This is a genomic window from Variovorax sp. YR752, assembly GCF_943372545.1.
Map to the genome: position 1 here is coordinate 1 of NZ_CALRZC010000034.1, position 50,438 is coordinate 50,438.

The 50,438-nt window shown below is 65.7% G+C and carries 56 protein-coding genes; 37 read left to right on the plus strand and 19 right to left on the minus strand.

Annotated features, from left to right (window positions below; all coding sequences use genetic code 11):
- A partial coding sequence (locus tag AAG801_RS10765; protein WP_341888373.1) for an alpha/beta fold hydrolase occupies positions 1-592 on the minus strand: 592 nt, incomplete at its 3' end.
- A gap of 91 nt (positions 593-683) precedes the next feature.
- On the minus strand, positions 684-1,439 hold the full coding sequence (gene yihA, locus AAG801_RS10770) for a ribosome biogenesis GTP-binding protein YihA/YsxC (protein ID WP_341888374.1): 756 nt from the start codon (positions 1,437-1,439) through the stop codon (positions 684-686).
- A 70-nt stretch (positions 1,440-1,509) separates the two neighbouring features.
- Between yihA and AAG801_RS10775 the strand changes: the two genes are divergently transcribed.
- The 5 genes from AAG801_RS10775 to AAG801_RS10795 all read left to right on the plus strand — a co-directional run bounded on the left by AAG801_RS10775 (position 1,510) and on the right by AAG801_RS10795 (position 7,622).
- Entirely contained in the window at positions 1,510-2,181 is a 672-nt protein-coding gene (locus AAG801_RS10775; RefSeq protein ID WP_101491027.1) for a c-type cytochrome, read from the plus strand.
- Positions 2,182-2,301: 120 nt separating this feature from the next.
- Positions 2,302-4,491, plus strand: a complete 2,190-nt coding sequence (locus AAG801_RS10780; protein WP_341888375.1) for a cytochrome c biogenesis protein ResB — start codon at positions 2,302-2,304, stop codon at positions 4,489-4,491.
- Positions 4,488-5,807: a c-type cytochrome biogenesis protein CcsB gene (gene ccsB / locus AAG801_RS10785; protein ID WP_101491025.1), complete on the plus strand. Its 1,320-nt coding sequence runs from the start codon at positions 4,488-4,490 to the stop codon at positions 5,805-5,807. The genes AAG801_RS10780 and ccsB overlap by 4 nt, the downstream gene beginning before the upstream one ends.
- Before the next feature lie 116 nt (positions 5,808-5,923).
- The gene (gene msrP / locus AAG801_RS10790) at positions 5,924-6,937 is read left to right on the plus strand and encodes a protein-methionine-sulfoxide reductase catalytic subunit MsrP (protein ID WP_341888376.1); all 1,014 of its coding nucleotides are present in this window, start codon (positions 5,924-5,926) and stop codon (positions 6,935-6,937) included.
- A 31-nt stretch (positions 6,938-6,968) separates the two neighbouring features.
- Positions 6,969-7,622: a protein-methionine-sulfoxide reductase heme-binding subunit MsrQ gene (locus tag AAG801_RS10795; RefSeq protein ID WP_341888411.1), complete on the plus strand. Its 654-nt coding sequence runs from the start codon at positions 6,969-6,971 to the stop codon at positions 7,620-7,622.
- A 12-nt stretch (positions 7,623-7,634) separates the two neighbouring features.
- Here the strand turns inward: AAG801_RS10795 and lysA are convergent, their stop codons facing one another.
- The 3 genes from lysA to AAG801_RS10810 form a co-directional block, all read right to left on the minus strand.
- Positions 7,635-8,912 carry a diaminopimelate decarboxylase gene (gene lysA / locus AAG801_RS10800; protein ID WP_341888377.1) on the minus strand — a complete coding sequence of 426 codons (1,278 nt, stop codon included), beginning with the start codon at positions 8,910-8,912 and terminating at the stop codon, positions 7,635-7,637.
- On the minus strand, positions 8,909-9,163 hold the full coding sequence (locus AAG801_RS10805; protein WP_341888378.1) for a lipoprotein: 255 nt from the start codon (positions 9,161-9,163) through the stop codon (positions 8,909-8,911). The genes lysA and AAG801_RS10805 overlap by 4 nt, the downstream gene beginning before the upstream one ends.
- Before the next feature lie 397 nt (positions 9,164-9,560).
- Entirely contained in the window at positions 9,561-10,136 is a 576-nt protein-coding gene (locus AAG801_RS10810; RefSeq protein ID WP_341888379.1) for a recombinase family protein, read from the minus strand.
- Positions 10,137-10,201: 65 nt separating this feature from the next.
- Here AAG801_RS10810 and AAG801_RS10815 point away from each other — a divergent pair, with 65 nt between their 5' ends.
- Positions 10,202-10,444, plus strand: a complete 243-nt coding sequence (locus AAG801_RS10815; protein WP_341888380.1) for a hypothetical protein — start codon at positions 10,202-10,204, stop codon at positions 10,442-10,444.
- A gap of 63 nt (positions 10,445-10,507) precedes the next feature.
- Here AAG801_RS10815 and AAG801_RS10820 read toward each other — a convergent pair whose 3' ends face one another.
- The 13 genes from AAG801_RS10820 to AAG801_RS10880 all read right to left on the minus strand — a co-directional run bounded on the left by AAG801_RS10820 (position 10,508) and on the right by AAG801_RS10880 (position 17,632).
- Positions 10,508-11,596: a zonular occludens toxin domain-containing protein gene (locus tag AAG801_RS10820; RefSeq protein ID WP_341888381.1), complete on the minus strand. Its 1,089-nt coding sequence runs from the start codon at positions 11,594-11,596 to the stop codon at positions 10,508-10,510.
- Positions 11,596-11,883 (minus strand): DUF2523 family protein, encoded by a 288-nt coding sequence (locus tag AAG801_RS10825; RefSeq protein WP_341888382.1) that lies wholly within the window; start codon positions 11,881-11,883, stop codon positions 11,596-11,598. The genes AAG801_RS10820 and AAG801_RS10825 overlap by 1 nt, the downstream gene beginning before the upstream one ends.
- Positions 11,880-13,397: a virulence factor TspB C-terminal domain-related protein gene (locus AAG801_RS10830; protein WP_341888383.1), complete on the minus strand. Its 1,518-nt coding sequence runs from the start codon at positions 13,395-13,397 to the stop codon at positions 11,880-11,882. Before AAG801_RS10830 ends, AAG801_RS10825 begins: the two co-directional genes overlap by 4 nt.
- The gene (locus tag AAG801_RS10835) at positions 13,387-13,575 is read right to left on the minus strand and encodes a hypothetical protein (protein WP_341888384.1); all 189 of its coding nucleotides are present in this window, start codon (positions 13,573-13,575) and stop codon (positions 13,387-13,389) included. The genes AAG801_RS10830 and AAG801_RS10835 overlap by 11 nt, the downstream gene beginning before the upstream one ends.
- An 18-nt stretch (positions 13,576-13,593) precedes the next feature.
- A complete protein-coding gene (locus AAG801_RS10840; RefSeq protein WP_341888385.1) occupies positions 13,594-13,806 on the minus strand; it encodes a hypothetical protein in 213 nt (70 codons plus the stop codon).
- Between the two features lie 190 nt (positions 13,807-13,996).
- The gene (locus AAG801_RS10845) at positions 13,997-14,260 is read right to left on the minus strand and encodes a hypothetical protein (RefSeq protein ID WP_341888386.1); all 264 of its coding nucleotides are present in this window, start codon (positions 14,258-14,260) and stop codon (positions 13,997-13,999) included.
- Positions 14,261-14,265: 5 nt separating this feature from the next.
- On the minus strand, positions 14,266-14,625 hold the full coding sequence (locus AAG801_RS10850) for a hypothetical protein (RefSeq protein ID WP_341888387.1): 360 nt from the start codon (positions 14,623-14,625) through the stop codon (positions 14,266-14,268).
- A gap of 22 nt (positions 14,626-14,647) precedes the next feature.
- Positions 14,648-15,841 carry a replication initiation factor domain-containing protein gene (locus tag AAG801_RS10855; protein WP_341888388.1) on the minus strand — a complete coding sequence of 398 codons (1,194 nt, stop codon included), beginning with the start codon at positions 15,839-15,841 and terminating at the stop codon, positions 14,648-14,650.
- A gap of 457 nt (positions 15,842-16,298) precedes the next feature.
- On the minus strand, positions 16,299-16,691 hold the full coding sequence (locus tag AAG801_RS10860) for a hypothetical protein (RefSeq protein WP_341888389.1): 393 nt from the start codon (positions 16,689-16,691) through the stop codon (positions 16,299-16,301).
- On the minus strand, positions 16,688-16,909 hold the full coding sequence (locus AAG801_RS10865) for a hypothetical protein (RefSeq protein WP_341888390.1): 222 nt from the start codon (positions 16,907-16,909) through the stop codon (positions 16,688-16,690). The genes AAG801_RS10860 and AAG801_RS10865 overlap by 4 nt, the downstream gene beginning before the upstream one ends.
- Positions 16,897-17,049, minus strand: coding sequence for a hypothetical protein (locus AAG801_RS10870; RefSeq protein WP_341888391.1), 153 nt, complete (start codon positions 17,047-17,049; stop codon positions 16,897-16,899). The genes AAG801_RS10865 and AAG801_RS10870 overlap by 13 nt, the downstream gene beginning before the upstream one ends.
- Positions 17,046-17,297: a hypothetical protein gene (locus AAG801_RS10875; RefSeq protein ID WP_341888392.1), complete on the minus strand. Its 252-nt coding sequence runs from the start codon at positions 17,295-17,297 to the stop codon at positions 17,046-17,048. The genes AAG801_RS10870 and AAG801_RS10875 overlap by 4 nt, the downstream gene beginning before the upstream one ends.
- Positions 17,294-17,632: a hypothetical protein gene (locus AAG801_RS10880; RefSeq protein ID WP_341888393.1), complete on the minus strand. Its 339-nt coding sequence runs from the start codon at positions 17,630-17,632 to the stop codon at positions 17,294-17,296. Before AAG801_RS10880 ends, AAG801_RS10875 begins: the two co-directional genes overlap by 4 nt.
- An 86-nt stretch (positions 17,633-17,718) precedes the next feature.
- On the opposite strand from AAG801_RS10880, the gene AAG801_RS10885 reads away from it, so the two are divergent.
- Both AAG801_RS10885 and cyaY read left to right on the plus strand, forming a co-directional pair.
- A complete protein-coding gene (locus AAG801_RS10885) occupies positions 17,719-18,003 on the plus strand; it encodes a hypothetical protein (protein WP_119554241.1) in 285 nt (94 codons plus the stop codon).
- On the plus strand, positions 18,003-18,338 hold the full coding sequence (gene cyaY, locus AAG801_RS10890; protein ID WP_101491021.1) for an iron donor protein CyaY: 336 nt from the start codon (positions 18,003-18,005) through the stop codon (positions 18,336-18,338). Before AAG801_RS10885 ends, cyaY begins: the two co-directional genes overlap by 1 nt.
- A 43-nt stretch (positions 18,339-18,381) precedes the next feature.
- Here the strand turns inward: cyaY and AAG801_RS10895 are convergent, their stop codons facing one another.
- Positions 18,382-20,793 carry a penicillin-binding protein 1A gene (locus tag AAG801_RS10895; RefSeq protein ID WP_180838957.1) on the minus strand — a complete coding sequence of 804 codons (2,412 nt, stop codon included), beginning with the start codon at positions 20,791-20,793 and terminating at the stop codon, positions 18,382-18,384.
- A 251-nt stretch (positions 20,794-21,044) separates the two neighbouring features.
- On the opposite strand from AAG801_RS10895, the gene AAG801_RS10900 reads away from it, so the two are divergent.
- The 29 genes from AAG801_RS10900 to AAG801_RS11040 form a co-directional block, all read left to right on the plus strand.
- Positions 21,045-22,124 carry a pilus assembly protein PilM gene (locus AAG801_RS10900; protein WP_341888394.1) on the plus strand — a complete coding sequence of 360 codons (1,080 nt, stop codon included), beginning with the start codon at positions 21,045-21,047 and terminating at the stop codon, positions 22,122-22,124.
- Positions 22,121-22,741 (plus strand): PilN domain-containing protein, encoded by a 621-nt coding sequence (locus AAG801_RS10905; protein ID WP_192195135.1) that lies wholly within the window; start codon positions 22,121-22,123, stop codon positions 22,739-22,741. The genes AAG801_RS10900 and AAG801_RS10905 overlap by 4 nt, the downstream gene beginning before the upstream one ends.
- A gap of 6 nt (positions 22,742-22,747) precedes the next feature.
- Entirely contained in the window at positions 22,748-23,428 is a 681-nt protein-coding gene (locus tag AAG801_RS10910; protein WP_101491019.1) for a type 4a pilus biogenesis protein PilO, read from the plus strand.
- Positions 23,425-23,967 (plus strand): pilus assembly protein PilP, encoded by a 543-nt coding sequence (locus AAG801_RS10915; RefSeq protein WP_153280468.1) that lies wholly within the window; start codon positions 23,425-23,427, stop codon positions 23,965-23,967. The genes AAG801_RS10910 and AAG801_RS10915 overlap by 4 nt, the downstream gene beginning before the upstream one ends.
- The gene (locus AAG801_RS10920) at positions 23,964-26,105 is read left to right on the plus strand and encodes a type IV pilus secretin PilQ (RefSeq protein WP_341888395.1); all 2,142 of its coding nucleotides are present in this window, start codon (positions 23,964-23,966) and stop codon (positions 26,103-26,105) included. The genes AAG801_RS10915 and AAG801_RS10920 overlap by 4 nt, the downstream gene beginning before the upstream one ends.
- Positions 26,106-26,128: 23 nt before the next feature.
- Complete coding sequence (locus AAG801_RS10925) at positions 26,129-26,677, plus strand: shikimate kinase (RefSeq protein ID WP_341888396.1); 549 nt, start codon at positions 26,129-26,131, stop codon at positions 26,675-26,677.
- A 33-nt stretch (positions 26,678-26,710) separates the two neighbouring features.
- Positions 26,711-27,835: a 3-dehydroquinate synthase gene (gene aroB / locus AAG801_RS10930; RefSeq protein WP_341888397.1), complete on the plus strand. Its 1,125-nt coding sequence runs from the start codon at positions 26,711-26,713 to the stop codon at positions 27,833-27,835.
- Entirely contained in the window at positions 27,832-28,968 is a 1,137-nt protein-coding gene (locus tag AAG801_RS10935) for a deoxyguanosinetriphosphate triphosphohydrolase (protein ID WP_341888398.1), read from the plus strand. The genes aroB and AAG801_RS10935 overlap by 4 nt, the downstream gene beginning before the upstream one ends.
- Positions 28,965-30,245: an MFS transporter gene (locus tag AAG801_RS10940; protein ID WP_341888399.1), complete on the plus strand. Its 1,281-nt coding sequence runs from the start codon at positions 28,965-28,967 to the stop codon at positions 30,243-30,245. Before AAG801_RS10935 ends, AAG801_RS10940 begins: the two co-directional genes overlap by 4 nt.
- Complete coding sequence (locus tag AAG801_RS10945) at positions 30,242-30,817, plus strand: DUF1415 domain-containing protein (RefSeq protein ID WP_341888400.1); 576 nt, start codon at positions 30,242-30,244, stop codon at positions 30,815-30,817. Before AAG801_RS10940 ends, AAG801_RS10945 begins: the two co-directional genes overlap by 4 nt.
- Before the next feature lie 14 nt (positions 30,818-30,831).
- Complete coding sequence (locus AAG801_RS10950; protein ID WP_101491303.1) at positions 30,832-31,713, plus strand: SAM-dependent methyltransferase; 882 nt, start codon at positions 30,832-30,834, stop codon at positions 31,711-31,713.
- Between the two features lie 29 nt (positions 31,714-31,742).
- Positions 31,743-32,444: a transposase gene (locus AAG801_RS10955; RefSeq protein ID WP_341888401.1), complete on the plus strand. Its 702-nt coding sequence runs from the start codon at positions 31,743-31,745 to the stop codon at positions 32,442-32,444.
- 178 nt (positions 32,445-32,622) lie between these two features.
- The gene (locus AAG801_RS10960; RefSeq protein WP_341888402.1) at positions 32,623-37,368 is read left to right on the plus strand and encodes a glutamate synthase-related protein; all 4,746 of its coding nucleotides are present in this window, start codon (positions 32,623-32,625) and stop codon (positions 37,366-37,368) included.
- A gap of 35 nt (positions 37,369-37,403) precedes the next feature.
- The gene (locus tag AAG801_RS10965; protein WP_341888403.1) at positions 37,404-38,882 is read left to right on the plus strand and encodes a glutamate synthase subunit beta; all 1,479 of its coding nucleotides are present in this window, start codon (positions 37,404-37,406) and stop codon (positions 38,880-38,882) included.
- A gap of 65 nt (positions 38,883-38,947) precedes the next feature.
- Positions 38,948-39,811 (plus strand): ABC transporter ATP-binding protein, encoded by an 864-nt coding sequence (locus tag AAG801_RS10970; protein WP_341888412.1) that lies wholly within the window; start codon positions 38,948-38,950, stop codon positions 39,809-39,811.
- Positions 39,808-40,590, plus strand: coding sequence for a lipid asymmetry maintenance ABC transporter permease subunit MlaE (gene mlaE / locus AAG801_RS10975; protein ID WP_341888404.1), 783 nt, complete (start codon positions 39,808-39,810; stop codon positions 40,588-40,590). Before AAG801_RS10970 ends, mlaE begins: the two co-directional genes overlap by 4 nt.
- 41 nt (positions 40,591-40,631) lie before the next feature.
- Complete coding sequence (gene mlaD / locus AAG801_RS10980; RefSeq protein WP_101491008.1) at positions 40,632-41,120, plus strand: outer membrane lipid asymmetry maintenance protein MlaD; 489 nt, start codon at positions 40,632-40,634, stop codon at positions 41,118-41,120.
- Complete coding sequence (locus AAG801_RS10985; RefSeq protein WP_341888405.1) at positions 41,117-41,866, plus strand: VacJ family lipoprotein; 750 nt, start codon at positions 41,117-41,119, stop codon at positions 41,864-41,866. The genes mlaD and AAG801_RS10985 overlap by 4 nt, the downstream gene beginning before the upstream one ends.
- A 164-nt stretch (positions 41,867-42,030) precedes the next feature.
- Positions 42,031-42,693: an ABC transporter substrate-binding protein gene (locus tag AAG801_RS10990; protein ID WP_101491006.1), complete on the plus strand. Its 663-nt coding sequence runs from the start codon at positions 42,031-42,033 to the stop codon at positions 42,691-42,693.
- Between the two features lie 12 nt (positions 42,694-42,705).
- A complete protein-coding gene (locus tag AAG801_RS10995; RefSeq protein WP_099795298.1) occupies positions 42,706-42,981 on the plus strand; it encodes an STAS domain-containing protein in 276 nt (91 codons plus the stop codon).
- Positions 42,982-43,145: 164 nt separating this feature from the next.
- Positions 43,146-44,093 carry an ABC transporter ATP-binding protein gene (locus tag AAG801_RS11000; protein ID WP_095949878.1) on the plus strand — a complete coding sequence of 316 codons (948 nt, stop codon included), beginning with the start codon at positions 43,146-43,148 and terminating at the stop codon, positions 44,091-44,093.
- A 5-nt stretch (positions 44,094-44,098) separates the two neighbouring features.
- The gene (locus AAG801_RS11005; RefSeq protein ID WP_341888413.1) at positions 44,099-44,854 is read left to right on the plus strand and encodes an ABC transporter permease; all 756 of its coding nucleotides are present in this window, start codon (positions 44,099-44,101) and stop codon (positions 44,852-44,854) included.
- A 19-nt stretch (positions 44,855-44,873) separates the two neighbouring features.
- Positions 44,874-45,116, plus strand: coding sequence for a BolA/IbaG family iron-sulfur metabolism protein (locus AAG801_RS11010; RefSeq protein ID WP_056572757.1), 243 nt, complete (start codon positions 44,874-44,876; stop codon positions 45,114-45,116).
- A gap of 42 nt (positions 45,117-45,158) precedes the next feature.
- Complete coding sequence (murA, locus tag AAG801_RS11015) at positions 45,159-46,448, plus strand: UDP-N-acetylglucosamine 1-carboxyvinyltransferase (protein WP_341888406.1); 1,290 nt, start codon at positions 45,159-45,161, stop codon at positions 46,446-46,448.
- Positions 46,445-47,086, plus strand: a complete 642-nt coding sequence (gene hisG, locus AAG801_RS11020; protein WP_099795302.1) for an ATP phosphoribosyltransferase — start codon at positions 46,445-46,447, stop codon at positions 47,084-47,086. Before murA ends, hisG begins: the two co-directional genes overlap by 4 nt.
- Positions 47,087-47,097: 11 nt before the next feature.
- Positions 47,098-48,420 carry a histidinol dehydrogenase gene (gene hisD, locus AAG801_RS11025; protein ID WP_341888407.1) on the plus strand — a complete coding sequence of 441 codons (1,323 nt, stop codon included), beginning with the start codon at positions 47,098-47,100 and terminating at the stop codon, positions 48,418-48,420.
- A 154-nt stretch (positions 48,421-48,574) separates the two neighbouring features.
- Complete coding sequence (locus AAG801_RS11030; RefSeq protein WP_341888408.1) at positions 48,575-49,282, plus strand: hypothetical protein; 708 nt, start codon at positions 48,575-48,577, stop codon at positions 49,280-49,282.
- 11 nt (positions 49,283-49,293) lie between these two features.
- Entirely contained in the window at positions 49,294-49,674 is a 381-nt protein-coding gene (locus AAG801_RS11035) for a hypothetical protein (RefSeq protein WP_341888409.1), read from the plus strand.
- Positions 49,671-50,438, plus strand: a 768-nt coding sequence (locus AAG801_RS11040; protein ID WP_341888410.1) for an aminotransferase class I/II-fold pyridoxal phosphate-dependent enzyme, incomplete at its 3' end; no start/stop codon positions are given. The genes AAG801_RS11035 and AAG801_RS11040, both read left to right, overlap by 4 nt.

Here is a 50,438-nt window from a genome sequence, read left to right on the forward strand (position 1 = left end):
GCTTCACCTCGTCGGTGAGCCAGCCGAAGCCGTCCGGGCCGGCCTTCATCAGCAGGAAGAAGGGCCACATGCGCTTGAAGTCGTCGGCCGCGAGCAGGGCTTCGGCATCGGGGCGCGCCAGGAAGTGCATGTAGGCGCTGGCCTGCTGCTGCGCCGGGTTGTTGCGCAGTTCGCGCGTGAAGGTGCCCGGGTGCGGCGAGTTGATGATGACCAGCTTGCCGACCTGCTGCGGGAAGGCGTTGGCGTAGCCCCAGGCGAAGGCGCCGCCCCAGTCATGGGCGACCAGCGCGGCCATCGTGCCGTCGGCGCTCTCGGTGGCGACGAGTTGCTGGATGTCCTGGATCAGCAGGTGGGCCTTGTAGTCGGCCACTTCCGTGGGCGCGCTGGACTTCTCGAAACCGCGCAGGTTGGGCGCCACGCAGCGGTAGCCGCCGTGGGCCGGGTCCGAGAAGTAGGCGAGCAGCTCGTCCCAGATGAACGCGGCCTCGGGAAAGCCGTGCAGGAACACCATCAGCGGCTGGCCCGGCTTGCCGGCGGCGCGACAGCTCAGGGTGGTGCCGTTGGGCAGGCTGCGTTGGAAGGTCTCGATCATGCTTCGTGTCTCCTTGGGTTGACTGTTGCTATTCTTTTGATAGTGAACTTCGCAGACGAGGCGCTCGATGCAGCCGGGTTCCTCTAGCGCATCAGGCGTCTTCGGCCGGTGGCGGCTCGGGTGCCTCCGGTGTCGCCGGTGCCGCGGCAGCGTCGTCGGGATGCACCCAGCGCCACAGCAGCTCGGCCGCCTCGCCGACCCCTTGCTTCTTCAGGGCCGAGAACAGTTTGACCTCGCCGCCGCCGGCGTTCAGTCGCGTAATCGACAGCACCTTGGCGGCTTCGCTGCGCGTGAGCTTGTCGGACTTGGTCAGCAGGATCAGGAACTTGAGGCCTTGCTGCACGCGCGGGCGGATCACGTCGAGCAGGATCTCGTCGAGCTCGGTCAGACCGTGGCGCGGATCGCACATCAGGACAACCCCGCGCAGGCTTTCGCGCGTCATGAGGTAGTTGCCCATCACGCGCTGCCAGCGCAGCTTGGCTTCCTTCGGCACGGCCGCGTAGCCGTAGCCGGGCAGGTCGGCCAGCACGGCGTCGTCGACCTTCTGCTTGCCGATGCCGAACAGGTTGATGTGCTGCGTGCGGCCGGGCGTCTTCGAGGCAAAAGCCAGGCGCGTCTGCTGTGTCAGCGTGTTGATGGCGGTCGATTTGCCGGCGTTGGAGCGGCCGACAAAAGCGATCTCGGGCAGGTCGACCGGGGGCAGGTGTTCCAGCTGCGGAGCGCTGGTCAGGAAGTGGGCGGTGTGCAGCCAACCCAGGGCCACGCGCTCGCGTTCAGCGACCTGCGGGTCCACGGCAGGGGCCGCGCGGGGAGGATAAGCGGCGGACTTGGCGCGCGGGGAGGTCATCAATGGGCTTTCGGAACGGGGCGCCATTGTAGAATCGCGGGGTTTTGCGCCATAAATCTAAGCCCCCGATATGAAGTTGTTTGCCAATATTCTGCTTGCAGCCCTCATGGGCGTCACAGCCAGCGCGAGTTTTGCAGCCGATGAGCATGCCGCTGCCCCCGCAGCGGCAGCCGCCAAGCCGGCCAAGCCCGATCCCGCCAAGGGCGACACGCTGTTCAACGCGACGCCGGCCAACAGCCAAAGCTGTGCTTCGTGCCACAACGCGGACGGCAACTCGGCCATCGCAGCCAACCCCAAGCTGGCGCAACAACATCCCGAATACATCCTCAAGCAGTTGCAGGACTTCAAGTCCGGCAAGCGCAAGAGCGCGATCATGAAGCCGCTGGCGTCGGCGCTGTCTGAAGAAGACATGCGCAACATCGCCTGGTTCGTCGGCTCCAAGAAGATCAAGCCGGGCTTCTCGAAAGAGAAAGACACGGTCGCTCTCGGCGAAAAGATCTACCGCGGCGGCATCGGCGATCGCCAGATCCCGGCCTGCGCCGGCTGCCACAGCCCGAACGGTGCCGGCCTCCCGGCCCAGTACCCGCGCCTGGGCGGCCAGCACGCCGACTACACCGTGACCCAGCTCGTGGCCTTCCGCGACAACGTCCGCCTGAACAGCTCGCCCATGAACGGCGTGGCCGCCAAGCTCAACGACCGCGAAATCAAGGCTGTCGCCGACTACATCGCCGGCCTGCGCTGATTTCCGCTGTCGCGCTGTCCAGCGTGAACTAACCGCCGATAAAAATCCCAAACAAAGGGCGGGCCGATCCAGCAGGATGGCCCGCCCTTTTGTTTTTTCCCCTTTCCTGGTTCCCTTCCGATGACCGTTTCCACCCATGGCCTTCGCGTGCATCGCGGCCCGCAGCTGCTTCGCGCCGCGGTGGAGCTGCTGTCGTCGATGCGCTTCGCGATCGCGCTGCTGACGGTCATCTGCATCGCCTCGATCATCGGCACCGTGCTCAAGCAGCACGAGCCGATCAACAACTACATCAACCAGTTCGGGCCCTTCTGGGCCGAGCTGTTCCGCGCGGCCCGGCTCGACTCGGTCTACAGCGCCTGGTGGTTCATGCTGATCCTGCTGTTCCTGGTGATCAGCACGTCGCTGTGCGTGGCGCGCAACACACCGCGCATCCTGATCGACCTGCGCACCTTCAAGGAAGACATCCGCGCGCAGAGCCTCAAGGCCTTCGGCCAGCGCGCCGAAAACCGCCTGGCGGAAATGCCCGACATGGCGGCCAACCGCATCGGCCAGCTGCTGGTGAGCGGTGGCTGGAAGGTCAAGCTGCAGCAGCGCAACGCCAGCGCCGACGGCAAGGCCGCGGCCGGCTGGATGGTCGCGGCGCGCGCCGGCGGCGCCCACAAGCTGGGCTACATCGCGGCCCACAGCGCGATCGTGCTGGTGTGCATCGGCGGCCTGCTCGACGGCGACCTCGTCGTGCGCGCCCAGACCTGGTTCAACGGCAAGAGCGTGTTCACGGGCGGCGGCATGATCGCCGACGTGGGGCCCGAGCACCGCCTGTCGACCGCCAACCCGACCTTCCGCGGCAACATCCTCGTGCCCGAGGGCGGGCGGGGCAACGTGGCCATCCTGAACCAGGCCGACGGCGTGCTGCTGCAGGAGCTGCCGTTCACCATCGAGCTGAAGAAGTTCATCGTCGACTACTACTCGACCGGCATGCCCAAGCTGTTCGCCAGCGAGGTGGTGCTGCACGACCGCGAGAGCGGCGAGCAGGTGCCGGCGCGCATCGAGGTGAACCACCCGGCCAGCTACAAGGGCGTGGAGATCTACCAGTCGAGCTTCGACGACGGCGGCTCCACGGTGAAGCTCAAGGCGGTGCCGATGGCGGCCGCGGCCAAGCCCTTCGAGGTCGAGGGCATCATCGGCGGCCCGAGCACCGAGATCACCAACGGCACCGACAAGCTCACGCTCGAGTACGCCGCGCTGCGCGTGATCAACGTCGAGAACTTCGCCGACGGCGGTGCGATGGGCAGCGGCGCCGACGTGCGCAAGGTCGACCTGCGCCACAGCCTCGAGTCGCGCCTGGGCGCCGCCAACAAGACCAACAAGCCGAAGGTGCTGCGCAACATCGGCCCGAGCATCGGCTACAAGCTGCGCGACGCGTCGGGCCAGGCGCGGGAATACCAGAATTACATGGTGCCGGTCGACGCCGGCGACGGCCAGCCGGTGTTCCTGCTGGGCATGCGCGAGAAGCCCGAAGATCCGTTCCGCTACCTGCGCGTGCCCTCCGACGAGCAGGGCTCGATGGACGGCTTCGTGCGCATGCGCACCGCGCTGGGCGACCCCGCCACGCGCGAGCGCGCCATCCAGCGCTACATCGCCAAGGCGACCGACCCGAAGCGCCCTGAAATGGCCGAGCAGCTGCGTGTGTCGGCCGCCCGTGCGCTGGCGCTGTTCTCGGGCGCCGAACGCGCCAAGGCCGACGCGGCGTCGCAGGGCGGCTGGCAGGCGATTGCCGAGTTCATGGAAGCCAACGTGCCCGAGGCCGAGCGCGAGCGCGCCGGCACGGTGCTGGTGCGCATCCTCAACGACGTGCTGTTCGAAGTGCTCAATCTGAGCCGCGAAGGCGCCGGCCTGGCTGCACTGCCGAACGACGAGAAATCGCAGGGCTACCTGACGCAGGCCGTGCTGGCCCTGAGCGATGCGCACTTCTACCCGGCGCCGGTCGCGATGATGATGACCGACTTCACCCAGGTACAGGCCAGCGTGTTCCAGGTGGCGCGCGCCCCTGGCAAGAACATCGTCTATCTGGGGTGTCTGTTGCTGATCGTCGGTATTTTTGCCATGCTGTACGTGCGCGAGCGCCGTTTGTGGGTGTGGCTGACACCCGGCGGCGGCGCATCTGGAGACAACGACGGCCGCGACACCAGCGAAACCGTCGCCACGATGGCGTTCTCGGTCAACCGCAAGACCCTGGACAGCGATCGCGAATTCGAGCATCTGAAGCACAAGCTGCTCGCCCTGAAGAAAGAAGAACCGGCGTCACCATGAACACCACGACCCTCACGCTCCACGAAAGCTGGCTCTCTCGCCGCAACCTGTTCGACTGGGTGTTCGCGGCGCTGGTGCTGGCTGGCGGCGCGTTCGCCTTCATGCGCCACGCCGCCTCGATGGACAGCTACGAAAAGCCGATCCTGATGGCGGCCTTGATTTCGGTCATTGGCATCTGCTGGTTCTGGCGCCCGCTGCGGGTGCTGACGCTGGTGGTGGCTGCGGCCTCGCTGCTGGCCATCAGCTCCTACCAGGGCGACCTGGCGCGCGCCGACTCGGTGTTCTGGCTCAAGTACTTCCTGTCGAGCCAGTCGGCCATCCTTTGGATGAGCGTGCTGTTCTTCATGAGCACGCTGTTCTACTGGATCGGTTTTGTCGCCGGCAAGCAGCAGGCCGACACCTTCGACCTGATCGGCTCCCGGCTGGCCTGGGCGGCCGTGACCATGGCGCTGATCGGCACCATGGTGCGCTGGTACGAAAGCCACCAGCTCGGCCCGGACATCGGCCACATCCCGGTGAGCAACCTGTACGAAGTGTTCGTGCTGTTCTGCTGGCTGACGGCCGCGTTCTACCTGTACTTCGAAGAGCGCTACAACACGCGCGCGCTCGGCGCCTTCGTGATGCTGGTGGTCAGCGCGGCGGTCGGTTTTCTGCTCTGGTACACGATCGTGCGCGAGGCGCATGAAATCCAGCCGCTGGTGCCTGCGTTGCAGAGCTGGTGGATGAAGCTGCACGTGCCCGCCAACTTCATCGGTTACGGCACCTTCGCGCTCGCGGCCATGGTGGCCTTCGCCTACCTCATCAAGGAGCAGGCCAACGAAACCCGCTGGTACAAGCTCACGCCGATCTGGCTGCTGGGCGCCGCGCTGTGCTTCGTGCCGGTGGCGTTCCGCCAGCGCGTGCAGGAAGCCGGCGGCAGCTACTGGGTGGTCTACGCGGGCATCTCGGCACTGATCGCCGCGGGCATCCTGCTGGGGCGCAAGCGCATCGCGGCGCGCCTGCCGGCCAACGAAGTGCTCGACGACGTCATGTACAAGTCGATCACCGTCGGTTTCGCCTTCTTCACCATCGCGACCGTGCTCGGCGCCCTGTGGGCCGCCGATGCCTGGGGCGGCTACTGGAGCTGGGACCCGAAGGAAACCTGGGCGCTGATCGTCTGGCTCAACTATGCGGCCTGGCTGCACATGCGCCTCGTGAAGGGCCTGCGCGGCACCGTCGCAGCCTGGTGGGCGCTGGCCGGCCTGGCCGTGACCACCTTCGCCTTCCTTGGCGTGAACATGTTCCTGAGCGGCCTGCACAGCTACGGCACGCTCTGAGCGCAGGTTCTGCGCCTTTCGCGAAGAATTGAAACCACGCGCCCCCATGGCGCGTAACCAAACCAGGGCATGTCACGAACTACCCTGAGCACAACGATTCACGCGAAAGGCCTGTCATGTCGTTCCCTTCCCGTTCGCACCGTCGCGACACCAGTGGTTTTGTCCATCCGCTGTCGAGCGAGATCACGCCGCGCGCGGCCTACGAAGGCCGGCGCGACCTGCTCAAGCTGATGGCCGGTGGTGCCGCCGGCGCGGCGCTCGCCACCTTCGCCGGGCGCGAGGCCTTCGCCCAGTCAACCGGCCCGCACAAGCTGGCGCTGCTGCCAGGCGCCAAGTCGGCGGTGCCGGGCGCGCAGACCATGGAAAAGCTCACCGACTACAAGGACGCGAGCAGCTACAACAACTACTACGAGTTCGGCGTCGACAAGGGCGATCCGGTGAAGAACGCCGGCACGCTCAAGACGCGGCCGTGGACCGTGGAGGTCGAGGGGCTGGTCAAGAAGCCGGGCAAGTACGGCATCGAAGACCTGCTCAAGCTCAGTGCGCAGGAAGAACGCATCTACCGCCTGCGCTGCGTCGAGGGCTGGTCGATGGTGATCCCGTGGGTCGGCTATTCGCTGGCCGAGCTCATCAAGAAGGTCGAGCCGCAGGGCAACGCCAAGTTCGTCGAGTTCGTGACGCTGGCCGACCCGAAGACCATGCCCTTCGTCGGTTCGCGCGTGCTCGACTGGCCCTACACCGAAGGCCTGCGCATGGACGAGGCGATGCACCCGCTGACGCTGCTGGCCTTCGGCATGTACGGCGAGGTGCTGCCGAACCAGAACGGCGCGCCGGTGCGGCTCGTGGTGCCGTGGAAGTACGGTTTCAAGTCGGCCAAGTCGATCGTCAAGATCCGCTTTGTCGAGAAGGAGCCGAGCACCGCCTGGAACAAGGCCGCGGCGCAGGAATACGGCTTCTATTCGAACGTGAACCCGGCCGTCGACCACCCGCGCTGGAGCCAGGCGACCGAGCGCCGCATCGGCGACGGCGGTGGCCTGTTCGCGAAGCGGCGCAAGACCGAGATGTTCAACGGCTACGAGGCGCAGGTCGGCCAGCTCTACGCCGGCATGGACCTGAAGAAGAACTTCTGAGCGGACGCCCCTGCCCGGTCCTCGCGCCATGCTGAACAAGCTGCTCATGCACCCGGCGACCAAGCCGGTCATCTTCCTGCTGTGCCTGTTGCCGTTCGCGCGGCTGGCCTACGGCGCGTTCACGGACGGGCTGGGCGCGAACCCGGCCGAGTTCCTGATCCGCGCGACGGGCGACTGGACGCTGCGCTTCATCTGCATCGTGCTGGCGGTGACGCCGCTGCGCGTGATCGCCAAGCTCAATGCGCTGGCGCGCTTTCGCCGCATGCTGGGTCTGTTCGCGTATTTCTACGTGGTGCTGCACCTGCTGTGCTACAGCTGGTTCGACCAAGGCTTCGAGTGGGGCGAGATCGCCAAGGACATCGCGAAGCGGCCGTTCATCCTCGTGGGGTTTTCGGCCTTCGTGCTGCTGACGCCGCTGGCCGCGACGTCATTCAATCGCGCGATCAAGGCGATGGGCGCGAAGCGCTGGCAGTTGCTGCACAAGCTGGTCTACGTGATCGCGGGGCTCGGCCTGCTGCACTTCTTCTGGATGCGCGCGGGCAAGAACAACTTCGCCGAAGTGTTCGTCTACGCCGCGATCATCGGGGTGCTGCTGGCGTGGCGCGTCTGGAATTTCGCGCGCAAGCGCCAGGCCAAGCCTGCGCTGGCTGCGCGCAGCAGCGAGAAGCCGCTGCGCACCGGCTGAGATCAGCTCAGGTCAGCCGTCGATCTCGGCGCGCAGCTGGTCTTCCATCGTCTCGCGGCGGCGGATCAGTGTCGCGGTGGCGCCGCTCACCAGCACCTCGGCCGCACGGCCGCGCGTGTTGTAGTTGCTGGCCATGCTCATGCAGTACGCACCGGCTGACAGCACGGCCAGCAGATCGCCGGCCACCACGTTGAGCGCGCGGTCGCGGCCGATCCAGTCGCCGCTTTCGCAGACCGGGCCGACCACGTCGTAGGTCGGCGCGTCGCCGGCGCGCTCGCGCAGCGGCACGATCTTCTGGAAGGCCTGGTACATCGCGGGACGCGGCAGGTCGTTCATGGCCGCGTCGACGATGCAGAAGTTCTTGTCCTCGCCGGGCTTGGTGTAGAGCACCTCGGTCACGCACACGCCGGCATTGCCGACCAGCGAGCGGCCGGGTTCGATCACCAGCTTGCGCTGACCGAAGCCGCGTGCGTCCAGCTTGGCGAGCAGCTGCTGCCACAGCGCATCGGCCTTGGGTGGTACCTCGCCGTTGTAGTCGATGCCCAGGCCGCCGCCGAAGTCCAGGTGATGGATCGGCACGCCGGCCGCCTCGATGGCTTCCACCAGGTCGAGCACGCGGTCGCAGGCGTCCAGGTAGGGCGAGGCTTCGGTGATCTGCGAGCCGATGTGGCAGTCGATGCCGACCACCTCGAGGCCCGGCAGCCGGGCGGCGTGCTGGTAGGCCTGCACCGCGCGGTCGTGCGCGATCCCGAACTTGTTGCCCTTGAGCCCGGTGGAGATGTACGGGTGCGTCTTCGGATCGACGTTCGGATTGATGCGGATGCTGATCGGGGCACGCACCTTCTCGGCCAGCGCCACCTCGTTGAGCACGTCGAGCTCGGCCTCGCTCTCGACGTTGAAGCAGGCGATGCCGGCCGCCAGGGCCTGGCGCATTTCGGCGCGCGTCTTGCCGACGCCCGAGAAGATGATCTTCTTCGGATCGGCGCCCACCGCCAGCACGCGCGACAGCTCGCCGCCCGAGACGATGTCGAAGCCGCAGCCGGCTTCGGCGAACACGCGCAGCACGCCGAGCGACGAATTGGCCTTCATCGCATAGCAGATCAGCACCTCGCGGCCCTCGAAGCCGCGCTGGTAGGCGGCCAGGGCGTCGAGCATCCACTGCTTCGAATAGACGAACAGCGGCGTGCCGTGCGTGCGCGCCAGCGCGTCGAGCGCGACGCCCTCGACGTGCAGGGCGTTGTCCCGGTGGGCGATGTGGGGGTGGCCGGGCAGGGGGGTGTTCGTCGTCATTTCTGGGGAGAGGTGGGGGCGCTGCTCGCTGCGGCGGGCTTCGGTGCCGCTTCGTTGTCGGAGGCTTTGGAGGAGCCGCCGGGCGTGAGCAATTGGGGCAAGGTGGCGCGCTGGGCGGCCGCCGGATCGGTCGGCAGGTAGAGCGCGCCGCGCTGTCCGCACGCCGCAAGACCGGCCGCGCTGGCGGCAAGGCAGACCATGAGCGCGGTGCGGGCGCGAGCGCTCACTAGAATTTGGCGAACATTCAACATGCTGAAATTGTACTTTTCGACACTGCAGAGCAGCGCTCAATTCACACGCTCACGTATTTCGACCGGTTTGCAACACTTCAACGCGCGAACGAACTCGGCACATCGCTATCGCTTCTGACCGGTCTGCCGTCGCACCTGACGCCTCATGCTTCGCTCTCGCGCCATATCCGCAGCAGAGCGACGACCAAAGTGACGCAACAAGACGCTGACAACTGTCAACACAACAGCAAGAGCAGCCAGCCCGATAAAAACATACAACACCATGTCGGAAAGCCACGGAACCGAATCACCGCCACCGCCCCTCCTGCGGGCATACGCCGACGCGGTCATCAGACTCGCTAAAGCACCCAGAATCAGCGGTTTCGACATCTAAGCTACTCCGACTATGTGGATATCGTCAGCGCAAATACTGCGCGGACAAGAGCCCGGCCCGACAGAGCGGGCCACGAACCGCCCCAAGGCCAACCTCAAGCATGGCGGCAATCTGAGGCACGGTGTAGAACCCAGAGCGGTACATATCCACCACGCCGGCCTCATCCTCTGCACCTAGCACCCGAGGCCTTCCCCAGACCTGTCCACGAGCCCGCGCAGCTATCTGGCCAGCCAAACACCGATCGCGAATCAACGCCCGCTCAAACTCGGCGAATGATCCCAACATCTGCATGAAAAGCCGCCCCACAGGCGTCTCAGTCTCGATCGGCTCTGTCAGCGACCGGAAGCCCGCAGAGCGCGCCTCGAGGTGCGCAAAAACGCTCAACAGGTGCACCAGCGAACGCGCTAGACGATCCATCTTGTAGACCACCAGCGTATCGCCCGGGCCAATCCTCCGAAGCACCTCCTCGAGCACGGGACGCTTCTTCACCGCAGAGCGCTTTTCCTCAACAACGTAGCTCACGCCCGCCCTCAAAAATGCCTCGTATTGAATCGACGTGTTTTGATCCGCCGTAGATACCCGCGCATACCCAATCAGCACCAGTAGCCCTCCCGCCCTTCTGCAACCTTTGTAAGCACTTGTAGACTACAGGAAAGGAGAAACCCATGGGAATGCAGGACCGAGACTGGTATCGCGAGGAAATGCGAGCACGCAAGCGCGCCGAAGACGCTGCTCAGCAAAAGAAGCGCGGGCCCTTTTGGCGTCGCGAAAAGCGCATTCCGGTCGACCTACTCGACAACACAGGCCCACCCAAGCTCTGGGGCGCTGACTGGCACTGGACCCTTCAGCTACTAGTGTGGCTCTGCATCGTTGTACTGCTTCTCCTCGCGTGGCGCATCGTGCGATAACCGGTAACGAAACGCCAACTTCACACGCCCATACCGAGCCCGCGCCAAGCACCGCAAACCCCTTCAGCGAGCGCCACCCCGTACAGCTTCTTTCACCGGAACCGCACCTACTTGCTTTGCTGTCTGACCTCGCATGTAGGTGAGAACAGCGGCATCGTTATCGGCCCACTCAAGACGCGCGAGCAACTCGCGATGCGCTGCCCCGTCATCGCGCAGCTGGGCAAGCGGCGCACCGATGCCCGCGGCCACGCGGGTCATGTCCTCGCAGAAAAGCCGTTCCTTCTCGACCGGCGTTCCCTTGTCATCGAAACACTGGCATCGATCACGAATGCGCGCACAGCCGCCGAACGCCACAGGCTTGTCGCCGACCTGCCCGCTTGGCGGCGCGGCAGGCACGCTGGCAGGCGCTACAGCAGCCGCTGCGACCTTCTCCGCCCCTACCCCCTTGGTTTCGACCTTCGCGGCCTCCACGGGCTTCGGGTGAAACCGCTCCTGCATACGACCGTAGACGGTCGGGCCGAGCACGCCGAGCATGACCAGGGCGAACAGGATGCCGAAAATCACCGTGGGCACGGACCGCTTCTGCTTGGTGTGCAGCGAACTCGATTTGTAGAGCTTCTCGACGTCTTTTGACCGTCGCCATGGCTTCTTCGAAAAAGAGTTTTTGTAGAGCAGAGTACGACTCACCCCGTCCCATTCGTAGATCGTGGCGAAGCGCGAATTTCCGAGCTTGCGTATATGCAAATGCTGCCCGGCCAGCCGACAAATCGCGGCATTGAACAGCATCGGATGCTGGGCCATCAGATGCATGTCAATGCCATAGTGTCGGTGCGTCTCCAACTCTTTGATGCACTGCGGCTGCTCTTTGTTCGCACCGGTCAGCGGCCAAGGCTTCTGCACCTCGTCGTACACGATCAGGTCGCCGGGCTTGACCCACTCGTGCCAGCGCATCAAATCTTCTTCGTCGATCTTCTCGTGTTCAAGCAACAAGCCGTTGATGTTGGTCAGCAGCCTGCGCTTGACCTGCACCTTATTGCCGTCCGAATCGATCGCTTCCTCGATCCAGCCCTTTGCCACCAACGGCATCAACACCTTCTCAAGCAGCCCCGACGTTTTGCCTGCGCCGGGCAGGCCAGTCCATACGGTAATCATCAGCCGTTACTCTTTCCCATGATCGAAGTTGCGTTCTGGATCGACCACAGCATCAGCTTCGTGGTACACGCGCCGAAGATGATGCCAATGGCTTTGCCTATGCCCATGTACAGCGCGAAGTTCAGCGTGTCGCCGGACAGCGCGCCCATCTGCGCGACGATCTGCGCCTTAAGTTGCCCCACCACCGCTTCCATGCCTACGATGGTGATGATGCTGAAACCGAGCGTGGCAAGAATCTTCGCAATGAGCGGCTGCATCATCGAGAGCAGCCATACGCCGAGCTTCATGTGCGCACCTCCTTGCCGGGCATGACGATCAAGAACGCGGCGAAGATCGCCAGGAGGATCACGAGCGCTCGCGCAGGCAGGGCGAAACCACACAGCGTGGTCCAGTCCACCAGCTTGTAGCTATGGCCCATGGTCCCGCTCGACCACTGCTTATCGCTCGGGCAACTGCCGCCGCCGAACACCGACTCTTCGGCGTAGGTGATCGTCTTCGTCTCGCGCGGAATATCGCCAGTCGGCGTGTCCATGTCAGCGCAACCGATGGTATTCGGACGCTTCTCGCAAGGGTCGTCCGGATCGACGTCTTCCTCAGTCGGAGTTGTCGTCGTACTAGACGTACTGCGCACGCTGTTGTCGGTGTTGTACGTCGTGGTGGTGGTCACATTGCTGGTGTTGTTGACCGTGTTCCCTGCCGTCTGAAAGTTGTACGTGGTGCGCTGCACGGTGCGCGAGCCGTCCGCGTTCGTCGTGCTTCGCTCTGGGCCTTGAATCTGCGACGGCCCTGTCACGGTCGGATTCGGAAACGGTATTTCCCCGCCACGCTCCAACGTTTCGCCCCACACGCGGGGGTCTGGTGCAACCGAGGCAAGCCTCTGCGCCACCTGCTCAACAGAGTAAGGCGTCCGAGGTAGGTTCTGCTCGGAGTAGCACGCCTGAAAGACGATGAACCAAGTCGGAGGGCAGCTACTGGTGCGCCTCTCGACGTTGGTCAAGAAATTGGTGTTGATGACCTGACTCTCGTTGGTTCGCGCGACCAACTTGCCATGGCACTGGCCCGCCTCATAGAAGATCGGCGCGATGATCTTTTGCCCGGTCGAAAGTGAATTCGCACCGTTCCACCACGGCGCCCAGTCTTGGCAAGCAGCATCAGAGGACAACCAGTAGTTTGAAAATTGAGCGCCACCCTTCGCATACCGGTACTCGAATCCATCGGAAACAGCGGGCTGACCGGGACCGTCGAAGCCCTCAACGTTGCCGGTCTCTTGGTTACGCTTCATGCCACCGCGATCAAGCCAATTCATGATGTAGGGCGTTGCGGCAGCAACCCCACTTGCGACGCCACAGACACCAGCGGTCGCGACAGCGCAGACGATGCCCGCTGCAACAGGAGCCACGGTGCCCCATGGAATCTGATAGCTGCCACCGGCTGGATACCGCACACCCTGCACACCACCAGCGCCACCGATGTTCCAGTTGCCACGCTCACCCTGAATGAACGTCCCGTTTACATTAAGACCCGCCGTGGGCCCGGTCGCGCCAGTGGGCACGCCGTAATTGCCTGCTTGCGTCCAACCGCCAGAGGTCGGAGAAATAGGGATAGTGCTACCGCCACTGTTGACGGGCGGCGCGCCCGGTGTCAGCGTCGTTGTGCGGCCATTCTGATTGACCCCCCAACGCCCAATGTTGTTCTTATTGACCGCGTGGGCGTTCAGCCAAACGCAACCCAGAGCAGCAGCAAGCAGCCACCCGCGAACATGAATTCGATTGAAGAAGGCATAGCGAGCCCTATTGGTCATGAGGGGTTGCCTCGAAGAATTTCAGGAACTGCCGCGCGCAGAAAACGACGATGGCAGCGCCGAGAAAGAGGCCGAAGACCAAGCCGATATCAGCGAGGTTGTCGGTCGAAGGTGGAGCGGGCGCAAGCTCGACCGTGATCGAGCAAGCAGCGCCGCACTCGATGGTTTGTGATGCCATTGCCCGCTCCGAGTCGGCTTACAGCCAGCCCATCTTTTGGCCGAGCTTCTTGACCGCGTAGATCGCGATGCCAGCGGCGATCACGAGGCCGATGGCCGACAGCACATCGTCCTTGTACTGGGCGATGGCCTCGGATGCGCCTGCGGGCAGTGCGGCCATGGCCGAGGTGCCAGCAGCGACCAAAGCCGAACCGATGGCTGCAGGGCGAACGAAACGAGCGAACTTGTTCATTGGAAACTCCAGTGTTGAACTGGTGGTCCCGGAAATCGGGATTGCACCGGAAGACCCTCGGCGTCTCACGACGTTGGAGGGCTATCCGTTGAAATCACATGAACAGGTAGCCGAGAGCGCTCAACAAGCCGTAGCCTGCGAACACTGAGAAGGTGAAAAGGGCGATTCGCATCGATGCCTTTCAAATTGGTTAAGAACTGCCGGCAACGTTACCGGCAACGAATTGCGATTGATGCTCATCGGTGTCGTGGGCTGTCCCGAGCACATCGAGGTCCACAATGACCGCCTCATCATCCAAATCGGTCCAGTCGTGCACCAGCTGGGTAGCCCTCTCCGCGTCATCGACAACACCGCCACCAGACTGACCCAGCGAGCGCACCCACTCCGGCTGTCCATCGTCAGCAGACGGCGCGAGGAACTTCCCCGTGACCAAGCTCTGGACAATGAGACGCATGGCAGTTAGGCCGTAGTGCCCGGAGCGGGCTTGGCGATGCGTGCGGCAGCCTCGCCAGAGGCGCGAGCCATGTCCATCGGCTTGATATCGACCAGCGTGAGCTGGGTCTTGTTGTCGCTGGCCGCGACCACATCGAACGTGCAGATGACGCGGATCGGAAGCGACTTGCCGAGGTGCTTCCATTTCTGGAATTCGTCGGACTTGCCGAACTTGAAAGGGCGGGTGCTGATGCCGATGGCTTCGCCGCTACCGTTGCTGGCAATGTCGGCGTCCAGGTGGAACGTGCAGCTGTCGAAAGCACGGTCATTGAACGTGCCTTCGGATGCTTTGATGCCGAACAGGGTGGACTCGCTTTGCATGCGCATGATTGATTACTCCTAGCCCGATTTATTGAAGGCTCATCGCGACTGGGCCAGATCGCGGAACCACGAATTGAGAGAACGCCTCGCTATAGGCCTCAGTGAGGTCAGCGTGGGAGAACGAAGCCAGACGCTTGGGCTTCTTTTTGTGCGTGACGAGCTCAAGGAACTGGTCGTCATCGAGGTACTGGAATGCGAGCGCGATGGACGGTGCAGCAGACTCCAACGTCCACAGCGCATTGCGCACGCACTCGGCCTTGACGCTCATCAACGCGGGCTGCGGCGTGATGTGAATCTGCTCGGGGACGGCTACGTCTCCGGCCTCGCGCAAGATGGCTGCATGCCACTCGCTAGCGCCTGCGAAGAAGTCGGACGGGCGGCGCAGCAGATCGGTGTCGAGCACGCGAAATTTATTGCCATAGCGCAGCTCGAAGCGCAGCCACTTGCTACCGATCTTTTCGCCAAAGAGCTGATCGCCCTTTTCGTAGATGTTGGTTTCCTTCCCGGCTTCTTTCGAGCCGAGGTACAGCGAGCGCGAGCAGCCCTTTGCCCAATTGATATCGCGCAAGACGGGGCGATGGCCATAGTTGTCGCACAGACCTGCACGCCACTCCTCAAGCACTCGCTCGATGCCACCCGAGAGGCCATCAAAGAAGTCGAGGGCGAGGTCGGCGCGGGTGATCTTGCCGTCGAGGTCATCGATGATTCGGGCCATGCGCTCAGCCCATCCGTGCTCTGCGAACGTGCATGCGACGCCGTAGAGGTTGACGTGCAGGGATTCGGCCTGCGCACGCTGTCTCGGGCTGTCAGAGGCCGCGCCAAAGCCCACCCAGCCCACCTCAGCACCATTGCGATGGAGGGGCCAACGCCGTTTGTAGAAGTCGTGTCCCTTGCCCATTTCCGCCCCGCGGTTGAACTCGAATCCGAGGGCCATGCACACACGGTCCGCCAGCTCTGCGGCTTGGCCGCATACATCACGCTCGTGGTCGGGCAGTTCGTTGATGAGGCTCAGGAGCTTGTTCAGCCGGTAGCCCTCATCCCACACGCTGGTCGAGGTTGCACGCTGGTCTGTGAGGAATGGCGGGGCATTGCGCAGGCGCACGGTGAAGCGAAGCCAATCCACATGGACCATGGACTTCAAAGCTTGGCGTTCAGCCATCAAACGAACCTTGACGACATTGCCGTCGAGGACGAGTGCGCTTTTGTCTTTGACCTTGGTCATAGTCCCGTTCCACCTTCCGAAATTTTTCTATCCCCGTGATTACCATCGGGGCACTCCTGCCGCGCCTCCGCGTCGGGCTGCGCGCGTCGCAAGCTAGCGCGCGCCGCCACGTCGTCGCCAGTCGTCACCGCACAGCCGGCACAGCGGCGATCGCAGCGGTCGGCGAGGTACAGGCATTGCAGGAGGCATGCGGCATCGGCAGAGGGCGTGTCCTGCGGACCGGGCTCTGGCCCTTCGGGTTGAGCCACCGAGTACGGCGTCTCAATCGCTTGCGCGACTAGCGATCCCTCACGCTTCAGGGGGATCACGCGCTGCGGGCGGGCTACGTCGCTTTGCGCCGCAGCGATAGGCAGGCCATGGCTGCACGCCATGGAACAGCCGCTTGGCACGGACGGGGGCGAAGCGAAAGCCCATGCCCGTAGCGCACGCTGTGCGGCCTCATAGGCCGTCATCGCGGTCATACGCCACGCTCCCTATACGCCCACGTGCGCGGCATCGTGGAGAACTTGTAGAGGTCCGCCGTCGCAAACAACGGACGCCGGTACACGCCAGCCGCAAAGAACACCGTTACGCGGCTGGACCAATAATCCGAGCTGGACGCCGTTACGCTGGCCGCGAGCTGGACGGTTGCACGAAACAGCTCACAGCCGTAACGAACCTTGAAACAGTGCTGCTGATACGGACTCAACTTCCCGGCAGCAAGACGCGCCACCCAGTCGCGCTGGACAGACTCATCGCTCAAGTCATGCGTAACGGCCACTGCGCCCACCTGGACCAACTCGACCGTTACGGCTGCACGGCGGCGAGCACGCCATGCAGCTTGACGCTGGGCATTGGTCATCGCAGTCATAGCCGCCCCTGCTGACCTTCGAGGCGAAGGCATGCGACCTTTGCGCGGTCGGGCTGGACACCGCGACGCACGAACGCCGCACACACGGCAGCGTCATCACGGTATTGAGAAGAAGCGACGGCCGACCCGATGCGGATGGCCTGCGGAATCGGCGCGTTGATCGCCATGAAGGCGCGGCGCTTCCATTCGAGCTTTTCGGCGGCGGTCATCGCACACATGGCGCGGTCAGCAGCCAGTTCCAGAAGCCATACACAACACCCGCGCCCATGCCACACATGAACAGGACGAACGCGCCGTAGAAGACCCGATAGGTCCAACGGTCGAACGGCGTTTCGTGAAAACGGTCGTTCGCGCTCATTGCAGGCCCTTGGAGCCGTAGAGGCCGACCTGCTTCCAGTTGCGATTCGTCAGCGCAAAACGCGTGATAGACCGCAACACATCGGCCTCTGAGCAGCCGAGTTCACTGGCAATGCCAGCAATGGTCTGCTTGATCTTGGGATCGTCGGTGAAGTCGATGCGGGCCTTTGCGGCACGATGCGCCCGGACGCGGGCAGCAGCATCAGCATGAACAGCAGGCCGACCAGCAGCAGCGCGAACGATGCTCATGCCACCACCTGCAAACGAACCAAGGTCTCAACAAGCTGCCCCTCGATCACCATCGCCGCCTTGGGCCGCCCGGCGAACTTGTAGACCCTCGGCCCCTCATCGCAATGAGCAACGACCGCCCAGCGGTCGTACGAACCGACACACCCACCAGCAGCCCAACGCCGCACCGCAGCCCGCGACGCGGCCTCAATACGGCGATCACGAAGGGTGCACGCCCTCAACCCCGACGAGGCCGGAGCCGCCACAGCTTGGACCTCGACGGTTTGAATGGCCGAGGGCGCGCAATCGGCTTGCTGCTGTCGCTGCGCAAAGAGGGGGAAAGAAACTTGGTGCATGGCGGCTCCGGTGGCAGAATGTAGTTACCAGAAGCGGTTTTAGTTATCGCATCTGGTAAGTCACACTTTATCACTTGAGGTAACACATGAGCCAATTGAATGTTCTTATCGAGAAAGGTAAAGACATTTACGGAAGCTATGGCGCCTTAGCAGAAGCGATAGGCGTTCCGAATACCCACATCTCAATGTGGAAGGCGGGCAAGCGCTACTGCAGCCCGCCAGATCGGGCAGCACTCGCAAGTGCGGTCGACGAAGACCCGACCGAAGCAACCATCGAGGCGGTGATCGAAGGAATCAACCTCGAAAGCCCACAAGGAAAGCGAGCCACCCATGCGCTGCAGGTGGCTCTGTCGAAGATTAAAAAGCTGTAATGACCGACACCGAGTACATGGATCACGCCGAGGCGGCACTTGCTGCCATCGAGCAGGGCTGCGACCGCATCAACGACGCGACCGACGCCGACATCGACAACCAGCGGGTCGGCGGGATGATCACGATGTCGTTCCAGAACGGCAGCCAGCTGATCGTGAACCTGCAGAAGCCGCTGCACGAAATCTGGCTGGCGGCACGCTCCGGCGGCTACCACTACCGGCACGACGGCCGGGTGTGGGTGGACACCAAGACCGGCGAGGAATTCTTCGGCAACCTCTCCCGTGAGGCGACGCTGCAGGCGGGGCTGCCGTTGGTGTTCGCAGCGGCGGCCTGAGCCGCCACTTCCCGCTGCTTCCCGCCGCTTTCCTTCCTTTTGATCAGTTCCTGAACAGGTCGAGGATGCGGTTGCGCTCCTCGGGCGGCGCAGGTGCGCTGATCGCCGGACCGCTCAGGGCTTCCGCCGGTGCCACCGGCGCAGAAGATTCCACGCCCAGGCTCGACACGCCGCGGCCCGGCGCGTAGTCGTCGTAGTACCACTCGCCGCCGACGCTCACGATGCCCGAAGGCGGCGTGGTCGACAGGTCGGTCACGGGCACGCCCTTGAGGGCGGTTTCCATGTAGTTGATCCAGATCGGCAGGCTCAGGCCGCCGCCGGTTTCGCGGTCGCCCAGGTTGCGCGGCGTGTCGTAGCCGATCCACGAGATCGCCGTCATGGTGGGCTGGAAGCCCGCGAACCAGGCGTCGAGCGAGTCGTTGGTGGTGCCGGTCTTGCCGTAGAGGTCGGGGCGCTTGAGCATCGCCTGCGCCTTCGCGGCCGTGCCGGCGCGCGTGATGGACTGCAGCAGCGTGTCCATGATGAAGGCGTTGCGCTGCGGGATGGCGCGCGACGCTTCATTGAGCAGCGGCGGCTGGACGTCGACCAGCACGCGGTCCTTGTGGTCGGTGACGCGGGTCACGAGGTACGGATTCACGCGGTAGCCGCCGTTGGCGAACACCGAGTAGCCCACCGCCATCTGCATCGGCGTGACGGCGCCGGCGCCGAGCGCCATCGGCAGGTAGGCGGGGTGCTTGTCCTTGTCGAAGCCGAAGTTGGTGATCCAGTCTTGCGCGTAGCGCGTGCCGATGGATTGCAGGATGCGGATCGACACGAGGTTGCGCGACTTCATCAGCGCCGTGCGCATCGACATCGGCCCGTCGAAGCCGCCGCCGTAGTTCTTGGGCTCCCAGGGCTGGCCGCCGGTGGTGCCGGCGTCGAAGAACAGTGGGCCGTCGTTGATGACGGTGGCGGGGGTGAAGCCCTTTTCGAGCGCCGCCGAGTAGATGAACGGCTTGAAGCTCGAGCCCGGCTGGCGCCAGGCCTGCGTGACGTGGTTGAACTTGTTCTTGCCGAAATCGAAACCGCCGACCAGCGCCTTGATGGCGCCGTCGCGCGGGTCCATGGCCACGAACGCGCCCTCGACCTCAGGCAGCTGGGTGATTTCCCAGGTGTTCTTGGGCGTCTTCGCGACACGGATCACGGCGCCGCGGCGGATCTTGATGTTGGGCGGTGCCTTGTCCGACAGACCGGACTGCGCGGGCTTGAGGCCGTCGCCGGTGATCTGCACAGCGTCGCCGTTGGCGCGGATGGCCTGGATTTCCTTGGGCGTGGCCTTGAGCACCACGGCTGCCATCACGTCGCCGTTGTCGGGGTGGTCGTTCAGCACGTCGTCTACCGCCTCGTCGAGCTCCTTGGGGTCGTTCGGCAGGTCGATGAACTTCTCGGGGCCGCGGTACACCTGACGGCGCTCGTAATCCATGATGCCCTTGCGCAGGGCCTTGTAGGCCGCCGCCTGGTCGGCCGCGACCAGCGAGGTGTAGACCTTGAGGCCGCGCGTGTAGGTGCTGTCGCCGTACTGCGCGTACATCAGCTGGCGCACGGTTTCGGCGACGTACTCGGCGTGCAGCCGGTTCGGGTCGGCGGCGTCGCGCAGGTGCAGTTCTTCCTTCTTGGCTTCCGCCGCTTGTTCGGCGGTGATGAAGCCGGCTTCCTGCATGCGGTCGATCACGTAGAACTGGCGGCCACGCGCGCGCTGCGGGTTGTTGACCGGGTTGTTCGCGCCGGGGGCTTTCGGCAGGCCGGCGAGCATGGCTGCCTGGGCGATCGACATCTCGGACAGCGGTTTGCCGAAATAGGCCTCGGAGGCGGCGGCGAAACCGTAGGCGCGGTTGCCCAGGTAGATTTGGTTCAGGTAGATCTCGAAGATCTGGTCCTTGCTGAGCATGTGCTCCAGCTTGAAGGTCAGCAGCACCTCGTAGATCTTGCGGGTCAGCGTCTTCTCGGAGCTCAGGTAGACGTTGCGGGCCACCTGCATGGTGATGGTCGACGCGCCCTGGCTCTTCACGCGATTCAGATTCGCGAGCCCGGCGCGGACCAGGCCCTTGTAGTCGACCCCGCCGTGGTCATAGAAGCGGCTGTCTTCGGCGGCGAGGACGGCGTCCTTCACGACCTTGGGGATCGCGGCGATGGGGGTGAGGTTGCGTCGCTCTTCCCCGAATTCGCCGATCTGCGTGCCTTCGGCGGAGAACACCCGCAGCGGCAGCTTGGGGCGGTAGTCGGAAAGCTCCGAGATGTCCGGCAGGTTCGGATACGCCACTGCCAGGGCCACGGCCACCACGCACAGGATGGAAAGCAGGCCCGCCGCAGCGATGCCCGCGCCCCAGAACACGAAACGCAACAGCCATTTGAGCCAGAAGGGGCGTTCGGGGGGAGGGGTCTTGGCGCGCCCCTTGGGGCTGGAATTTTCTTGCATGGGGGCCCGGAGAGTCACCCGACATTATAAAAAGCCGCCCCCTCCGCGCGCCCGGATCTTTGTTACCTCGCGCATTCCCTCCCCCGGGGCTAAGCAGAAAGTTACAGAATGCGGCTTTGACGTCACGTTTTGACAACGGTTGTCGATTCCGGGCTTTCTGCACGCTTGGTGGGCGCAGTGCCTGCTGCTAGCATGCAACCGAACGCATATTTTTCCATTGGTTACAAATAACAGGGGGAGAGGGACCTAACTTGGCTGCTCTTGGATCATTGTTTCGTCGTCAAAACGCCCCCCTGCTGGGACTGGACGTCAGTTCGTCCAGCGTGAAGCTGGTGGAGCTCGGCCGCGAGGCCAGCGGCAAGCTGGTTCTGGAGCGCTGCGCCATCGAGCCGCTCGAACGCGGCTGGATCACCGACGGCAACGTCGAAAAATTCGACGAAGTGGCCGAAGCCGTGCGCCGTGTCGTGCGCAAGAGCGGCACCAAGACCCGCAACGTTGCGCTGGCGCTGCCACCTTCAGCTGTCATCACCAAGAAGATCATTCTTCCGGGCGGCATGAGCGAGCAGGAGCTCGAAATCCAGGTCGAGTCCGAAGCCAACCAGTACATCCCGTTTTCGCTCGATGAAGTCAGCCTCGACTTCTGCGTGACGGGCCCGAGCACGTCGTCTGTCGGCGACGTGGAAGTGCTGATCGCCGCCTCCCGCAAAGAGAAGGTGCAGGACCGCGAAGGCCTGGCGGAAGCCGCGGGCCTCAAAGCGATGATTCTCGATGTCGAGTCGTACGCCTCGCGCCTGGCTACGGCGCGACTGATCGAACAGCTCCCGGGCAAGGGCGTGGACGCGATCGTGGCGCTGTTCGAGGTGGGCGCCTTCACGACCAGCATGCAGGTGCTGCGCAACCAGGAAGTGCTGTACGACCGCGACCAGGCCTTCGGTGGCGCGCAGTTGAGCCAACTGATCGTGCGCCAGTACGGATTCTCCGCAGAGGAAGCCGAAGCCAAGAAGCGCAGTGGCGACCTGCCCGACGACTACGGCTCGGGCGTGCTCAAGCCCTTCGTCGAAAGCATCGCGCAGGAAATCGCGCGGGCGCTGCAGTTCTTTTTCACCAGCACGCCGCACAACCGCGTGGACTACGTGCTGCTGGCGGGTGGCTCGTCGTCGTTGCCAGGGCTGACCAATGCCGTCACGCGTCAGACCTCGTTCGCCTGCTCGCTCGTGAACCCGTTCGACGGCATGGACTTCGGCCCCAGCATCCGTGAGAAGAAGGTCCGCCGCGAAGCGCCTTCCTATCTGACCTCGTGCGGCCTGGCCATGCGGAGGTTCCTGCAGTGATCCTGATCAATCTGCTCCCGCACCGCGAAGCCGCGCGCAAGCGCCGTCGCGAGGCTTTCTACGGCACCTTGGGTGGCGCCGCATTGCTGGGTGTTCTGATCGCCGGCCTCGGTTACCTCTGGTTCGAAGCCCAGATTTCGGGCCAGCAATCGAAGAATGGTTTCCTGCAGGCCGAGATCAAGAAGCTCGAAGTCGAGATCAAGGAGATCTCGACGCTGCAGGACGAAATCGCGGCCCTGCGTGCGCGTCAGCTGGCTGTGGAAGACCTGCAAGGCGACCGCAACCTGCCGGTTCACCTGCTCAACGAACTCGTCCGGCAACTGCCCGACGGCGTCTATCTGACCAGCATGAAGCAGGACAACCAGACCGTGACCCTGCAAGGCATGGCGCAATCGAACGAACGCGTGTCCGAACTGCTGCGCAACCTCGGCAACAACAGTCCCTGGCTGGTGAAGCCCGAGCTGGTCGAAATCACTTCGGCCAACGTGAACCTGAGCCAGCGCGACCAGCGCCGTGTGGCCAACTTCACGATGCGCATCGGCCTCAAGCGGCCCACCGATGCCCAGAAGGCGGAGGCCGAGAAGGCCCTGGCCGCCAAGGCGCAGGCGAAGGGGTAACCGATCATGGCCATCAGCAACCGATCCCTCCCCAAAGTCGACGTCGCCACCGCACTGCGGAACTTCGGCGACCAGTTCCGCGGACTGAATCCGAACGATCCTTCGATGTGGCCGGCGGTGCCGCGCTACGCGCTGTGCTTGGCTGTGACCGCGTTGGCGCTCGCAGGCCTGTGGTTTCTCTGGCTCACGAACTCGAACGACGAGCTCGAAGCCGAGCGCGCCAAGGAAGTGACGCTCCGGGCTGACTACAAGAAGAAGGTGGCGCAGGCCGCCAACCTCGATCTGTTGAAGAAACAGCGCGAGCAAGTGCAGCAGTACGTGATCCTTCTCGAGAAGCAACTGCCCAGCAAGGCAGAAATGGATGCGCTGCTTTCCGACATCAACCAGGCCGGACTCGGCCGCAGCCTGCAATTCGAGCTGTTCCGCCCGGGCCAGGTCTCGGTCAAGGATTACTACGCCGAGCTGCCGATCGCCGTGCGCGTCACGGGCCGCTACCACGACATGGGCGCCTTCGCGGCCGATGTGGCCAGCCTGTCGCGCATCGTGACGCTCAACAACGTGACCGTCACACCGCAGAAGGACAAGGACGTGCTGACGATGGACGCCACCGCGCGCACCTACCGCTATCTCGATGAAGACGAGCGGGCCGCCCAGAAACGCGCCACGGCGCCGAAGGCGAAGAAATGAAGCCGGTCGCCAAAGTTCTGTGGCTGGCACTGGCCACCCTGGGCCTGAGCGCCTGCGGCGATTCAGACCAGGAAGACCTGCAGCGCTGGATGGTCGAGGAGCGCGCCCAGGTGAAGCCTTCGGTGCCGCCGATCTCGGAGCCCAAGAAGTTCACGCCGCAGGCCTACACCGAAGCCTCGTCCTTCGAGCCTTTCAACATGCTGAAGCTGACCCAGGCGCTGCGCCGGGAGTCGAACCAGCCGAGCACGTCCGAGCTGATCGCGCCGGAACTGGCGCGCCGCAAGGAGGCGCTCGAAGCGTTCCCGCTCGACACGATGGCGATGGTCGGCAGCATGAACCGCAACGGCCAGCCGGTGGCGCTCGTGCGTGTGGACAAGCTGCTCTACAAGGTGCGGGTCGGTGAGTACCTGGGCCTCAACTACGGGCGCATCACCCGTATCAACGAAACCGAAGTCGCTCTGCGCGAGATCGTGCAGGACGCCGCGGGCGAATGGATCGAACGCGTAGCCACGCTGCAGTTGCAAGAGAGTGCGAAATGAACCAAAAAAAATCAACGATGGCACAGTGGCTGCGCGCCGCCGGGCTGGGTCTGCTGGCTTTCGGTGCCCTGGCCGTCGCCCATGCGCAAAACGCGATCGAGTCGGTGACGAGCTCGACCCAGTCGGGCGCGGAAGTGATCCGCATCGATCTGGCGCAACCGCTCACCGCCGTGCCCGCCGGGTTCTCCGTGCAGACGCCAGCGCGCATCGCGCTGGACTTCCCGGGCGTGACAAACGCCATCGGGCGCTCGGCCATTGAGGTGAACCAGGGCAACCTGCGCTCGGTCAACGTGGTGCAGGCCGGTGATCGCAGCCGCGTGGTGCTGAACCTGAAGCAGGCTACTGCTTACAAGGCCGAGATCCAGGGCAAGTCGCTGCTGGTGGTGCTCGAGCCAGTGGCTGGAACTGCGCTGGTGGCTTCCGCTGCAACCACTTTTGCTGAGAACCGCAACCGCGATACCCTGCCGTTGCGCGACGTCGACTTCCGTCTGGGCGCCGACAGCACGGGCCGCGTGCTCGTCGACCTGCCGAACAACCAGGTCGGCGTCGATGTGAAGCAGCAAGGCAAGAGCCTGATCGTGGAATTCACCAAGTCGACGCTGCCCGAAGGCCTGCGCCGCCGCCTGGATGTGGCCGATTTCGGAACGCCCGTGCAGTTGATCACCTCGCAGCAATCGGGTGACCGCGTGCGCATGACGATCGATGCCAAGGGTGACTGGGAACACAGTGCCTACCAGAGCGAAAACCAGTTCGTGGTGGAAGTTCGCGCCCGCAAGATCGATCCGAGCAAGCTCACGCAGGGTGTCGGCTACAACGGCGAGAAGCTGTCGCTCAACTTCCAGAACATCGAGATTCGCTCGCTGCTGCAGGTGATTGCCGACTTCACGAACTTCAACATCGTGACCTCCGACTCGGTCAGCGGTGCGCTGACGCTGCGGCTGAAGGACGTGCCTTGGGACCAAGCGCTCGACATCATCATGCAGGCGAAGAACCTGGGCATGCGCAAGAACGGCAGCGTGCTGTGGATCGCGCCCAAGGATGAGATCAACGCCAAGGAAAAGCTCGAGTTCGAAGCCAAGGCGGCGATCGAGAACCTGGAGCCGCTGCGGACGCAGTCGTTTCAGCTGAACTACACGAAGGCCATTGCGATTGCGCAAGGTCTGACGGGCACGGGTGCATCGGCGGGCGGTGGCGGTGGCGGTGGCGGCACGACCTCGCGCATCCTGAGCCCTCGCGGTAGCGTGATTGCTGAAGCGCGGACGAATCAGCTGTTTGTTTCGGACATCCCCTCGCGCCTGGCCCAGGTCACCGATCTGATCCAGAAGCTGGACATTCCCGTTCGGCAGGTGCTGATCGAAGCGCGCATCGTGGAAGCCTCGGACACCTTCGGCAAGTCGCTCGGCGTGCGGATGGGCGGCGGTATCTCCCGCGAACGCGTCGCGTCGGCCAACGGCAATCCGGCATACGGCACCTTCGGCGTCATGCCTGCCACCACCGGCGGCGTCGGCGCCGCAGCAGCCACCTGGACCAACTCCAACTTCATCAACCTGCCCGCAGGCGATGCCGGCGGCACGGGCAACTCGGCCGGCACCTTCGCAATCTCGCTGTTCAACTCGAGCTTGTCGCGCATGCTGAACCTCGAAATCTCGGCGCTCGAAGCCGACGGCAAGGGCAAGCTGGTGTCCAGCCCCCGCGTCATCACGGCCGACCAGACCAAGGCGCTGATCGAGCAGGGCGAGGAAATTCCCTACCAGCAGGCCACGTCCAGCGGCGCCACCTCGATCTCATTCCGCAAGGCGGTGCTCAAGCTCGAAGTCACACCGCAGATCACGCCCGAAGGCAACATCATCCTGACGCTGGACGTGAGCAAGGACGCCCGCGGCGTCAACACGTCGGCAGGCCCGGCCATCAACACCAAGCACGTGCAAACCGAGGTGCTGGTCGAGAACGGCGGCACGGTCGTCATCGGTGGTATCTTCGAACTCACCGAAACCAATGACGAATCGCGCGTGCCGGTGCTGGGTGAAATCCCCTACATGGGGGCATTGTTCCGCAAGCGCGAACGCGTTGCCAACAAGACTGAAATGCTCGTCTTTATCACCCCGAAGATGATTACCGACCGCAACGCCGCGCGCTGACGCGCGGGCGTAGCAGCCACCGCGTGGCGGTCGCACTTGTCGGGTTGCCCGGCGCCGGAAAGTCCGCAGTGGGCCGGCGCTTGGGCGCCCGGCTGAACACTCCCTTCATCGACACGGATCACGTGATCGAGCAGCGCATCGGCTGCACGATCCGTGATTTCTTCGATCGCGAGGGCGAAACCGCCTTCCGCGACATCGAGCAGGCGGTCATCGCCGACCTGGCCGCCAGCCCCCACGGCGTGCTGGCGACAGGCGGTGGCGCCGTGCTGCGCGAGGCCAACCGCCAGCAGTTGCGCGATCATTTCCACGTCATCTACCTGCGCTCCTCGCCCGAAGACCTGTTCCGGCGCCTGCGCCACGACGTCAAGCGCCCGTTGCTGCAGGTGGCCGATCCGCTGGGCCGGTTGCGCGAGTTGCACGACGCACGCGACCCGTTCTATCGGGAAACAGCCCACGACGTGGTTGACACCGGTCGCCCGTCCATTGCGGTGCTCGTCAACCTCATCGTGATGCAACTGGAACTGGCGGGTGTGGTCGAGCCCGGCGCCCATCCGGAAGAGCCCTCCGACTGACCCCGGCAGGCCCGAGCGCCTAAACTCGCGGCCATGTCCCTGTCCGTTTCGCCCGCACTTTCCGCCCCATCACAGCCCGAGCGCGTCGAGATCCAGCTCGGCGAGCGCAGCTACCCGATCCTGATCGGTGGCGGCCTGCTGGAAGACCCCGCCAGCTTCGGCGTCGTTCCCGCGGCCGCGAGCGCATTGATCGTCAGCAACACCACCGTGGCGCCGCTCTATGCCCAGGCCTTGCGGACCGTGCTGGCCGGCCGCTTTCGCACGGTTCATCTGCTCGAACTGCCCGATGGCGAGGTGCACAAGAACCTCGAAACGCTCAACCTGATCTTCGACGCCCTCCTGGGCCACGGCAGCGACCGCAAGACGGTGCTGTTCGCGCTCGGCGGCGGGGTGGTGGGCGACATGACGGGTTTCGCGGCCGCCAGTTACATGCGCGGCGTGCCCTTCGTGCAGGTGCCGACCACGCTGCTGGCGCAGGTCGATTCGTCGGTGGGCGGCAAGACGGCCATCAACCACCCGCTGGGCAAGAACATGATCGGCGCGTTCTACCAGCCGCAACTCGTGCTGTGCGACCTGGACACGCTGCAGACGCTGCCCCCGCGCGAATTGAGCGCCGGCCTGGCCGAAGTCATCAAGTACGGCCCGATCTACGACATGGCCTTCTTCGACTGGATCGAGTCGAACATCGAAGCGCTGGTGGCGCGCGATCCGGCCGCGCTGGCCCATGCCGTCAAGCGCAGCTGCGAGATCAAGGCGCTGGTGGTTGGCCAGGACGAGCGCGAGACCGGCTTGCGCGCCATCCTCAATTTCGGCCACACCTTCGGCCATGCCATCGAGTCGGGCCTGGGCTACGGCGAGTGGCTGCACGGCGAGGCCGTCGGCTGCGGGATGGTCATGGCGGCGCAGCTGTCGCAGCGGCTGGGCGGCGTCGACGCGGCCTTCGTCGCGCGGCTCATGCGCCTGATCGAACGGGCCGGCCTGCCCATCGTCGGGCCGGCACTGGGCGCGGAGCGCTACCTCGAGCTGATGCGCGTCGACAAGAAATCGGAAGCCGGCGAGATCCGCTTCGTGGTGATCGACCGACCCGGCTCCGCCGTCGTGCGCAGCGCGCCCGACGCGATGGTGCGCGACGTGCTCGCGCAGTGCTGCGCGGCATGAGCCTTGCGGCGTACGCTTGCCACCCCGCCCGCTCGCGCGGACGGCGCCACGCGGAGCCGCCCGCGCCCACGCGCGACGCCTTCCAGCGCGACCGCGACCGCATCGTCCACTCCACGGCCTTCCGCCGGCTGGTCTACAAGACCCAGGTCTTCCTGAACCACGAGGGCGATCTGTTCCGGACGCGGCTCACGCATTCGCTCGAAGTCGCGCAGCTGGGCCGTTCCGTCGCGCGCGCCCTGCGACTCAACGAGGACCTGGTCGAGGCGATTGCGCTGGCCCACGACCTCGGCCACACACCTTTCGGCCACGCCGGCCAGGACGCGCTCAACGCCTGCATGGCCGAACACGGCGGCTTCGAGCACAACCTGCAGAGCCTGCGTGTGGTCGATGCACTGGAGCACCGCTATCCGCAGTACGACGGCCTGAACCTCAGCTTCGAAACACGCGAGGGCATCCTCAAGCACTGCTCGCGCGCCAACGCCGAACGCATCGAGGCCGCCGAGCCGCAGGGCGTGGCGCGCCGCTTTCTCGACCGCACGCAGCCGGGGCTCGAAGCCCAGCTGTGCAACCTGGCCGACGCCATCGCCTACAACGCGCACGACATCGACGACGGCGTGCGCTCGGGCCTGATCAGCGTCGAGCAACTGGCCGACGTGGAGCTGTTCGAGCGTTACCGCCGCGAAGCGCTCGCCGAGCATCCGCAGCTGCCGGGCCAGGGCCGGCGCGTGCTCTATGAAACCATCCGCCGCATGCTCAGCGCGCAGGTCTACGACGTGATCGACACGACGCGCGCGGCCATCGAGGCGCTGGGCCCCGCCGATGCCGACGCTGTGCGCCAGGCGCCGCCGCTGGTGGCCTTCAGCGGCGCCATGCAGGCGCAGTCGGAGACGCTCAAGCAGTTCCTGTTCCGCAACCTCTACCGCCACCCGCAGGTCACGCAGACCACCGACCAGGCGAGCGAGGTCGTGCGCGAGCTGTTCGATGCCTATCTCGCGCGCGGCACCGAGATGCCCGCGTCGTACGCCGAGCGTCGCGATCGGCACCGCGCCGTGGCCGACTACATCGCCGGCATGACCGACCGCTTCGCCATGCGCGAGCACGAGCGGCTGACCGGCCGCCGGGGCATCGCATGACGGCGGCTGTGCGCTCGAGCAGTGCGTCGGCCCGCGTGCCCGCTGCGGCCTTCGCCGTCGTGCTGGGCGGCGTCAGCGCCGCGCTGCACCTGGGCAAGCTGCCGCCCGCCGTGCCGGCGCTGCAGGCGTCGCTCGGCATCGACCTGGTCGAAGCCGGTTTCCTGCTCTCGCTGGTCCAGGTCGCGAGCATGACGCTGGGCCTGCTGGCCGGGCTCGCGGCCGATTCGATCGGCCTGCGTCGCAGCATGCTCGTCGGGCTGGCGGTGCTGACCACGGCCAGCCTGCTGGGCGGCGCCGTCGGCGCCGGCCTGATGGGCGAGTCGCACGCGGTGCTCTGGCTGTTCGTGCTGCGCGCAGCCGAAGGCATCGGCTTCCTGATGGCGGTGATGCCCGGTCCGGGACTCATCCGCGCACTGACGCCCGCGGGCGCCGACAAGGCCGCGCTGGGCCTGTGGGGCGCCTACATGCCGCTCGGCGTGGCGCTCGCGCTGCTCATCGGTCCGGCCCTCATTGCCTGGGGCGGATGGGCCGACTGGTGGTGGACGCTGTCGCTCGTGTCGGCCGGTGCGGCACTCTGGGTGTGGCTGGCGGTACCGCGCGACCGGGCCCGGGTGGCCGGCGCGAGCCTGCAGCCCACATCGTCCGGCTGGGCCTCGCGGCTGCGCGAGACGGTCGGCGCGCGCGCGCCGTGGCTGATCGCGCTGACCTTCGCCGTGTACTCGTCCCAGTGGATGGCCGTGATCGGTTTTCTTCCCGCCATCTACGCCGACGCGAAGGTGCCGGCCGCTTGGAGCGCGGTGCTGACCGCACTCGCCGCGGCGATGAACATCGTCGGCAACCTCATGGGCGGCCGCTGGTTGCAACGCGGCGTGGCGCCCGAGCGCCTGCTGCAATGGGGCTTCCTGACCATGGCGCTGGGCAGTGTCGCCGCCTTCGCGCAGGTGGGGCAGGGGGCCGAGGCGCTGGGCCTGCCACCCGCGCTGCGCTATGCCGCGATCTGCGCCTTTTCACTCGGCGGCGGCATGATCCCGGCGACGCTCTTCCTGCTGGGCGTGCGGCTGGCACCAGGGCCGAGCACCGTGTCGACCACGGTCGGCCTGATGCAGCAGGCGTCGTCGCTCGGCCAGTTCCTGGCGCCGCCCGCGGTAGCCTGGGTGGCGCACCGCGTGGGCGGTTGGCACTGGACCTGGACCGCGACGCTGGCCTGTTCGCTCGCCGGCATGGCGGTCGCCGTGCGCCTCGGTCGCATTCGCCAGGCAGCGGAGGCCACGCCGTGAACGACCCTGCCATCTTCGACGCCGCACAAGCCGAAGCCGACACCCGTCGCTGGCTCGAACGCGCCGTGATCGGCCTCAACCTGTGCCCCTTCGCCAAGGCGGTGCATGTGAAGGGCCAGATCCACTACGTCACCTACCTCGACACCCACGAGGGCCGCCTCATCGATGCGCTGCTGGCTGAAGCCCGTGCGCTCGTCGCGCTCGACGCCGAGGTGCGCGACACCACGCTGCTGATCGTCCCTCACGCCCTGGCGGACTTTCTCGACTTCAACGATTTCACGGAGCGCGCCGAGCGCAAGCTTGCTCGCGCGGGCTTCGACGGCGTGCTGCAACTCGCCAGCTTTCACCCGCACTTCCAGTTCGGCGGCACCGAGCCCGACGACATCACCAACGCCACCAACCGCGCGCCGTACCCCACGCTGCACCTGCTGCGTGAAGACAGCATGGACCGTGCGGTCGAAGCCTTTCCGGAGGCCGAGGCGATCTTCGAGCGCAACATCGAGACGCTCGAAGCCCTGGGCCCGGCCGGCTGGACCGCGCTCGATGTCGGCCCGGGAAGCGCCACGTCATGAACACCAAGAACACCATGTCCCGTCCCGCGAAAGCGCACCCCACAAACAAGGCTGCCAAGGCCGAGGCCGAGCTGGCCGAAGTCCTGCGGCCGGGCCAGTCCGTCGAGCTCCTCAAGGAGCTGCACATCCTCACGCGCGAAGGCCGGCTCAACCAGGATTCGCGGCGCAAGCTCAAGCAGGTCTACCACCTGTTCCAGTTCATCGAGCAGCTGCTGCGCGAGCTGCCGGGTGAGGGCGCCGAGGCCACGCTGGCCGACCACGGGGCCGGCAAGTCGTACCTCGGCTTCATCATTTATGACCTGTTCTTCCGCGCGCGGCAGGGCGGCCATGTCTACGGCATCGAGACGCGCAGCGAGCTGGTCGAGCGCTCCCGCGCGCTGGCGCAGCAGCTGGGCTTCGGACGCATGTCGTTCCTGAACCTCACCGTGGCCGAGTCGGCGCAGGCAAGCGAGTTGCCCGCGCAGATCGACGTGGTCACCGCGCTGCACGCCTGCGACACCGCCACCGACGACGCCATTGCCTTCGGCCTTGCCAAGAAGGCGCGCTGCATGGTGCTCGTGCCCTGCTGCCAGGCCGAAGTGGCGGCCTGCCTGCGCGAGACCAAAGCGCTGGCCCTGTCGCGCACGCCGCTGGCCGAACTCTGGCGCCATCCGCTGCACACGCGCGAGATCGGCAGCCAGCTCACCAACGTGCTGCGCTGCCTGTACCTGGAAGCCAACGGCTACAGCGTCACCGTCACCGAGCTGGTCGGCTGGGAGCACAGCATGAAGAACGAACTGATCCTGGCGCGCTACACCGGCCAGCGCAAGGCGAGCGCGGCGACGCGGCTGCGCGAGCTGCTGGCGCAGTTCGGGCTCGACACGCTGGGCGACACGCGCTTCCGCCTCGTCGACTGAGTATTCGGACGGCGTCGTCCATCGTCCCCATGGCCCGTCTCCCCCGTCTCACGCTGGCCGGCATGCCGCACCATGTGATCCAGCGTGGCAACAACCGCCAGCCGATCTTTGTCGACCGTGCCGACCACGAAAAGCTGCTCGGCCTGCTGGCCGAGAACGCCGTGCGCTTCGGCATCGCGCTGCATGCCTACGTGCTGATGGACAACCACTTCCACCTGCTGGCCACGCCCGACAGCACCGCGGGCCTGCCGCAGTTCATGCAGTCGGTCGGGCGCAGCTACGTGCGCTACTTCAACGACCGCCACGGCCGCAGCGGCACGTTGTGGGAAGGGCGCTACAGATCGACCCTGATCCAGACCGAGCGCTACCTGCTGACCTGCATGGCCTACATCGACCTGAACCCGGTGCGCGCCGGGATGGTCGCCGAGGCGCGCGACTTCCCCTGGTCCAGCCACGGCCACTACGCCGGCCTGCGGCAAGACCGGCTGCTGACCCCGCATCCGCTGTACTGGGAACTCGGTAACACGCCCTTTGCGCGGGAGGCGGCGTATGCCGAACTGGTGCGCGGCGGGGTTCGTGCGGCCGATCAGAAGGCCCTGACCGACGCCACCCTGCGCGGCTGGGCGGCCGGCGATGGTGACTTTTTGGACACGTTGCAGAAGTCCACCGAGCGCCGCGTGATCAAGGCCAAGGCCGGCCGGCCGCCCGCATCCCCCAAAGATCAAGACTGAAAACGGCCGAGAGCCGCATGCCTGTGGCGCTTCGTGCTTTCATTTTTGATATGTCCCTAATTTAATTCTGACAAGAAAACTCAAGATTTAATAGGAATCTGACCCCCATTAAAGTGTTTGGCATTCTTTGTGCATCGCAATATGCTCCCTTTCCCTGCGAAAACTGAAGGAGCGCGCCATGACGACGGCTGCCGAGATTCAACACCTCCAAGAACACGGTCTGTATTCCGGTGCCGATGAGCACGACGCCTGCGGCGTCGGCTTCGTCGCCCATATCAAGGGCGAGAAAAGCCACGCCATCGTGTTGCAGGGTCTGAAGATCCTCGAGAACCTCGACCACCGCGGCGCCGTCGGCGCCGACAAGCTGATGGGCGACGGCGCGGGCATCCTGATCCAGCTGCCCGACCTGCTGTACCGCGAAGAAATGGCCAAGCAGGGCGTCACGCTGCCCCCGCCCGGCGAATACGGCGTCGGCATGATCTTCCTGCCCAAGGAACACGCCTCCCGCGAAGCCTGCGAGCAAGAGATGGAACGCGCCATCAAGGCCGAAGGCCAGGTGATGCTGGGCTGGCGCGACGTGCCGGTCAACCGCGACATGCCCATGTCGCCCACCGTGCGCGAAAAAGAACCGCTGCTGCGCCAGATCTTCATCGGCCGCGGCAACGACGTGATCGTGCAGGACGCGCTGGAGCGCAAGCTGTACGTGATCCGCAAGACCGCCAGCGCGAACATCCAGCGCCTGAAGCTCAAGCACAGCAAGGAATACTACGTTCCAAGCATGTCCAGCCGCACCGTGGTCTACAAGGGCCTGCTGCTGGCCGACCAGGTCGGTACCTACTTTCTCGATCTGCAAGACAAGCGTTGCGTCTCGGCCCTGGGCCTGGTGCACCAGCGCTTCTCGACCAACACCTTCCCCGAGTGGCCGCTGGCCCACCCGTACCGCTACGTCGCCCACAACGGCGAAATCAACACGGTCAAGGGCAACTACAACTGGATGAAGGCACGCGAAGGCGTGATGTCGTCGCCCGTGCTCGGCGCCGACCTGCAGAAGCTCTACCCGATCAGCTTCGCCGGCCAGTCCGACACCGCCACCTTCGACAACTGCCTCGAGCTGCTGACGATGGCCGGCTACCCGATCAGCCAGGCCGTGATGATGATGATTCCCGAGCCCTGGGAACAGCACGCCACCATGGACACGCGCCGTCGCGCGTTCTATGAGTACCACGCCGCCATGCTCGAGCCGTGGGACGGCCCGGCCTCCATCGTGTTCACCGACGGCCGCCAGATCGGCGCCACGCTCGACCGCAACGGCCTGCGCCCCTCGCGCTACTGCGTGACCGACGACGACCTGGTCATCATGGCGTCCGAGTCGGGCGTGCTGCCCGTGCCCGAGCAGAAGATCGTGCGCAAGTGGCGCCTGCAGCCCGGCAAGATGTTCCTCATCGACCTGGAACAGGGCCGCATGATCGACGATGAGGAGGTCAAGTCCACCCTCGCCAACAGCAAGCCCTACAAGCAGTGGATCGAAAACCTGCGCATCAAGCTCGACAGCGTCAAGGCCGAACCGGCCGCGATCCCTGTGAGCCAGGTGGCGCTGCTCGACCGCCAGCAGGCCTTCGGCTACACCCAGGAAGACATCAAGTTCCTGATGAGCCCGATGGCGCAGGCCGGCGAAGAAGGCATCGGCTCCATGGGCAACGACAGCCCGCTGGCCGTGCTCTCCAGCAAGAACAAGCCGCTGTACAACTACTTCAAGCAGCTGTTCGCGCAGGTCACGAACCCGCCGATCGACCCGATCCGCGAAGCGATCGTGATGTCGCTCGTGTCCTTCATCGGCCCCAAGCCGAACCTGCTGGACATCAACCAGGTCAACCCGCCGATGCGGCTCGAAGTGAGCCAGCCGATTCTCGACTTCGCCGACATGGCGAAGCTGCGCGACATCGGCACCTACACGCAGGGCAAGTTCAAGAGCTACGTGCTCGACATCACCTACCCGCTGGGCTGGGGCGATGAAGGCGTCGAAGCCAAGCTGGCCTCGCTGTGCGCCGAAGCGGTCGACGCCATCAAGGGCGGCCACAACATCCTGATCGTGAGCGACCGCGGCGTGGCCCCGACGCAAGTGGCGATCCCCGCCGTGCTGGCGCTGTCGGCTGTGCACCAGTACCTCGTGCGTGAAGGCCTGCGCACCACCGCCGGCCTCGTCGTCGAGACCGGCTCGGCGCGCGAAGTGCATCACTTCGGCGTGCTCGCCGGCTACGGCGCCGAAGCCGTGCACCCGTACCTCGCGATGGAAACGCTGGCGGCCATGCACGCCGACCTGCCGGGCGACCTGAGCGCCGAGAAGGCGGTCTACAACTACGTCAAGGCCATCGGCAAGGGCCTGTCGAAGATCATGTCGAAGATGGGTGTCAGCACCTACATGAGCTACTGCGGCGCCCAGCTGTTCGAAGCCATCGGCCTGAACACCGAAACGGTGAACAAGTACTTCACCGGCACCGCCAGCCGCGTGGAAGGCATCGGCGTCTTCGAGATCGCCGAGGAAGCCATCCGCATGCACAAGGCCGCCTTCGGTGACGACCCGGTGCTCGCCAACATGCTCGACGCCGGCGGCGAATACGCCTGGCGCACGCGCGGCGAAGAGCACATGTGGACGCCCGACGCCATCGCCAAGCTGCAGCACAGCACGCGCTCCAACAACTGGAACACGTACAAGGAATACGCGCAGCTCATCAACGACCAGAACCGCCGCCACCTCACGCTGCGCGGCCTGTTCGAGTTCAAGATCGATCCGGCCAAAGCCATTCCGGTCGACGAGGTCGAAGCCGCTGCCGAGATCGTCAAGCGCTTCGCCACCGGCGCGATGTCGCTGGGCTCGATCAGCACCGAGGCACACGCCACGCTCGCCATTGCCATGAACCGCATCGGCGGCAAGAGCAACACGGGCGAAGGCGGTGAAGACCCCGCGCGCTACCGCAACGAACTGAAGGGCATCCCGATCAAGCAGGGCGACACGCTCAAGAGCGTGATCGGCGCGGCCAACGTCGAGGTCGACCTGCCGCTGAAGGACGGCGACTCGCTGCGTTCGCGCATCAAGCAGGTCGCCTCGGGCCGCTTCGGCGTCACCGCCGAGTACCTGCACTCGGCCGACCAGATCCAGATCAAGATGGCGCAAGGTGCCAAGCCGGGCGAGGGCGGTCAGCTGCCCGGCGGCAAGGTCACCGAGTACATCGGCAAGCAGCGTTATGCCGTGCCGGGCGTGGGCCTCATCTCGCCGCCGCCGCACCACGACATCTACTCGATCGAGGACCTGGCGCAGCTCATCCACGACCTGAAGAACACCGCGCCGCACGCCAGCATCAGCGTGAAGCTGGTGAGCGAAATCGGCGTCGGCACCATCGCCGCGGGCGTTGCCAAGTGCAAGAGCGACCACGTCGTGATCGCCGGCCATGACGGCGGCACGGGCGCTTCGCCCTGGTCGTCGATCAAGCATGCGGGCAGCCCGTGGGAAATCGGCCTGGCCGAAACGCAGCAGACGCTGGTGCTCAACCGCCTGCGCAGCCGCATCCGCGTGCAGGCCGACGGCCAGATGAAGACCGGCCGCGACGTCGCCATCGGCGCGCTGCTGGGTGCCGACGAATTCGGCTTTGCGACCGCTCCGCTGGTGGTCGAGGGCTGCATCATGATGCGCAAGTGCCACCTGAACACCTGCCCGGTGGGCGTGGCCACGCAAGACCCGATCCTTCGCAAGAAGTTCTCGGGCAAGCCCGAGCACGTCGTCAACTACTTCTTCTTCGTTGCCGAAGAAGTGCGCCAGATCATGGCCCAGCTGGGCATCCGCAAGTTCGACGACCTGATCGGCCGCGCCGACCTGCTCGACATGCGCAAGGGCATCGAACACTGGAAGGCCTCGGGCCTCGATTTCAGCCGCCTGTTCGCGCTGCCGATCGTGCCGGCCGATGTGCCGCGCTACCACGTCGAGAACCAGGACCACGGCCTCGAGCGCGCGCTCGACGTGAAGCTCATCGAGAAGTCGCGTCCCGCCATCGACAAGGGCGAGAAGGTCCAGTTCATCGAGGTGGCGCGCAACGTCAACCGCTCGGTGGGCGCTATGCTCTCCGGCGCACTGACCAAGGTGCATCCGCAAGGCCTGCCCGACGACTCGATCCGCATCCAGCTCGAAGGCACGGGCGGCCAGTCGTTCGGCGCCTTCCTGGCGCGCGGCATCACGCTGTACCTGATCGGCGACGCCAACGACTACACCGGCAAGGGTCTCTCGGGCGGCCGCGTGGTGGTGCGTCCCAGCCTCGACTTCCGCGGCGAAGCAGTGCGCAACACCATCGTCGGCAACACCGCGCTGTACGGCGCGACGACCGGCGAGGCCTACCTGTGCGGCGTGGCCGGCGAACGCTTCGCGGTGCGCCTGTCGGGTGCCACGGCCGTCATCGAAGGCACCGGCGACCACGGCTGCGAGTACATGACGGGCGGCACGGTCGCCGTGCTTGGCAAGACGGGCCGCAACTTCGCGGCCGGCATGAGCGGCGGCGTGGCTTTCGTCTACGACGAAGACGGCCAGTTCGCCACGCGTTGCAACCTCTCGATGGTGTCGCTCGACAAGGTGCTGACCTCGGCCGAGCAAACCGCCAGCGTGCATCGCAAGATCTGGCACGGCGGCGAGACCGACGAAGCGCAGCTCAAGAAGCTGCTCGAAGAGCACCACCGCTGGACCGGCAGCAAGCGCGCGCGCGAGCTGCTCGACAACTGGGCCGAGTCGCGCACCAAGTTCGTCAAGGTGTTCCCGAACGAGTACAAGCGCGCCCTGGCCGAACTGCACGACCGCCAGGTCGAGCTGGCCAGCAGCGGCAACAACGCCCACGTGGGACTCGAGCCGCACGCACTGGCTGCGCCCGCCACGGCCGCCGTCTGAGCGCGCCATAGATACGAAGAACAGAGGACAGCACGATGGGAAAAATCACCGGCTTCATGGAGCATGAGCGTGTCGAAGAGGGCTACAAGCCTGTCGAAGAACGCGTCAAGCACTACAAGGAATTCGTCGTCGGCCTGAACACCGACCAGGCCAAGGTGCAGGGCGCACGCTGCATGGACTGCGGCACGCCGTTCTGCAACAGCGGCTGCCCGGTCAACAACATCATTCCGGACTTCAACGACCTCGTGTACCGCGACGACTGGCAGAACGCCTTCGCGGTGCTCGACTCGACCAACAACTTCCCCGAGTTCACCGGCCGCATCTGCCCCGCGCCTTGCGAGGCGGCCTGCGTGCTCAACGTGAACGACGACCCGGTCGGCATCAAGTCGCTGGAGCACGCGATCATTGACCGCGCCTGGGACGAAGGCTGGGTGGCGCCGCGTGTCGCCAAGCACAAGACCGGCAAGAAGGTCGCCGTGGTCGGGGCCGGCCCCGCCGGCATGGCAGCGGCTCAGCAACTGGCGCGCGTCGGCCACGACGTGACCCTGTTCGAGAAGAACGACCGCATCGGCGGCCTGCTGCGCTACGGCATTCCCGACTTCAAGATGGAGAAGACGCACATCGATCGCCGCGTCGAGCAGATGAAGGCCGAGGGCGTGACCTTCCGCACCGGCGTCATGGTCGGTGCCGCGAAAGACCCGCTGGGCAAGGGCTCCAAGGTCACTAACCTGGCCAAGGAAACCATCACGCCCGAGCAGCTGCAGAAAGACTTCGACGCCGTGGTGCTCACCGGTGGCGCCGAGCAATCGCGCGACCTGCCCGTGCCCGGCCGCGACCTCGACGGCATCCATTTCGCGATGGAGTTCCTGCCGCAGCAGAACCGCGTCAATGCGGGCGACAAGGTCAAGGGCCAGCTGCGCGCCGACGGCAAGCACGTCATCGTCATCGGCGGCGGCGACACCGGCTCCGACTGCGTGGGCACCAGCAACCGCCATGGCGCCGCGAGCGTCACGCAGTTCGAACTGATGCCGCAGCCGCCCGAAGAAGAGAACCGCCCGCTGACCTGGCCCTACTGGCCGATCAAGCTGCGCACCAGCTCCAGCCACGAAGAAGGTTGCGAGCGTGAGTTCGCCATCTCGACCAAGGAGTTCATCGGCGAAAAGGGCAAGGTCACCGGCCTGAAGACCGTTCGCGTCGAATGGAAGGACGGCAAGATGCAGGAAGTGCCCGGCAGCGAGCAGATCCTCAAGGCCGACCTGGTGCTGCTGGCGATGGGCTTCATCAGCCCCGTGGCCACCGTGCTGGACGCCTTCGGTGTCGAGAAGGACGCCCGCGGCAACGCGCGCGCCACGGTCGACTTCATCGGCGGCTACGCTACAAATGTGCCCAAGGTATTCGCTGCAGGTGACATTCGTCGCGGACAGTCACTGGTGGTGTGGGCAATTCGCGAAGGCCGGCAGGCCGCGCGCTCTGTCGACGAATTCTTGATGGGATTCAGCGACTTACCGCGCTGATTTTTGTTTCAATAAAGCGGCGCCGTTCGCGGCCCCGTTATCATCCGCGGAAACCGCATGCCGGGATGCCTCTCAAGGCGCCCGGCTTTTTTATTGTGATGGACCCAGCCACACCACCGTCTTCCTCCTTCGTCGAATTCCGCGATGTCTCGTTCGGCTACGGCGCGCGCGCGATCCTCGACGGCGTGTCGTTTTCCGTGCCGCGAGGCAAGGTGACGGCACTGATGGGGGCGTCGGGTGGCGGCAAGACCACTGTGCTGCGCCTGATCGGCGGCCAGCAACGCGCACAGCGCGGCGAGGTGCTGTTCGATGGCAAAGACGTCGGCCGCTTCGATGTCGCCACCCTGTATGCGGCGCGGCGCCGCATGGGCATGCTGTTCCAGTTCGGCGCGCTGTTCACTGACATCAGCGTGTTCGACAACGTGGCCTTTCCGCTGCGCGAGCACACGCAATTGTCGGAAGCACTGGTGCGCGACATCGTGCTCATGAAGCTCGACGCCGTCGGCCTGCGCGGTGCGCGCGACCTGATGCCCAGCGAAATCTCGGGCGGCATGGCGCGACGCGTGGCGCTCGCCCGTGCGATCGCGCTCGACCCCGACCTCGTCATGTACGACGAGCCCTTTGCCGGGCTTGATCCGATCTCGCTCGGTACGGCCGCGCGGTTGATCCGCCAGCTCAACGATGCGTTGGGCCTCACCAGCATCATCGTGTCGCACGACCTCGAAGAAACCTTCCGCATCGCCGACCACGTGATCGTCCTGGCCAACGGCGGCATCGCCGCGCAGGGGCGGCCCGAGGAGGTGCGTGAAAGCGCCGATCCGCTGGTGCACCAGTTTGTCAACGCACTGCCCGATGGGCCGGTGCGCTTTCACTACCCGGGCGTCAGCATCGAAGACGACTTCGGGAACAGGGAAGGGGGGCGCTCATGAGTTGGTGGAAGCCCGTCGACATCGGCTTTGCCGTGCGCAGCCAGCTGGCTGGCATGGGCCACGGCGCCAAGCTCTTCCTGCGCCTGCTCGGCCCGGGCGCGCAGATCATGCGTCGCTTCGGGTTGGTGCGTGACCAGATCCATTTCCTCGGCAACTACTCGCTCGCGATCATCGGCGTGTCGGGGCTGTTCGTGGGCTTCGTGCTCGGGCTGCAGATGTACTACGCGCTGCAGCGCTACGGCTCGTCCGAAGCGCTCGGCCTGCTGGTCGCGCTGAGTCTTGTGCGCGAGCTCGGTCCCGTGGTGGCAGCCCTGCTGTTCACCGGCCGGGCCGGCACGTCGTTGACGGCCGAAATCGGTCTGATGAAAGCCAACGAGCAGTTGAGCGCCATGGAAATGATGGCAGTCGACCCGGTGCAGCGCATCCTCGCGCCGCGCTTCTGGGCTGGCGTCATCACGATGCCGCTGCTGGCGGCCGTGTTCAGCGCGGTCGGCATCATGGGCGGCTACGTCGTGGGCGTGATCATGCTGGGCGTCGACCCGGGCGCGTTCTGGGGCCAGATGCAAGGCGGTGTCGATGTCTGGCGCGACGTCGGCAACGGCGTCATCAAGAGCATCGTGTTCGGTTTTACCGTGACCTTCATCGCGCTGCTGCAGGGCTTCGAGGCCCAGCCGACGCCCGAGGGCGTGTCGCGCGCCACCACGCGCACCGTGGTCATGGCGTCGCTGGCGGTATTGGGGCTCGATTTCTTGCTCACCGCCATGATGTTCAGTATCTAAAGGGGCTCCGGCCCCATCGTTCTAGACAGAGAGTGCAAACCATGCAACGTTCCACCAACGACATCTGGGTCGGCCTGTTCGTGCTGATCGGCGGCGCCGCATTGCTGTTCCTGGCACTGCAGTCGGCCAACCTGCTGAGCCTGAACTTCCAGAAGACCTACACGGTCACCGCGCGTTTCGACAACATCGGCGGGCTCAAGCCCCAGACGGCGGTCAAGAGCGCTGGCGTGGTCGTCGGTCGTGTGGAATCCATCGCATTCAACGACAAGGCCTTTCAGGCCGATGTGACGCTGGCGCTTCAAAACCGTTACAGTTTTCCCAAGGACAGCTCGCTCAAGATCCTGACCAGTGGCCTGCTCGGCGAGCAGTACATCGGCATCGAGGCGGGCGCCGAGGAAAAGAACCTGCAAGCCGGCGACACCATCACCGCGACCCAATCGGCCGTGGTGCTGGAGAACCTGATCAGCCAGTTCCTGTACAGCAAGGCCGCCGACGGGAGTACGGCGCCGGGAACAGCCAATAAGAAATGACCACACGACTTTTTTCGTCGACTGCTATTAAAAGTGTAGCTAGCTCCGCCCGTTGGGCCACCGCAACCGTCGGCTTTGCACTCATGGCCGGATGCGCCACCGGCCCCGGCGCAAGCCCGACCGACCCCTTCGAGCCGTACAACCGCGGCATGACGCGCTTCAATGACACCGTCGACGAGGCCGTGCTGGAGCCCGTGGCCAGCGCCTACCAGAACGTGGTGCCTTCGCTGGTGCGCCAGGGTGTGACCAATTTCTTCAGCAACCTCGGCGATGTCTGGAGCCTGGCCAACAACGTGGCCCAGCTCAAGCTGCAGAACAGCGCCGAGACCTTCATGCGGCTGAACGTCAACACCTTCTTCGGGCTGGGCGGCCTGCTCGACGTCGCCTCCGAGGCGCGTCTGCCGCGCCACGAGGAAGACTTCGGCCAGACGCTGGGCTACTGGGGCGTGGGCGCCGGTCCGTACGTGGTGCTGCCGCTGCTCGGCCCTTCCACGCTGCGCGACACGATCGCCCGTCCGGTCGACATGTACGGCGATGCGCAGGGCCACATCCACGACATCGCCTGGCGCAATTCGCTGGCGGGCCTGCGTGTCGTGGACACCCGTTCGCGCTACCTGGGCGCGACCCGTCTGCTCGGCGAAGCGGCGCTCGACAAGTATTCGTTCACGCGCGATGCGTTCCTGCAGCGCCGCCGCAACCAGGTCTACGACGGCAATCCGCCGGACGACGACAACGCCGGCAAGTGACGGCAAAAGGGGCGGACGGGGTGGTCCTGCTTGCATCCGGTTGCAGGCTTCACCTCCGCTTCAGGAACCCGGTCGGCCTGGCGCCTGTCGAAACCGTTCCTGTCTCAGCACGGGGCCATTGGCTGCACCGTGCAGGGAAGACAATTCAACCTGAGGGACTCACCATGAACAACAAGATCTTGCTGCAACGACGCGACATGGGCCGCCTGGCATTGGCCGGCGCGCTGCTGTTCGGCGCCGCCACCGCCTTCGTGCACCAGCCCGCATTCGCGGCCGACGAGGCTCCCGACGCGCTCGTCAAGCGCCTGTCGACCGACGTGCTCGAGACCATCAAGGCCGATTCGTCGATCAAGGCCGGTGACATCAACAAGATCATGCTGCTGGTCGACAGCAAGATCATGCCCAACGTCAACTTTCAGCGCATGACCGCCTCGGCCGTCGGCCCGGCCTGGCGCCAGGCCACGCCCGAGCAGCAAAAGCGCCTGCAGGACGAGTTCAAGACCCTGCTGGTGCGCACCTACGCCGGCGCGCTCGACCAGGTGAGCGACCAGACCGTCACCATCCGCCCGTTCCGCGGCGCCCCCACCGACACCGACGTGCTCGTGCGCACCGAGGTCAAGGGCCGCGGCGATCCGGTGCAGCTCGACTACCGCCTCGAAAAGACGCCGGGCCAGGGCGCCGGCTGGAAGGTCTACAACCTGAATGTGCTGGGCGTCTGGCTGGTCGATACCTACCGCACCCAGTTCGCGCAGGAAATCAACAAGAGCGGCATCGATGGCCTGATTGCCGCGCTGGCCGCGCGCAACAAGGGCAACGGCAAGGGCTGACGGGCGCACGCCATGCTGGTCCTTCCCTCCAGGCTCACCCACGACGAGGCTCCTGCCTGCATGCGCATGCTGCAGCAGGGGCTCAAGGGCCAGACCGACTCGACGTCCACCGTGGTCGATGCCACGCCATTGGCCCAGTTCGATTCCTCCGCGCTGGCGGTGCTGCTCGAGTGCCGACGTGAGTCGAGCGCGCTGGGCCGCAGCTTTTCCGTCAAAGGCCTCTCTCCACGCCTGCGCGAGCTGGCCGCCCTGTACGGCATCGCGGGCCTTTTGCCCGCTGCGCCCTGACAGTGTTGGCCCCCCGGCTTTTCACTCCGCTTCGCTGCGTGTAATTCGCCACCCCCCGAGGGGGAGGCGCGGCTCGCCTTGGGGCGGCCCGGCGGCGGCCGCATGAGGACATCGGGCCGCTGCGCGGCAGCTTCACTACTGGCCCCGTAAAATCGCGGGCTCCCATGCCCGCGATCTCATTCCAATCGGTCTCCAAGACCTACCCTCCCTCCCGTCAGCAACGCGCCCAAGGCAAGCAGGGGCTGCGTGCGGTCGACGAGGTTTCCTTCCAGATCGAGCCGGGCGAGTTCTTCGGCCTGCTCGGCCCCAACGGCGCGGGCAAGACCACCCTCATCAGCATGCTCGCGGGCCTGTCGCGGCCCACGGCGGGCGCGATCAGCGTGCACGGCTTCGACGTGCAGCGCGATTACGCCGAAGCCCGGCGCCAGCTCGGCATCGTGCCGCAGGAGCTGGTGTTCGACCCCTTCTTCAATGTGCGCGAGTCGCTGCGCATCCAGTCGGGCTACTTCGGCATCAAGAACAACGAGGCCTGGATCGACGAGCTGCTGCAGAGCCTGGGCCTTGCCGACAAGGCCACCGCCAACATGCGCCAGCTCTCGGGCGGCATGAAGCGCCGCGTGCTGGTGGCGCAGGCGCTGGTGCACAAGCCGCCGGTCATCGTGCTCGACGAGCCCACGGCCGGCGTCGACGTCGAGCTGCGCCAGACGCTCTGGCAGTTCGTCGCCAAGCTCAACAAGCAGGGCAGCACCGTGCTGCTCACCACCCATTACCTCGAAGAGGCCGAGGCGCTGTGCAACCGCATCGCGATGCTCAAGCTCGGCAAGGTGATCGCGCTCGATCGCACCAGCGAGCTGCTGAAGTCGGCCGCGAGCAACGTGCTGCGCTTCAAGACCGACGCCATGCTGCCCTGGGCCATCGCCCAGCACGCGCGCATCACCGGGCGCATCGTGCAGCTGCCGGCGCAGAACGCGCATGAAGTCGAACAACTGCTGGCCGCGATCCGCGAAGCCGGCGTCGCGGTGGAAGACGTGGAAATGCGCAAGGCCGACCTGGAAGACGTGTTCATCGACCTGATGGCGGGCGAGCAGACGCCGCTGGAGGTGTCGCGATGATGGCCGTGACCGGGTGGCGCGCGCTTCTGTATAAGGAAACGCTGCGCTTCTGGAAGGTCGGCTTCCAGACCGTCGGCGCGCCGGTGCTCACCGCACTGCTGTACCTCATGGTGTTCGGCCATGTGCTCGAGGGCCGCGTGACGGTCTACGGCACCGTGGGCTACACCGCCTTCCTGATCCCCGGCCTCGTGATGATGAGCGTGCTGCAGAACGCGTTCGCGAACAGCTCGTCCTCGATCATCCAGAGCAAGATCATGGGCAACCTCGTGTTCGTGCTGCTCACGCCGCTGTCGCACTGGGGCTGGTTCTTCGCCTACGTGGGCTCCTCGGTGATCCGCGGGCTGGCGGTGGGCGTGGGCGTGTTCGCCGTGACCATCTTCTTCGCCGTGCCCAGCTTCGTGGCACCGGTCTGGATCGTGGTCTTCGCGCTGCTGGGCGCGGCCATGCTGGGCACGCTGGGCCTCATCGCCGGGCTCTGGGCCGAGAAGTTCGACCAGATGGCCGTGTTCCAGAACTTCCTGATCATGCCCATGACCTTCCTGTCGGGCGTGTTCTATTCGATCGGTTCGCTGCCGCCGTTCTGGCAGAGCGTGAGCCACCTGAACCCCTTCTTCTACATGATCGACGGTTTCCGTTATGGCTTCTTCGGGGTGAGCGACGCTTCCCCCTGGCTGAGCTTCGGCATCGTCGGTTCTGCCTGGCTGGTGGTGAGCGCGATTGCCGTCCATCTCCTGCGCATCGGCTACAAAATCCGCGGCTGACCGCGACTTCCAAGACCCCATGACCGCTGACGAACTCCAGACCATCATCGCTGCCCATCTGCCGTGCGAGCACATCACGCTCGAGGGCGACGGCCGACATTGGTACGCGACCATCGTCTCGGCCGAATTCGAGGGCAAGCGCGCCATCCAGCGCCACCAGCGGGTCTACGCCACCCTCGGTGCGAAAATGCACACCGACGAGGTGCATGCGCTCTCGATGAAGACCTACACGCCGGCCGAATGGGCCGCCGTGGACAAATGACTTTCCGGCCCCTGCGGGCCTCCTGATTTCGCTGGATCCTTCATGGACAAACTTCTGATTCGCGGCGGGCGTGAGCTTCGCGGCGAAGTGCTCATTTCCGGCGCCAAGAACGCCGCGCTGCCCGAGCTGTGCGCGGCGCTGCTGACCGACCAGCCCGTGGTGCTGCACAACGTGCCGCGCCTGCAGGACGTGTCGACCATGCTCAAGCTGGTGCGCAACATGGGCGTGACGGCCGAGGCCGACGACAACGGCACCGTGCGCCTGAACGCCGGCGAACTCGGCAACCCCGAGGCCCCCTACGAACTCGTGAAGACCATGCGCGCCTCGGTGCTGGCACTGGGCCCGCTGCTGGCGCGCTTCGGCCACGCCAAGGTCTCGCTGCCGGGCGGTTGCGCCATCGGCTCGCGGCCGGTCGACCAGCACATCAAAGGCCTGCAGGCGATGGGCGCCGAGATCCTGGTCGAGCACGGCTACATGGTCGCGCGCCTGCCCGAGGGCCGCACGCGGCTGAAGGGTGCGCGCATCCTGACCGACATGGTCACCGTCACCGGCACCGAGAACTTCCTCATGGCCGCGGCGCTGGCCGAGGGCGAGACGCTGCTCGAAAACGCCGCGCAAGAGCCCGAGATCATCGACCTGGCCGAAATGCTGATCCGCATGGGCGCGAAGATCGAAGGCCACGGCACCAGCCACATCCGCATCCAGGGCGTCGAGACGCTGCACGGCTGCGAGCACGCCGTGGTGGCCGATCGCATCGAGGCCGGCACCTTCCTGTGCGCCGTGGCGGCCACGGGCGGCGAGGCCTTCCTGCGCCACGCGCGCGGCGACCACCTCGACGCCGTGATCGACAAGCTGCGCGACGCCGGCTGCACCGTCGTGACCGAACCCGACGGCATCCGCATCGGCTCGCAGGGCCCCGCCTACGACCACCTGAAGGCGCAGAGCTTCAGCACCACCGAATACCCCGGCTTCCCGACCGACATGCAGGCCCAGTTCATGGCCCTGAACGTCATTGCGCGCGGCGCCTCGATGGTCACCGAGACCATCTTCGAGAACCGCTTCATGCACGTGAACGAGATGGTGCGCTTGGGCGCGCGCATCCACGTCGAAGGCAAGGTCGCGATGGTCGAGGGCGTGCAGCAGCTCTCGGGCGCCACCGTGATGGCCACCGACCTGCGCGCCTCCGCCAGCCTCGTCATCGCCGGCCTCGTGGCCGACGGCGAGACGCTGGTCGACCGCATCTACCACCTCGACCGGGGCTATGACCGCATGGAATCGAAACTGCGCGGCCTTGGTGCCGACATTGAACGCGTGACGGGAGCCGCCGCATGATCACCCTGGCTCTTTCCAAAGGCCGCATCTTCGAAGAGACGATGCCCCTGCTGGCTGCCGCCGGCATCGAGGTCACCGAAGACCCCGAGAAGTCGCGCAAGCTCATCCTCGAAACCACCCGGCCTGACGTGCGCGTGGTGCTGGTGCGCGCTTCCGACGTGCCGACCTACGTGCAGTACGGCGGCGCCGACCTGGGCGTGACCGGGCTCGACGTGCTGCTCGAAAACGGCAACCAGGGCATGTACCAGCCGCTGGACCTGCGCATCGCGGCCTGCCGCCTCAGCGTGGCCGTGCGCGCCGACTACGACTACGCCTCCGCCGTGAAGCAGGGCTCGCGCCTGCGCGTGGCGACCAAGTACGTGGGCCTGTCGCGCGACTTCTTCGCCAGCAAGGGCGTGCACGTCGACCTGATCAAGCTCTACGGCAGCATGGAGCTGGCGCCGCTCACGGGCCTGGCCGACGCCATCGTCGACCTGGTCTCGACCGGCAACACGCTCAAGGCCAACCACCTCGTGGAGGTGGAACGCATCATGGACATCAGCGCCCGGCTGGTCGTCAACCAGGCCGCACTCAAGCTCAAGCGCGAACCCATCCGTCGCATCATCGACGCCTTCGCGTCAGCCATTCCCTCCGCCTGAACCTCACGCCCATGACTCTGCAAGCAGCCCCCGCCCGACTGTCCACGAACTCAGCCAGCTTCGACGCTGAATTCAAGGCGCGGCTGCATTGGTCCGCGGACGACGACGCGGCCATCGAGAAGGTGGTGGCCGACATCCTGGCCGACGTGCAGAAGCGTGGCGACGACGCGGTGCTCGAGTACACCAACCGCTTCGACAAGCTCGACGCGAAGACGCTGCCCGAGCTGGAGCTGACGCAGGCTGAGCTGAAGGCCGCCTTCGAAGCGCTGCCCGCAACTCAGCGCGACGCGCTCGAAGCCGCCGCGCGCCGCGTGCGCAGCTACCACGAGGCGCAGAAGAAGGCGTCGGGCGAAAGCTGGAGCTACCGCGATGCCGACGGCACGCTGCTCGGCCAGAAGGTCACGCCGCTCGACCGCGTGGGCATCTACGTGCCGGGCGGCAAGGCCGCGTACCCGTCGAGCGTGCTGATGAACGCCATTCCGGCGCACGTCGCGGGTGTGGGCGAGATCATCATGGTCGTGCCCACGCCGAACGGCGAGAAGAACCAGCTGGTGCTGGCCGCCGCCTACGTGGCCGGCGTCACCCGCGCTTTCACCATCGGCGGTGCGCAGGCCGTGGCCGCGCTGGCCTACGGCACCGGCACCGTGCCCGCTGTCGACAAGATCACCGGCCCCGGCAACGCCTACGTCGCCGCCGCCAAGCGCCGCGTGTTCGGCACCGTGGGCATCGACATGATCGCGGGCCCGAGCGAAATCCTGGTGCTGGCCGACGGCTCCACGCCGCCCGACTGGGTGGCCATGGACCTGTTCAGCCAGGCCGAGCACGACGAGCTGGCCCAGAGCATCCTGCTGTGCCCCGACGCCGCCTACATCGACCGCGTGCAGGCCGAGATCGACCGCCTGCTGCCGACCATGCCGCGCGCCGAGATCATCGCCGCCTCCCTCAACGGCCGCGGCGCGCTGATCCACACGAAGAGCATGGAAGAGGCCTGCGAGATCAGCAACCGCATCGCGCCCGAACACCTCGAAGTGAGCAGCAGCGAACCGGGCCGTTGGGAGCCGCTGCTGCGCCACGCCGGTGCGATCTTCCTGGGCGCCTTCACCAGCGAGAGCCTGGGCGACTACTGCGCCGGCCCGAACCACGTGCTGCCGACCAGCGGCACCGCGCGCTTCTCGAGCCCGCTGGGCGTGTACGACTTTCAGAAGCGCTCCAGCCTCATCGAAGTGAGCGAGGCCGGCGCCCAGGTGCTGGGCCCGATCGCCGTCACGCTGGCCGAAGGCGAGGGCCTGCAGGCGCACGCCGAAGCCGCGCGCATGCGCCTGCGTAAGATCTGAGGCTCCGACAACCCCGCTTCAGGGAGGAGCACGCCAGATGATTTCACGCCTCTATCGTTCGCGATTTTTCCGGTTCGCCACCGGCCTCGTTGCAGGTGCCGCCTTGCTGGCCGCCTGCACCCAGATGCCGCAGAACCGCGCCGAAACGGCTGCGATGACTGCCACCCCCAGTTCGGCAAAGCCCGCGCCGGCGCAGCTCGGCACGCAATGGGGCGAGGGCATCGAGTCGAAGACCCGCACGGTGGCTGCCAAGCGCCTGTCCGACCAGCCCGACGACGTGGCCTCGCTCGGCTACAACGACGCCACCAGCGTGCGCCGCGATGCGGGCAGCAACCCCGAGCGCCGGCTCAACCTGCAACTGGCCCAGGGCGACATCGAATGGTCGGTGCTCGACGAGAACGACCGCCCGCTGCCGTTGCAGCGCGCACGCCGCAGCAACAGCAATGACATGTTCCGCCTCGCCGGCGTCGAAGGCGCGCGCTACACGCTGCGCTTTCGCAACCTCAGCGACCGCAGCTACGAGGTGATCGCCACGGTCGACGGCCTGGACGTGCTCAACGGCAAGCCCGGCAGCCTGCGCAACGGCGGCTACGTGCTGCGCCCGCAGCAGACCCTGAACATCGAGGGCTTCCGCAAGAGCCAGAGCGAAGTGGCCGCCTTCCGTTTCGCCACGCCGGGCCGTGCCTACGCTGCGAACACCGACGCCGGCGACGTGCGCAACATCGGCGTGATCGGCGCCGCGCTGTTCGAGCTCGAAGAGCCGAATGTGCCGCGCCGCACGCGCCGCGATGCCTCGCCGTCGCAGCCCAGCGCCTTCCCGGCCGACGGCGCGTACGCCCCGGCGCCGCGCTACCGCAAGTAAGCAGCGAGGCCATGCAACGCGCCGCCGTCCTGCTGCTGCCGCGCCTGTCGGCGCTGCTGCTCGCACTGGCGGCCGGCGCGATCGGCGTCAGCGTGCAGGCCATGAGCATCCGCGAACTGCGCACGCTCGAAGCCGGTGAAAAAGACGGCAAGGCCTACGCCAGCTACTACCTCGTCGGCGTGCTCGAAGGCCTGCGCGAGGGCGTCGAAACGTCGCAGCGCAACGGCCAGCTGCCGACGTTCTGCGTCGAGGGCCGTCGCCTCGAACCCTCGATGGCCCGCTCGCTCTACCAGACCGAGCTGAGCCGCAACGCCGACAGCTACGAAGCCGACATGCCCGTGCAACTGGTCATGGCCGGCGCCCTCCGCAACAGCTACCGCTGCACCCGATGACCGTTTCTGATTCTTCCGCTTCCGACAACCGCCTGCCGCTCGACCGCATCCGCGCCGACGTGCGCGCCATGCACGCCTACGCAGTGCAGGACGCGCGCGGCTTCCTCAAGCTCGACGCGATGGAGAACCCCTACGGTCTGCCGCCCGCGCTGCAGACCGAACTGGGCGCGCGGCTGGGCGCGCTGGCGCTCAACCGCTACCCCGGCGACCGCGGCGCCGACCTGCAACGTGCGCTGGCCGCCCACGCAGGCCTGCCCGAAGGCTTCGGGCTGATGCTGGGCAACGGCTCAGACGAACTCATCTCGCTGCTGGGCATCGCCTGCGACCAGCCCGGCGCCGCCGTGCTCGCGCCCGTGCCCGGCTTCGTCATGTACGCCATGAGCGCCCAGCTGCAGGGCCTGCGCTTCGTCGGCGTACCGCTCACGGCCGATTTCGAGCTCGACGAGGCCGCCATGCTGGCCGCCATCGCGCGCGAGAAGCCGGCCATCGTCTACCTCGCCTATCCGAACAACCCGACCGCCAACCTCTGGGACGACACCGTCATCGAGAAGATCGTGCAGGCCCAGGGCGCGCAGGGCGGCCTGGTGGTGATCGACGAGGCCTACCAGCCCTTCGCCGCCCGCAGCTACATCGACCGCCTCGCCAAGCACCGTCACGTGCTGCTGATGCGCACCCTGAGCAAGTTCGGCCTGGCCGGCATCCGCCTGGGCTACCTCATGGGGCCCGCCGCACTGGTCGCCGAGATCGACAAGGTGCGCCCGCCC

What these genes read in the sequence shown, in the direction of transcription:
- yihA (WP_341888374.1), bottom strand. Translation starts at nt 1,439, where the DNA reads ATGACCTCCCCGCGCGCCAAGTCCGCCGCTTATCCTCCCCGCGCGGCC.
- AAG801_RS10775 (WP_101491027.1), top strand. Translation starts at nt 1,510, where the DNA reads ATGAAGTTGTTTGCCAATATTCTGCTTGCAGCCCTCATGGGCGTCACA.
- AAG801_RS10780 (WP_341888375.1), top strand. Translation starts at nt 2,302, where the DNA reads ATGACCGTTTCCACCCATGGCCTTCGCGTGCATCGCGGCCCGCAGCTG.
- ccsB (WP_101491025.1), top strand. Translation starts at nt 4,488, where the DNA reads ATGAACACCACGACCCTCACGCTCCACGAAAGCTGGCTCTCTCGCCGC.
- msrP (WP_341888376.1), top strand. Translation starts at nt 5,924, where the DNA reads ATGTCGTTCCCTTCCCGTTCGCACCGTCGCGACACCAGTGGTTTTGTC.
- lysA (WP_341888377.1), bottom strand. Translation starts at nt 8,912, where the DNA reads ATGACGACGAACACCCCCCTGCCCGGCCACCCCCACATCGCCCACCGG.
- AAG801_RS10805 (WP_341888378.1), bottom strand. Translation starts at nt 9,163, where the DNA reads ATGTTGAATGTTCGCCAAATTCTAGTGAGCGCTCGCGCCCGCACCGCG.
- AAG801_RS10815 (WP_341888380.1), top strand. Translation starts at nt 10,202, where the DNA reads ATGGGAATGCAGGACCGAGACTGGTATCGCGAGGAAATGCGAGCACGC.
- AAG801_RS10820 (WP_341888381.1), bottom strand. Translation starts at nt 11,596, where the DNA reads ATGATTACCGTATGGACTGGCCTGCCCGGCGCAGGCAAAACGTCGGGG.
- AAG801_RS10825 (WP_341888382.1), bottom strand. Translation starts at nt 11,883, where the DNA reads ATGAAGCTCGGCGTATGGCTGCTCTCGATGATGCAGCCGCTCATTGCG.
- AAG801_RS10830 (WP_341888383.1), bottom strand. Translation starts at nt 13,397, where the DNA reads ATGACCAATAGGGCTCGCTATGCCTTCTTCAATCGAATTCATGTTCGC.
- AAG801_RS10835 (WP_341888384.1), bottom strand. Translation starts at nt 13,575, where the DNA reads ATGGCATCACAAACCATCGAGTGCGGCGCTGCTTGCTCGATCACGGTC.
- AAG801_RS10840 (WP_341888385.1), bottom strand. Translation starts at nt 13,806, where the DNA reads ATGAACAAGTTCGCTCGTTTCGTTCGCCCTGCAGCCATCGGTTCGGCT.
- AAG801_RS10845 (WP_341888386.1), bottom strand. Translation starts at nt 14,260, where the DNA reads ATGCGTCTCATTGTCCAGAGCTTGGTCACGGGGAAGTTCCTCGCGCCG.
- AAG801_RS10850 (WP_341888387.1), bottom strand. Translation starts at nt 14,625, where the DNA reads ATGCGCATGCAAAGCGAGTCCACCCTGTTCGGCATCAAAGCATCCGAA.
- AAG801_RS10855 (WP_341888388.1), bottom strand. Translation starts at nt 15,841, where the DNA reads ATGACCAAGGTCAAAGACAAAAGCGCACTCGTCCTCGACGGCAATGTC.
- AAG801_RS10860 (WP_341888389.1), bottom strand. Translation starts at nt 16,691, where the DNA reads ATGACTGCGATGACCAATGCCCAGCGTCAAGCTGCATGGCGTGCTCGC.
- AAG801_RS10865 (WP_341888390.1), bottom strand. Translation starts at nt 16,909, where the DNA reads ATGTGTGCGATGACCGCCGCCGAAAAGCTCGAATGGAAGCGCCGCGCC.
- AAG801_RS10870 (WP_341888391.1), bottom strand. Translation starts at nt 17,049, where the DNA reads ATGAGCGCGAACGACCGTTTTCACGAAACGCCGTTCGACCGTTGGACC.
- AAG801_RS10875 (WP_341888392.1), bottom strand. Translation starts at nt 17,297, where the DNA reads ATGAGCATCGTTCGCGCTGCTGCTGGTCGGCCTGCTGTTCATGCTGAT.
- AAG801_RS10880 (WP_341888393.1), bottom strand. Translation starts at nt 17,632, where the DNA reads ATGCACCAAGTTTCTTTCCCCCTCTTTGCGCAGCGACAGCAGCAAGCC.
- AAG801_RS10885 (WP_119554241.1), top strand. Translation starts at nt 17,719, where the DNA reads ATGAGCCAATTGAATGTTCTTATCGAGAAAGGTAAAGACATTTACGGA.
- cyaY (WP_101491021.1), top strand. Translation starts at nt 18,003, where the DNA reads ATGACCGACACCGAGTACATGGATCACGCCGAGGCGGCACTTGCTGCC.
- AAG801_RS10895 (WP_180838957.1), bottom strand. Translation starts at nt 20,793, where the DNA reads ATGCAAGAAAATTCCAGCCCCAAGGGGCGCGCCAAGACCCCTCCCCCC.
- AAG801_RS10910 (WP_101491019.1), top strand. Translation starts at nt 22,748, where the DNA reads ATGGCCATCAGCAACCGATCCCTCCCCAAAGTCGACGTCGCCACCGCA.
- AAG801_RS10915 (WP_153280468.1), top strand. Translation starts at nt 23,425, where the DNA reads ATGAAGCCGGTCGCCAAAGTTCTGTGGCTGGCACTGGCCACCCTGGGC.
- AAG801_RS10920 (WP_341888395.1), top strand. Translation starts at nt 23,964, where the DNA reads ATGAACCAAAAAAAATCAACGATGGCACAGTGGCTGCGCGCCGCCGGG.
- aroB (WP_341888397.1), top strand. Translation starts at nt 26,711, where the DNA reads ATGTCCCTGTCCGTTTCGCCCGCACTTTCCGCCCCATCACAGCCCGAG.
- AAG801_RS10935 (WP_341888398.1), top strand. Translation starts at nt 27,832, where the DNA reads ATGAGCCTTGCGGCGTACGCTTGCCACCCCGCCCGCTCGCGCGGACGG.
- AAG801_RS10940 (WP_341888399.1), top strand. Translation starts at nt 28,965, where the DNA reads ATGACGGCGGCTGTGCGCTCGAGCAGTGCGTCGGCCCGCGTGCCCGCT.
- AAG801_RS10950 (WP_101491303.1), top strand. Translation starts at nt 30,832, where the DNA reads ATGTCCCGTCCCGCGAAAGCGCACCCCACAAACAAGGCTGCCAAGGCC.
- AAG801_RS10955 (WP_341888401.1), top strand. Translation starts at nt 31,743, where the DNA reads ATGGCCCGTCTCCCCCGTCTCACGCTGGCCGGCATGCCGCACCATGTG.
- AAG801_RS10960 (WP_341888402.1), top strand. Translation starts at nt 32,623, where the DNA reads ATGACGACGGCTGCCGAGATTCAACACCTCCAAGAACACGGTCTGTAT.
- AAG801_RS10965 (WP_341888403.1), top strand. Translation starts at nt 37,404, where the DNA reads ATGGGAAAAATCACCGGCTTCATGGAGCATGAGCGTGTCGAAGAGGGC.
- AAG801_RS10970 (WP_341888412.1), top strand. Translation starts at nt 38,948, where the DNA reads ATGCCTCTCAAGGCGCCCGGCTTTTTTATTGTGATGGACCCAGCCACA.
- mlaE (WP_341888404.1), top strand. Translation starts at nt 39,808, where the DNA reads ATGAGTTGGTGGAAGCCCGTCGACATCGGCTTTGCCGTGCGCAGCCAG.
- mlaD (WP_101491008.1), top strand. Translation starts at nt 40,632, where the DNA reads ATGCAACGTTCCACCAACGACATCTGGGTCGGCCTGTTCGTGCTGATC.
- AAG801_RS10985 (WP_341888405.1), top strand. Translation starts at nt 41,117, where the DNA reads ATGACCACACGACTTTTTTCGTCGACTGCTATTAAAAGTGTAGCTAGC.
- AAG801_RS10990 (WP_101491006.1), top strand. Translation starts at nt 42,031, where the DNA reads ATGAACAACAAGATCTTGCTGCAACGACGCGACATGGGCCGCCTGGCA.
- AAG801_RS10995 (WP_099795298.1), top strand. Translation starts at nt 42,706, where the DNA reads ATGCTGGTCCTTCCCTCCAGGCTCACCCACGACGAGGCTCCTGCCTGC.
- AAG801_RS11000 (WP_095949878.1), top strand. Translation starts at nt 43,146, where the DNA reads ATGCCCGCGATCTCATTCCAATCGGTCTCCAAGACCTACCCTCCCTCC.
- AAG801_RS11010 (WP_056572757.1), top strand. Translation starts at nt 44,874, where the DNA reads ATGACCGCTGACGAACTCCAGACCATCATCGCTGCCCATCTGCCGTGC.
- murA (WP_341888406.1), top strand. Translation starts at nt 45,159, where the DNA reads ATGGACAAACTTCTGATTCGCGGCGGGCGTGAGCTTCGCGGCGAAGTG.
- hisG (WP_099795302.1), top strand. Translation starts at nt 46,445, where the DNA reads ATGATCACCCTGGCTCTTTCCAAAGGCCGCATCTTCGAAGAGACGATG.
- hisD (WP_341888407.1), top strand. Translation starts at nt 47,098, where the DNA reads ATGACTCTGCAAGCAGCCCCCGCCCGACTGTCCACGAACTCAGCCAGC.
- AAG801_RS11030 (WP_341888408.1), top strand. Translation starts at nt 48,575, where the DNA reads ATGACTGCCACCCCCAGTTCGGCAAAGCCCGCGCCGGCGCAGCTCGGC.
- AAG801_RS11035 (WP_341888409.1), top strand. Translation starts at nt 49,294, where the DNA reads ATGCAACGCGCCGCCGTCCTGCTGCTGCCGCGCCTGTCGGCGCTGCTG.